A 57,671-nucleotide genomic window follows, 5' to 3' on the forward strand; every position below is an offset into this window, starting at 1 on the left:
AAAGCTTCCCATCTGATCGAACATAGCAAACAATCCTACTTCTGTTCCCATCTCTTTAATTTTTTCAAAGATATGTGCATCACCAAACAGCTCCATGTGAATACCAGTCCCGCCGAAAACGGAGAACCAAAGCGCACCGATTACGGTCGGTACAAGTAACACACCGATAACAAACTCACGAATTGTACGACCTCGTGAAACACGAGCAATAAACGTACCTACGAACGGTGACCATGCAATCCACCATGCCCAATAGAAAATTGTCCACGATTGAATCCATTGGTTCCCACCTTCGTCTAATGGACTTAAACGGAAGCTCATGCTTGGTAATTCCTGAATATAAGAACCGATTGTTGAAGTGAAGTAATTCATAATAAAGTTTGTTGGACCCGCAAATAATACAATAATCATAAGTGCAAACGCAAAAATAATGTTCGTATTACTTAAATATTTAATTCCCTTATCCAGACCTGTTTGCGCAGATAACATAAATAATACTGTTACGATTGCAATAATAACTAACTGTGTCGTTAATGAGTTCGGGATAGATGTTAAATAACTAACACCACCCGCAATTTGTTTTGCACCGAGACCTAATGACGTTGCAACACCAAACACAGTTGCAAAAACAGCTAACACATCAAATGAATGAGCAATACGCCCGTGTTCCCCGCCCTTAAATAACGGACCTACTGTCGCACTAATCGTACTTGCTTTTCCTTTTCTAAAGGTAAAGTAAGCAATACATAACGCTACAAACGCATATAGTCCCCAAGGATGTAATCCCCAATGGAAAAATGAAAAACGCAGTGCAAGACGCGCACTTTCCTCAGTTGCACCTTCTCCAAACGGAGGTGCGTATAAATGGTTTAATGGTTCAGCAACGCCCCAGAAAACTAAGCCGATACCCATACCAGCACTAAATAGCATAGCAAACCATGTCATATAACTATAATCAGGTTCGTCATCATCTTTACCTAGACGAATAGAACCGTATTTCGAAACAATTAAAAAGATAGACACACCTAAAATAATAGAAACGGAAATAATATAAAACCAGCCGAACTTACTAACTAATGCAGTTTGAATTGCGGTTGTTACATTTCCTAAACTACCTTTTCCAATAATAGATTCGGGAATAATCCCCCAAATTGTAAATGCAATACATAATGTTAATGAAACGATGAATGTTTTTGTCAGTTTCCTCATCAAATCCCCCTTCGTAGGTTTCGCTTTTGTAAATAACATAAATTCCGATATGTAAAATCGGATAGAAAACTATAATTTTGCGGTGATTTTCTTACTTTCACCTTCACCAATTCGAATTCTTATGGACAGCCTTACCTTTCGTATAACCTTTTCACTCTGCAAGAGCTACAAGTTAGAAATACTGCTGTCAAATTGTGTGAGAAAAACGCGGATAGGAATGTATTTTCCTAAAAAAGGATGTGTTACATATGTAAAAAAGGGCAAATTTCTTCCTTGCAACCCTTTCGTTTTGTAACAATTATGCGGTTTTTTTGCTAGTATATAGCACGTGTTTATAGCTTCACAAACAAAATGTTTATGTTTATATAACTATATTACCCATAAAACGGTAAAATACTCAAGGAATGTAACCGTTTAGTAAACATCATGTAACATTACTGTAATATTTTTATTTACGTCGAAAAAAACATGTTGTATTAAATATTTTGAATATAACTAGAAACCTATGAGTCATATAGAATGAAAAACGCTTTCCTATATTTTTTGTTATATTACAGGATATTAACGACTTATTACGAATGGTTTGTAATTGTGTGTTTTCCCCAAATCCGAAAAAATCTGTTGCTATAATGAGGACACGAAAACAAACGCAATGGAGGCTATCATGAAAAAATTAATTGGTATAGCAACAGCAGCAGTTTTTGGTCTTGGGATTTTCACATCATCTGCTAATGCAGAAACTGTTGTAACAACAGATGTACTAAACGTACGCGAAAACCCTACTACGGAATCAAAAGTTGTCGGTAAATTACTAAACGGTAATAAAATAGATGTACAAAATACAGAGAACGGATGGTCAAAAGTTACTTTAAACGGTAAAGACGCATTCGTAAGTGCAGAGTTCACAAAAAGCATCTACTACGTAACAGCTAACGTATTAAACGTACGTGCTGAAGCGAACACAAACTCAGAGGTTCTTGGAAAGTTGAAGAAAGACGATGTAATCGAAACAACGAACCAAGTACAAAATGAGTGGTTACAATTTGAATATAACGGGAAAACAGCTTATGTTCATGTTCCTTTCTTAACAGGTACAGCACCTGTAATTGAGAAACAAGAAACAACTGCTCCTGCTAAAGCTGAAGCACCAGCTAAGGCTCAAGCACCTGTAGCACAAGCAAAACCAGCTGCTAAGCCTGCTGTAAAAGCTGCTGAAACTAACACACCTTCTGGTGGTCGTGAGTTAACAGTTGTAGCTACAGCATATACAGCTCACCCGAGCGAAAACGGTGGCACATATGGCGGCCGTGTATTAACTGCAATGGGTCATGATTTAACTGCGAATCCAAACATGAAAATGATCGCTGTTGACCCGAAAGTAATCCCATTAGGATCTAAAGTATGGGTAGAAGGTTACGGAGAAGCTATCGCTGGAGATACTGGTGGTGCAATTAAAGGTAACCGTATCGATATCTTACTTGGATCAGATAGCGCTGCTCAAAAATGGGGACGCAAAACTGTTAAAGTGAAAATTTTAAAATAACCAATGACTGCTAAATTACAAGCCGGTTCTCTTTATTGAGAGCTGGCTTTTATTTATTTATAATACATATAAGGAGGCTATGCCCATGAATGTACAAGCAAAAGTAGACTGGATTGGTACGCCAAAACCGTACATATATAAAGATGAAGTAACATATAACGCTACGTCTATTGATTTCTCACTCGCTGGCGATGATAACCGCTATAAGTTAATTGTGCTCAAGTCTGAAAACAATACACATTACAAAATTGTGCAATATGGAATAAAACCAGGCTCTCAAAAGCCATTTCCTATCGACATTCCATTTGAACAAAACATGTTACCAATTATAGAGCAGATATTACATGATCCATATGTACAAGAAATATTAAAGGAAACACACTCATAATTGTAAAAAAATATATCAACGATTTTTCAATTATATCTATCATAACTTACGATATATCAACGGTTCAAAACGAAATATCGATTTAGCTACAAAAAAAAGAAGCTGTTCAAATATTGAACAGCTTCTCTCATATTAACGAGTTGGACCAGATACATCTTCTGATTTCAACGTATTATTTGCACCAAGAGAATGATACAGCATCTTTCCATTTCCATTCACAGTTACAATATGTTCGTTATTAAAACTTTTGAACTTCACAGATCCATCACCGTAACGAATATGATACTCTTCATATGTCGTTACTTTATATTTCGTATCACTTTGACGCTCTACATTACGAACTTCCATTGTTAATAAGTCTTCTGTAATTCCTTTTTTGTGTAAATACTGTATATAATCACGGTCTTCCTTATACGATTTCCCACTCTTATCATAATTCTTTTCAATTAAACTAAAATCATTTAATGAAATTGCACGTACGTTATCATAAATATGATTTCTTACAAATTCACCCACTGCTGAACTTGATGTTTCTTTCGGGAATTTTAAATAATACGTGCTTTGGTCTCCAATTTTAACACTTTCAGATTTCATCACACCAAAATCAGTAGTTTTCTCTAAATGTACTTCTACTGTTTCATCTGTGGATACAGGACCAAGCTTATAACTTCCATAATTTAATTTTCCACGTTTTTTCCCATTCACAAATACAGTTGCATCACTTTCATCAGAAGAAATGCTTACATACTTGCCTTCAAGCGATAAATCCACTTTCACCTTCTCGCTCTGTTCATCCGCTAGATCTACTTCTTTCTCTGTTTCTAATTCAGTCAGTTCTGTCTTCGCCGTTGCCTTTACAACATATGTACCTGGGAAGTATGGCCCCAACTCTTTCGAAGTTTTATCACTAGAAAGCTCTGTTTCTTTTTTGTCATTCACATATATCTCTGCATTTTTTGCAGTTGTACTAATGCTCATATAATAAGATTTCATGCTAAACTTATACTTTGGATATAAGAACCACTCTTTTCCCTCTTCTACTATTTCCCCGTCCTTAAATGAAGATTTATCTTTAGTTAACTTTTGATCTACTGTCTCTTTCTGTAAATAAGACAGTAATTGTTTGTTGTAAGAAGGATTCTCTTTTAAATAACGCATGTACGCTTTAATATCCTCTGTCTTAATCTTTAAGCTTGAATCATTCGCTTTTACAAACTCATCAATTGCATTAATATCTTTCTTTTGGAATGCTTCAATCATTACATTTACTTGCTTTTCTTTTGAAAACTTATATGCTCCAAATTTATATGCCCCAAATAATAATGCAGCAATAGCAGCAAAACCAATGATCAAAAATAAATTTTTCTTACTTTTCACTGGTTTTGTCTCGCTTTGTAATTCTGTATATGAAGCAGCAGTGTTATCAACGATTACTTCTACTTTACTCCCACACTCAGGACAAAAGTTCAAATGGTCTGCAACATTCTTTTTACATGTTCCACAAAACTTCAACGTGCTCTCCTCCTATTTTTTAGCTAATTTCATTCCAGCAAATGCCGCTACATATGTCACAATCAAGCTAAACAAAGTTAAATATATAAATGAATTTTGCATAGATAATACCGTTCCACTTGTTCCAAATAAACCTGTTACCGTTCCTGAAACATTAATTTGGAACTTAGAAATCATATTCATTACAATCATCATAATTGTGTAAGAACCACTACATACCGCTAATGTAATATATATATTGGCGGTCGGTAATTTAGCTAACTTTCTTCCCGCTCTAAACATAAAGAACAATGGAATAATAAGCAGTAATAAACCATAATGGAATACATTATTCACTTTATCAAATTCTGCAAGGCTTTCCTCATTTGCTCCTTTTGAAATCAATATCTCCCTAAGCTCTACGCCATTTACAGAGACGCCTGATATAAATGAAAACGATAGTGTGCTCTCATATGTATTTGATTTCTTACCAATTCTAGTAAATTCTTTACTAAGTGCTGGACTTGATACTTCTAACGGCGCAAAATGAGCCATACTCCATAATTGAGGTGTTAACTCTAATGCTAATAATGTACTTTCAGATTTTAAAGTTGTTATTTCTTTTAATGGTTCAATACCGTCTTCCTTACTTACTAACGCCATAATACAAACCGCTACCGCTGTTACTAAAAGTCCTTTTATCATAGCTGAAACACCGTAATACACAGACGCTCCATATGGCATTAACTCTTGAAATGCTACTGCCATATTGTTTTTGCTTGTATGAGCAATAAATCCTAATAAGGTAAATAATGTCCCACATACAAAACCACTCAATAAACTCTTAATCGCTGAATAGCCAACCGTAATCTTACCTGCTTCTGAGAATGGAATTGCAAAAGATTGTGATGCTATAAAACTTATAATGAATAAAAAGACGCCATAAATAATACCAACTGTTGCTGCCATAAAGATTTGATCTTTAATCGTTTTCGCAACATGCTGTTTCCCTAACCAAATTCCTGTACCAACGAAAATAATAAATGGAATGATTAATAATAATGTAAATGGAGTATGCCAAGATAAAGAAAATATCAACCCACTATCATCGTTAGCTGTAAAACCAAGTAAATGGTAACTTAACATCGTAGAAGTTGCACTCGAATAAAAACTTGGCAACATTTCTAATTCTTTTGCAAATTTGCTAAACATCTCACTTAACATAGAAGCAAATAATAAACTACCAATCCAACCAGCAATTAACATGAGAATACTTGCAACAGCCCCACCAATAAAACCTTTTTGTAAAACGGCTTTATCTGCTTTAAATTCAACTTTAGGAGCACCATCCATTGTAGGCAATTTTACAGATTGTTCTTTTTTCTTCACAACAGATAAAGAATACCCACACTTTTGACAATATAAATTTTTTTGAGCATTTTCACTGCCACAACCTTTGCAGTATTTTGCAGTATCTTTTTCTAATGTTACTGCATCTATAGCTCCTGCAATCTCCATACTACCTTCATTTGGGCAATAATTTACTTCTTCACCATGTTGTTTTCCACATGTGCGACAATACATTTAATTCACTCCCCACTTTGCTTAATTCCACAAACTGGACAGTAAGTAGAGTTTTTATCGATATGCTCATTACATGAAATACAATTTACCGTTTCACCTTCATTTTCTACTGCTAACATCGGGTTAGGTTTTCCACACGAACCACAAAACTTATCATTTATTGATAAAGGTCCACCACATTCACATGTAGCTTTTTCACCTTGTTGTTTTTGCAATTCAACAATGCGCTTTCTTGCTTGATAAATAGCTACATCAAATTCTTGAACTGGAGCAATCATTTCTTTTAAGCTCGCTTCATTTACTCCACTTCCTCTTAATTGAACATACACTTGCTGCCCAACCTCTAATAGAACCTCTGCTTTTTTCTGCATTTGCACTTGCATTCCCTTTTTCAATTGAGCAATTTCTTGTGCAACTTGCAATTTCATTTTCCCTTGTTCTATTCCTTCTTGTAACTTATTCATTCCACTACCTAACTTCGTCTGTAAATCTGACAAATTATTTCTCCTCCTATACGTATATATTAATATATAAAATTAACATTTTATATATTACCATGATTTTCAAGTTATGTAATCCAAATTTCATTTTTTCTGTTTTGAGCATTTTTTGTTTATAATGGTAAAGGAAAGAAATATGTGTACGGAGGAATATTATGCTGCAACACTCAATTACGAAAGATGAAATTATGATGATTGCGAATGAGTTCGTTCAAGGACTAGATCCACAGCAAACAGCTGATCAGGAACATGTCGCTACAGCTCGGCACCTATATCGTAGTGGTGTTGTCTACAACGTTGACTTTGATGGTTATACACTGTCAGGAACTGTAGATGCGGAAGGCAACGTATATAGCGTTCATATTCCGATTCGTAATGTCGCTGAAAGTTATTGTGATTGCTTCGCACCAACACAATGTGAGCATATGCTCGCTGTATTACTATCTGCAGCGTCTAGTTTCGGGCAAGTAGGAGATGTATTAACTTTATTTAAAAATAATACGAAACCCTCCCTTCCTCCTATTCGAACTGCAAGACAAGTATTGCAATCATCAGCTTTTGAAGAAACGGATTATAAAAGTTGGGAATCATATTTTGAAAAAGAATATGAATCATTTAAAAAAGAACAAGCTCGCCTTACTTATAAACAAATGTATTTTCTTATGAGTATCTTTACAGATTTCTATACGAAGCTTGAGCGGAAAGCTCCGCGCGTCATCGCCATACATGAATTATTCAGGTTACATGCAGCAATTTACTGCTTTCAAAAATTATTAGAAGAAATTCAGGCATTCGAAGCAAACAAAACGTATTCTTATCACCAACCTGTTAATGTCATTCGCCTATTTGTCGATAAAGTGGAATCCATCGTTCGGGACTTACAATCAGAAGCGATTCCTTCAAAGTCTGAAATAATTTTGCAAGAAACAGCTCGTCTCGTTCATGAAGTATTCTTCTCTACCGACGCTTATACGCAAGAGCGATTTTTCATTTATCGTCACATATGGAGTGAACTTTTAAACAATAAAGAGAACATACAAGAGGAAGAAAAACGAATCGATACGAAAATCAATCCACTATCCAAAGCATTAGCGTCTTCTCATCTTCTCTTTTTAAATGATGAAGATTTACTAGCGATGGACTTACTAAAGAAACAACCTGCTTCTGTTGTGAGTCTATACTTCTATTGGTTAGAAGAACTATTAAGTGCCATGCAATGGGATCGTGCAAAAAACTGGCTTTCCTTTACGTATAAACAAGTAAAGAAAACGATCCAAGATCACGAAAATACGATTTTCATAAAAGATATCGTTCGGCTATTTGTAATCATGTATGAAACATACGCAACACATACAAATGAACAAGCTGGTTTTGAAATGATTTTACAAGAACTATTACCGTATAGTTTCACAAACTACGAACAGTACGTACTCGCGAAAAAACAGTATCGCACATGGGCAGAGCTTCATCTCTTATATGGATTTGAGGCAATTGAACTGTTGAAAGAGCCACTGAAAGATATTGAAAAAGAAGCGCCAGAAGTGGCACTTCCTCTTTACCATCTTGCTGCTGTAGAGGCGATTGAAGAACGAAATCGTAAATCATATAAACGTGCAGTTCGTTACTTAAAGAAATTACGTACATTATATAAACGATTAAAACGCACCGATGAATGGGATGCTTTCATTATTCACATCGCCAATCTCCATTCACGTCTGCGTGCACTACAAGAGGAATTACGGAAAGGAAAATTAATCGATGATCAATCAAACTGAAGTAACAATTAGGCTCCAGCATGTTAGTCAAGGTTGGTTCCTTTGGGGAGAAGATGACAGCGGTACTCCATTATCCGTAACAAGTTGGAAACGAAATGCATTCACATGGCACTCCACTTCTTTCTACGGTACGTTTCTAAAAGAAGCAACCTTCGAAGGAAAACAAGGTGTGCTGCTAACAAATGCACAAGCCTTTGAATACATTGCAAACAAACCGATGAATTCCTTTGCACATATTCAAATAAACGGCACGATTACAGCACTTACGAAAGATGCAAATGAACTATGGGATGCCTTTACGAGTGGTAGTTTCGTACCAGATATGAATCATTGGCCTAAACAACCATCTTGGAAAGTTCAAAATACACCAATTGAAGATGACACATTAGCATCGCTTTTCTCAGCAGCAGTAAATGAAAGCATATTACAAGACAACCGCTCAAATGACGGCTGGGAAGATGCTAAAAGACTATATGAACATTATGACTTTACGAAAAGACAACTGGAAACAGCACTACATGAAGAAGATTGGCTTCGGAAAATTGGTTATATTGAAGATGATCTTCCGTTTACAATCGGACTAAGACTACAAGAACCACAAGAAGAATTTGAAATGTGGAAGCTTGAAACAATTGTGACACCAAAGCGCGGGGCGCATCGCATATATGTATATGAAAACATCGATTCCTTACCGAAAAGATGGCACGATTACGAAGAACGGATTACAGAAACACAAGAAGGTTTTAGTAAACTCATACCGTGGTTAAAAGAAGGAGATACGTTCCGAAATGAGCTCTTTGAAACAGAAGCTTGGAACTTCTTAACAGAAGCAAGCAATGAATTACTTGCAGCCGGCATTACAATTTTACTACCATCATGGTGGCAAAATTTAAAAGCAACAAAACCGAAATTACGTGTCCAGCTGAAGCAAAATACAGCACAAACACAATCGTTCTTCGGTATGAATACGCTCGTTAATTTTGATTGGCGCATTTCGACGAACGGCATTGATTTATCAGAAAGCGAATTTTTCGAACTCGTTGAACAAAATAAACGTCTATTTAATATAAACGGTCAATGGATGCGACTAGATCCAGCCTTTATCGAAGAAGTAAGGAAACTCATGAACCGTGCCGATAAATACGGACTAGAGATGAAAGATGTCCTGCAGCAACATTTATCAAATACGGCTGAAACAGAAATTGTAGAAGATGATAGTCCGTTTACTGATATTGAAATCGAACTAGATGGATATTATGAGGAACTATTCCAAAAGCTGCTTCATATTGGAGATATTCCAAAAGTAGATGTCCCTACTTCACTAAACGCAACACTTCGTCCGTATCAACAACACGGCATTGAATGGTTATTATATTTACGAAAGCTTGGATTTGGAGCATTGCTAGCTGACGATATGGGACTCGGGAAAAGTATTCAAACAATCTCTTACTTACTATATATAAAAGAAAACAATCTCAAAACAGGCCCTGCATTAATCGTAGCGCCGACATCTGTTCTTGGAAATTGGCAAAAAGAATTTGAGCGTTTCGCACCGAATTTACGTGTTCAATTACATTACGGAAGTAATAGAGATAAGGGCAATTCTTTTGAAGATTTCCTTCAATCAGCAGATGTTGTATTAACATCTTATGCATTGGCTCAACTCGATGAGGAAGAACTAACTTCATTATGCTGGGATGCTGTTATTTTGGATGAAGCACAAAATATTAAGAACCCACATACGAAACAGTCGAAAGCAGTACGAAACTTGCAAGCAAATCACAAAATCGCTTTAACTGGTACACCGATGGAAAATCGCCTCGCTGAACTTTGGTCCATTTTCGACTTTATTAATCATGGATATCTAGGAAGCTTAGGGCAATTCCAACGCCGCTTCGTCACACCAATTGAAAAGGATCGTGATGAAGGAAAAATCCAGCAAGTTCAACGGTTTATCTCACCATTTTTACTGCGCCGAACGAAGAAAGATCAAACAGTCGCATTAAATTTACCAGATAAACAAGAACAAAAAGCTTACTGTCCTCTTACTGGTGAACAAGCTTCCTTATATGAACAACTTGTTCAAGATACACTGCAAAATGTCGAAGGATTAAGTGGAATTGAAAGACGCGGCTTTATATTACTTATGCTGAACAAGCTAAAACAAATTTGTAATCATCCAGCTCTTTATTTAAAAGAAGAAGAGCCACAAAATGTCGTTGAACGCTCTATGAAAACAAAAACGTTGATGGAGCTCATAGAAAATATAAAAGATCAAAATGAAAGTTGCCTCATCTTCACTCAATATATCGGCATGGGGAACATGCTAAAACGTGTGCTAGAAGAAAAATTCGGCCAGCGTGTCCTCTTCTTAAACGGTAGTGTACCGAAAAAAGATCGCGACAAGATGATTGAGGAGTTCCAAAACGGAACGTATGACATTTTCATCTTATCCTTAAAAGCTGGCGGAACAGGATTAAACTTAACCGCTGCCAACCATGTCATTCACTACGATCGTTGGTGGAATCCAGCTGTGGAAAATCAAGCAACAGATCGCGCATATCGCATTGGTCAAAAACGATTTGTTCATGTTCACAAACTCATTACAACAGGAACATTAGAAGAAAAAATTGATGAAATGCTAGAAAGAAAACAATCTCTAAACAATGCAGTCATCACAAGCGATAGTTGGATGACTGAACTATCAACAGACGAACTAAAAGAATTACTTGGTGTATAAAGTGAAACTTGAATTAGTGGGGGTTTTGTTCATCTCCCACTGATTATCAGCCCTCACCAATCGGGCTTTTACGGGCAGCCTGCCCCCCACCTAACTTTTTTACTTTCACTGAATTTTGAGGTGGGGGTCTTACTGCCCGTTAATGCGGGATAAAGTGAAACTTTAATTAGGCCAATCACGTAGAGTTTTACTACCCGCAAAAAAAAGCGCTAATCTCGAAATGAGATTAGCGCTTTTTTCTATTCCAAAACCAATTACTTATTATAATCCCCGTTAACCCGCCGCACGTATCAAGCAATGAATCTTGCCACATTGGTGTACGGTCTCCCGTATACCATTGGTGAATTTCATCAAATGTTGCATAACCCGCAACGAAAAGAAGGGCATATATAAAACATCTTTTCCTCGAATAACCTGATCGATGAAAAGCGTAATAAATCAATGAACCTAGCATAAAGAACACCATAAAATGAGCACCTTTACGAAGGAAAAACTCAATAAATCCGCCTACACCTTTATTCGCAATACTAACAGGTGTTCCTCCACCATAATCGATAGATACCCATGAAAAATGCTCTTTCACAAATTCAACATTTACATATTGTTCAATATCTGAACGCATATCCTGCTTTTTATATGGTTGTGCCGAAGAATAGAAAATCAGCCCCATCCATAGTAATACAGGAATCCAAAATAACCATTTACGATTCATTATCCAGAATTCTCCTCTCTTAATCTTTTAAGGGTACCAAAAAAAAGAAAAAATTTCACGCCAAAACATGACATTTGCATCCTATTTATAAAGTGAAAGGAGGTGATACACATGGCAATTGAAACAATCGTAATGGATTTAACTTTACGTCTTGTCTTAAACAACGGATTAGATAAGAACGGCAAAACAGTTTTCAAGAGCAAACAATTTAAACGTGTTAAAACAAATGCGAGCTTAGATCAAGTACACAATGTAGCTCATGCTCTAGCTTCCTTACAAGCATCACCGCTTCACGCTGTACAACTTGTAAGCACATCAGATCTTTCTAAACTATAAAGTAAAACTCGGATCAGTGGGGATTTTATTCATCCCCGCTGATTATTAGCCCGCAATTTAACCGGCAGACCCAAATCCCGTAAATAGCGGGATAAATACAAAGGAGGGAATAACACATGCAAGTACTAGAGTTGATTTTCGCGAAGGAAGATGGAAAAACAGTCGTTTTTTCTATCGATACGCCCATCACACCAATCGATGCACAAGTCGTAAATCAAGTAATGGATACAATCCTTGCCTCATCTGTATTTTCATCCATTGATGAAAATACAAGAAAAAAGGGAGCTCGCCTTGTAGAAAAAAATGTATCTGAAGTTCCCATTACTCTATAAAATGAAAAAGACGAATCTGCATCATTTTGCAGATTCGTCTTTTTTCTTCGGCATTTCAATCGGAATAAAAATCTTTGAAAAACCGACGCATACATACTTATAATGTTCTTCCCCTATATCAAACTCAGTCGTATATGTTGAGAAGAATATATAATCATTTCGCTTCGTATAATGATCAATTAATAACCCAACTTGTGGCTCAACATACTTTTTGGCTAACTTTTTACCGGCCGATGCCAAGTCGCCAAGAAGACCCTCTTCATTCTCTTTTTGAACTTCCTCTAGCTTCTTACTCACATCATTACGCTTCATAAACTGCTTCGCTGCCCATTCTGTATATTCTCCCTTACTCGGATTACTGTTTGCTAAATATACTAGGAGAACGACAACTAAAGCCATAATAATATACTTTTTCTTCATACTATATCACCGCCTACTCTTTTCTATTTTCATATATATGTACAAGCGATGCAAATTAGAAAGACTATCACCTATTGATTGTAAACGAATAGCCAAAATTTACAATATGAAATAGAATATTAACAGTAAATTTACTTAATTTATATATAATTATATTCGGAATGAAAATTATAAGGGAGGCTATAGAATTATGGATAATGAAAACAACATTTTTATTTCTAGTTCTACAATGATGCTTGAACCATGTAAACACCCTTATTACCGTACAAAAATTATCGACAGTAGCGGAAACCATCTTTACTCCTGTCAAACTGCTCTCCAACTTATACAGAAATCTTGTCTAACAAATATTCATTCTACTTATCAAGGGAGACGTAATGCTGTAAAAACAAAATTTAAATTCAAACAAAACGTTCCAATTCCGATCAATCATAGAGAATATATTTGTGCTTTCCCAACAGAATCTCCTGCTTCTCCAAATTGTATTTGGCTTTTCTTCAAACATGTTCATACAATAGAGTTTTTCAAAAAAGCTAAACGAGCTAAAATTCATTTTTCAAACGGAGCTACCGTAACGATACAAATTAGTTCCCATAAGCTAAGTCAGCAATTATGGAAAGCTGGATATGTATTATCCCAAATGAACATGCAAGATTCATCACCTTAATAACAAATAGAATGGAAGGTAGTATTTCCTCACCTTCCATTCTATTTGCTATTTTTATCCTTTTACACTATCGCGCATTTTCTCGAGTGCTTGCCGATACATCCATCTTACTTGATAATATGTCATTTCCGTCTCTAAAGCGATTTCTCCCATCGTCTTCCCTACAAAAAAACGTTCAAAAATAATATACTTCTCCTTCTCGTCTAACACACTCATAAAATCCTTCACTCTTATTTCAACATCTTCAAAATGAAAGATTTCCTCATACTCACCTACACATACACATCTTTCTTGCAAAGTAGATTCTTTCTTCAATCTTTCTAATATATAACCACGCACCGTTACAAGTGCATATGCAGGGAAATACCCCTTCTTTGCATCAAATCTTTCATACGCATGCCAAAGACCAATTAAACCACATTGATAATACTCTTCATAATCTTGACAAATACCTAATTTCTTTATTTGATTTACAATCATCCCTTCATACAAAACAACTGCCTCTTTAAAAGTGGCTGGCTTCACACAGTACCCGTTTCTAAAAGGTATACCTTTCTAGTATTCCGCGGTACCTTCACAATATAAAAATAAAGAAAAGATTTCACTGTGAGTAATTTCAAATACTACCGACGGAATTTGAAATTACACCAGCTAGTATTTGAAATTTTGTTGGTGGTATTTGAAATAGGGGTAAAAATAAAAAAGGTGACTCTCAGGTAAAGTCTATTCTATAGGATATTTCTTTTATAATAAAAGGGTAATTTGAATCAGAGAATGTCCAAAATGACAAAATCTATTTACAGAAAGAGAAATTAAATTTCTATCAAATAATCCATACGTAAAATCTATAAATCAAAAGGTATCACTTTTACAGAGGAATTTAAGCATATTTTTATTGAGGAAAATGAAAAAGGAAAGCTACCTCGAAATATTTTTGAAGAATATGAATTTGACATATAGATATAATTGGAATGAAACGGGTTATTTCATTAGGAAGTAGATGGCACTCTAATTATCTGGAAAATGGCATATTCACTTTATTGGACTTGTGTATAGAATGCGCTGAAAAAAACCTTGAGAGAGCTTATGTTAGAAGAAAAGTATGCCTGTTTAAAAGCCAAACTAAACTTACTAAAGGCAGAAAATGAATTGCTAAAAAATTAAACTTATGGAAGAGAGGATGAAAAGGAAATAACACTATCACTTAGTCAGGAATTTCTCTTGATTCGTTCTGTCATCATAAAATATAACCTAAGGAATATGGTCAGGCATATGTGTAAAATAAAAATAGCTTTTGGAAGCGGAATACTCATAATTGCATAGGCTTGAGTCACTGCTACGGTTAAAAGAAAAAGCATCACCTTTTTGGCAATACTTTTGAAACCAACTTTACTTTTTAACTTCTTGTTATAATCTGATGCGAATACTCCTGTGATATAGTTAACAGCCTCCATGATAAATAACTAGAACTTTCAATATTGTATTCCATCCCCCCAAGAAATATTCACAGAATTCACTAAAAGTAGTTATAACTACTTTCATTAATACATTAATATGATCCATTTCGGCTCCCCTTTAATAAAAATGAAAAGGAGACATACCGCGCTCCCTCCTTTTCCATTTTTATTCTTTTAATTAATCAAAGTACATTACTTTCGTGATGTTAGCTTTTACTAAATTTATTGACAGCACTCTTTGATTTCAAGTTCCCCATTTTATAATCATTAAGTATATCTAGATAATTATAAGTTTCATTGATAGCAATAATATCTTTGGGATTTATGAATTGTATTTTAAAATCTTTAGTTTTTACATTCCTTTCCTTATTAATTTTATAAAATTCTTTTTATAACATCTTCTGTTTTCTAACATTCAATTTTTCTTTTGACTATACCACCTTTCGGCTTAAATTTCTTTTATTTAGATTTATTATTTTTTCGATTTTTTACGAGTGTTTCAGATAACAATTCAATTACTGGAGAGACAGTTAAACATACTTTTTTTGAATAAAAGCCGTATTTTATTCAAAAGTACATTAGTATAATCCTGCCAATATTAAGTGAAAAATGTTATATTAATAGTTGTCATATTTTTAATATTAGAGGAGTTACTTAAAATGTATAAAACGGCATTTCTTTTGATTGTATTTTCCGGTTTCTTTATTAATTTTTTACCAATAAGTCCAATTTATCTTTTTTTCACACTTTCATTTGTAGGGCTATTTCTGCAGACCTTAAAAAGAAAAAAATTGGTGTTCAATTCTTTAATTAGTATAACAATGGTCCTTTTATGCTACTTATTAGTTACACAGTTAATGATTATTCCAGAAAAGACCAATGCGTTGTATAACGTGATATTATCACTTATATACTTTGTTTTTAGTTTTCAAGTTTTGTATAGTTTAAGTTCTGATAAGATTTTGAATATATCAGTTAAGTTCATTAACATATCAATATTGCTTGTAATAATAGAAACTATTTGGAGGCTTACGCATCCATGGCAACCGCAAACAACATGGCAATTCATGCAAGTGGATTCAAGTTTTTATAAGTACAAAATGAATAGCATAATGTACCAAGATTCGAACTTTGTAGGGATTTTTATAGTAACTTTGTTTTTCTTTTGTATCTACTTAAGACGTTACCAAGCAATATCGCTTAAATGGCAGATGTTTATGTTAACCATTTTATGCGTACTTACTTTCTCAAGAGCTGCTATATTTACGCTGATTGCATTTTATATCTTGATAGGGTTCAAAACAAAAATAATGAAAATTTTATTATCAATTACAGCAATTATCACAGGGGCTACCTTCATTTTCGGTTATATGAATTCGGACATAAGTTTCTTATCAAAAATCGAAATTGTAGATAGGGCTTTTGAGTTTTTAAGTGATACAACTATGAGTAATGTTTTACTTGGTATTGGGTTTGGTAATTCTTTTGAATACCTAAGAATAGGTGCACATAATTTCATGATTACATACTTAATAGAGTCTGGTTTAATAGGATTCATCCTTTTATTTGTACTCTGGTGGAGAATACTTAAAAAAACTAAATTTAAAGCAGGAATTGTTATGCTACCATTCTTATTAGCAGGGATGTCTTTGGCTGGTCATGCAATTACGTATCTCTATTGTATATTTGCAATCATTTACATCCTTGAAAAAAAGTATGGATCAAATGAGGGAAATTCAAATCCTTTGTTCTCCAAAACAACATAATGTTTACAATAAAAAGAGCAAATCGCTCTTTTTATTTAATTGAGCTGCTAATTGAATAATTATGTTCCATTTAACCACTAAATTTACATCTGTTGAATTAGTTAATACAAATTGTTTGTTCGCTCCATCTTCAGTGATAGTGATTTTTCTTGAAAGTGCACCATCCACAGATGTAAGTGTTGCTATGTTTAAAGTTGTTCCGTATGATACAAAAGATATTCTTGATAAGTTGCTTATGCAGAGTTATCGAAAAATGATGACAACACACACAGACGACCTACAGAAGAACCACCTGTACTTTTTTCAAACTTAGAAACAGGCATATTTAACACTGAACCATTTGAAACACTTTTATAATTGTTAATAATTCTAAATTCACCTGTTGTGTTTTCTAATATTTGAATAAGAACATTGGAAAACTTAGTGTTTATGAATTTAAATTCGTTATAATAAACAACTAATGCTAGGATATCGCCACCCAAAAACACAATCAACAAAAAGAAAATTTTCAGAAGGAATATTCTCTTGTATTATTAAGGTTCTATCAAGGTTGCATTTTACCATTTCGCTATTCTTCAAGAAGTTAACCAATATACTCTCAGTGGATATAGTTTTTATTATCTTAATATAACAAATTTTAATGTAAACTCTATAAAATCCAGTATTATCACCTCAAATAAAAAAGGACGTTTCCCCACACCATCAATATTGACGTTTGTAATTTCTAAATCTGCGCAAGCGTTAATCTCAATATTATCTCCTAGAACATATTTACAGATAATGTTATTTACTTTTCCTCTTTTAGACCGAGTTAAAGTAATAGCGATTCCGGTACTGTGAGTTAACGTTTCGAATATTAGATTGTTCGGCGTGTAATCTTCTACTTTATAGAAATGAATTCCGAATTAATACATATTTTTAACTACAAAGTTAACAATTTCGATATTATTACAATCTTTTTTCGAATACGTCCCGTAAAAATAAAACCTCTTGTGTTTGTCATTCCGTTCCCATCACACACAAAACTTTAGGTATTCGGGGCCTACAAGAAAAACCGGGAGGATCTAAACCAATATATGAAATAAGTCAAGATGCTAGAATACAACAATTAAACGCGAAAAATGCATACTTAAAAAAGCTATTAGATACGAAAAAAGGGCTGAAATTAAAGAGAGTAAATCAGTAGCATGAGAGATCATTCATACCTTAAAACGGAGTTTTTTAATTGGATTTCCCTGTAAAATTGCAGGTGTTTCAAGAAGTGGCTATTATAAGTGAAAAAAGAATCAACAATCCCTCTGAAAAAATGAAAGGGGACCAATTTGTCATGTCTAAAATAGAAGAATGGGGCTACAAGCTAAGATTCAAAAAAAGTGGCGAAATTTTACTTTGAAGAAACAATCCATCGTGTCGGAAAATCTGTTAAATAAAGAATTTTCAGCTACACGGCCAAATGAAAAATGGGTTTCAGATATAATCTATCTTACCTTTAATAATAAGCGCATATATCTTTCAATGATATTCGATTTTTACAATAACGAAGGTGTGGTCTATCAAATGAGCAAATACAACAATTTAAAATTAGTTACAGACACATTCAATAATGCCTAAAAAAGAGCGGCCCACGAAATAGTATTACATAACGACCGTGTTTATCAGTATACGTCAAAAAAATATAACCAATTACTTAAAAAGCACAAAATAACTGTGGGTATATCTAGAAAAGGAAATTGTCATGATAATGCGTGTATAAAGAGGGTTTCTGGTAATTTTAAGGCGGAATGCTTTTATAGACATACATTTTATGAAAAGACAGAAGTCTGTAAAACTATTAAAAGATATATAAGCTTTTACAATAACAAAAGATTTCAAAAAATATTAAACAACCTTAGTCCTATTGAAATTAGAACTAAGGCTACTTAATGAAAAGATACCTAATCTATTACTGTCTACTTAACAGGGGTAAGACCAGGATACAGAAATTATCTTCTTTATGGCACATAACTTTTTTAATGTCCTTTACAAAGAGTACAGATTATGGGAGAGCCACCTTTCTTAACAAATATATCATGCACCAATGCCAGCTAACCCTTTTACAACGCCGAATGCAATTGTTAGGATAAAGAAGATTACAATTAAAATCGTAGCTTGTTTCTTACTTAAACCAGCTACAATGTGTAAGCCTAGTCCTGTTAGAATGAGGCTCCAAATATTAAAAATTTCAATTGAAGAGGCAATTCCATGTGCTACTGTCCCTTGTTCAAATAAAGGAGCTAAACTTGTATAAACATCAGTGCCATTTCCATCAAAAATAAAGCCTAATCCTGCATTTAACAATCCGCCGATATAATAAACAAGATTAGCATATAAGTAAATCGATAATATTTTCATGTACGGTGTATCATTGCTCATAAACATCATAATAATTTTATAAAAACCTGCCGCAATAAAGAGACCTATAGGTGTCCCTAATAGACCAACAAGTGCGCCTCCACCAAGGGTAAATCCTTTTACCATTGCCCCTGCTTCACCATTTAATTCTTTTGCCAATTCTGGAGTACTAATTAATGTTAAGTAAGACACTGCTGTTGCTATAATCGTTCCTAATATAACAAATAAGACAAATGCCCCCCAAACCGGACTTTTCGTCTTCATTCTCTCAAACTGCTCACCTGGAGAAGTAATCATTCCTAATAACGATGGCTTCTTCGCGCCTACATCTTGCGTATTAATATTTGCTTCCATTATAACGCCTCCTTCTATTTATATAACCCGTTCTAACGGGCGGTTCACTTCCTCATATAGAGGCTACGAACCGCCCACTAGAACGGTAATTTGTAGTTCTACTACACTATTAATTACTCATAACGCAATGCTTCAATTGGATCTAATTTCGCAGCTTTATTTGCTGGAATTAATCCGAAAATAATACCGAGTGTCATCGAGAACAGTACGCCTCCAACGACAACTTCCCATGAAACGAGTGGCGGCCATTTTGCGAATGTAGAAACGATATATGCTCCGCCATACCCAAGACCAATTCCGATTAAACCACCTAGAAGTGTTAACATAACGGCTTCAATTAAAAACTGTAATAAAATTTTACTACGTGTTGCCCCAAGTGCTTTACGTATCCCAATTTCGCGTGTACGCTCCGTTACAGATACAAGCATAATATTCATAACACCAATACCACCAACGACTAATGAAATACCCGCGATACCACCGATAATCATCGTCATGATGCTAGTTACTTTAGAAACATTTTCTTGGAGTTCTTTTAAATTCACCAGTTCATATTTACCTGGGATTTCACTTGGCTTACGACTATTTAATACATCAACAGCTCGTTTCCCTGCTGCTTCTAAATTGTCTACATTTTTAGCTTGAATTGCGATATTTTGAATATCATCTGTCCCATATAAAACAGGCCATAACGTAAGAGGAATTAACGCTTCTTCCATTTCAAATCCCATAAATTCATTATCTGATGTATACACACCAATAATTTGCATTGGCTGTCCCTTCATCTCAATAATTTGTCCAACTGGGTTTACGTCCTTAAATAACGTTTCCTCTGTTTTTGTGCTAATCATCACAACGTTATTCGCGTGAGAAATATCTGATTCATTTAAGGAGCGGCCCTTTACAACCTTTACTTTATTAACCGCAAAATATTCATTATCAAGTCCAATAACATTCAGCCTTGCTTTTTTATCATTTACATCAAGTGTCTCTGTTGTCGAATTTGTTGTAATAACGTGTGAAACATCTTTCACTTGTTTTACTTCCAAAATATCCTCTTCCGTTAACTTCGGTATTTCAAATCCACCTATAGCAAATTCATCATTAATATCTGCTTTAAATTGAATTGGCATAAGGTTATTACCACCAGAACCTGCGAATTTTGATTTCAACATCGCTTCCCCGCCTTGCCCAATTGCAACAACAGTAATAATCGAACCTACCCCGATAATAATACCGAGCATCGTAAGAGCTGAACGTAGTTTATGAGCTAAAATAGAAGATAAGGCAATTTTTATACTATCTAGTAAACTCATACCGCACACCTTCTATCTTCTGTAACTTTCCCGTCTCGCAGTACAATGCGGCGGGAAGAATACGCTGCTACTTCCTCTTCATGCGTAACCATAACAATCGTCGTACCTTCTGCATTAAGCTTCGTGAAAATATTCATAACTTGCTCACCAGACTTCGTATCAAGTGCACCAGTCGGTTCATCGGCCATAATGAACGTTGGGTTATTCGCAATCGCTCTTGCAATCGCTACACGCTGCTTCTGTCCACCTGATAACTCATTTGGTAAATGATGCACGCGATCTGCCAATCCAACTTTACCTAACGCCTCCAAAGCACGCTTGCGACGCTCCGCTTTCTTCACGCCACCATATACGAGCGGAAGCTCAACATTTTCCACTGCGGAAAGACGAGGTAGTAAATTAAAATGCTGAAATACAAAGCCAATATATTCATTACGAATTAAAGCAAGCTTTGACTCGTCTGCTGTTAAGATATTCACGTCATTCAGCATATATTCACCTTCTGTTGGACGATCTAAACAACCGATAATATTCATAAGCGTCGACTTACCAGAGCCAGACGGTCCCATAATCGAAACGAACTCACCGCTCTGAATCGTTAAACTAATACCGTGCAAAATCGGCACTGCTAACTTTCCTTGATAATACGTTTTAGCAATATTATTTAACGTAATCATTTCTCTTTCACTTCCATTCCGTCATACACATCGTCGGAAGGATTTTTAACCACCTTTTGCCCCACTGTTACGCCTTCTACAACCTCTGTCCAGTCCCCATCAGTAGAACCTTTTTTCACATTTTGTTTACGAAGCTTACCTTTATCCTCAACATAAACAAATGCATCATCGCCTTTTTCTACAATGCTCTTGCTTGGGACAGCAATCATCTTCTTATTCTCTAAGTTTACTTGCAATGAAACATGATAACCTGGAGATAAACCATCTTGACTATCAAGACTAGCTTTATATGTATATTGGGACATATTTTGAGTTGCTTCACCAACGCCGCCAGCTTGCGCCATCTCTGCGCTCGTTGGGAATTCGCTTACCTCTGTAATCTTACCTGTCCACTTCTTCTTATTATTTGCTTTCGCCGTTACAGTGAATGTTTGATCCTTTTGAATTTGTGACTTCTGAAGCTCAGTTAACGTACCTTGAACTTGGAATGGATCTTTAGAAGCTACTTGTAAAAACGCTTTTCCTTGACCACCTAACGCTTGAGATGAACTTTGTGCCGCATCTTTATCTAACTTTTGAACAACCCCAGCGAAATTACTATAAATCGTAAGCTCTTTCTGCTTCTTACTTAACTCTTCTTTCTGCAACTTTCCTTTTTCTTTCTCAAGGTCAATTGTTTTTTGTCCTATCTCTAACTCGTTTACTTGCTCGTCCATCGGATCTGTTACTTCTTTCCCAGCTCCGCTATCTTTCGCCTTCTTAATTTCTTTCTTCAACGAATCAATCTTCTTTTTCCCTTGATCGTAACGCATATCTGCCATCTTCTGATCAAGCTCAGCTTGCTTCATTTGAAGATTAATCTCTTCATTATCATAAGAGAATAACTTCGTACCTTTTTCTACCTCTTGCCCTTCTTTTACCTCAATATCTTTCACTTTCCCTTTGGCCGGATCTGCATAGAAGCTTTCAATATTACCAGGCTTCACCTGACCAGAAATTAACTTCATATTATTCAGCTTACGCTCTGTCACTTTCTCAAAACTTACAGCATCAGCATTTGTTGATGCACTCTTCTTCTTACCTTGCATAACAAAAATATTAATTGCCGCTACAATAACAATTAGTGCAATAACCCCAATAATAATCCATTTCTTCTTCTTGTTTGGAGTACGAACCGTATTTGGTAACATAGTCTCTCTCCCTTTATAAATTAATAGTGTAATAAATACCATAATTGTATAAAACTTTCTGAAAATAAATTGTATATTATTACAATCTTTTTACAAAGTTTTACACATCCATTTATATTGTAACAAAAATTCCAATGATTAGAAATATGACATTATATCTTTTAAGATAGATTTAAGGAAAGGAAAAAGAGCAATTTTAATTGAATAGAAGCCATTCTTTATTAACAAACTTCTTGCCAAAATGAATCATTAAAATCATTTTCCTAATTGCACCATCGCTATTGTGTCATATATATTTGACATTTCATCTATTCAATTATAAAATGTCACATATAAATGACATTTTGGTACACGAGGTCTACAACCAACAATGGGAGGGTTATATTTGAATAACGTTAAACAATATCGAAAATCTGAAGGGCTATCGCAACTAGAGTTAGCTAAAAAAGTTAACGTGGCGAGACAGACAATAAATTTAATTGAAAACAATAAATATAACCCCTCTTTAGCCTTATGTATCGAATTAGCAAAAGCACTAAAAACAGATTTAAATAGTCTATTTTGGGAGGGAGATTAAATGATGAAAATTGAATGGAAAGAAAGAGTTTATAATAGTTTTGTTGGAACAATAAGTGAGAGAGATGAATACCAAAAACAAGAAATCAATAAAGAGTTATCTGTAGCTGGAATTGGTTTGTGGTGGTTAAATATGTTGGTAATGCTTATTATGTTACTTGTTGATACTATGAATCACACAATATCTATAGGGACAATATTCGTTTTTCTATCTAATATGATTTACGCTAATTACTTAGCCTTTAAATTCAAGAAAAAAGGTTTAAGTGATACTGAATGTGCAACAAAAGAAGAATATTTACAACACAAGAAAAAATTAAGAAAAGCTGGCTTAAAAGCAGGTGTGCTTTGGGGCTTTCAAATGTTTGTTTTTATGAATTATATCCTTCCCTATGTAGGTTCAGAAGAAATCTCTATTTCTTTATTTGATGTTATGCTTTGGGGCTGCGCTGGCGGATTTTTCGGTACAACCATGTATCTATTTGGTTTATGGAACCTAAAAAAATTATATTAAGTAATAAAAATCATTTACATATTAAACTGCAATTTTACATACTATTTATTTTTCCTAAATAAAAATATAAAAGCTATCCAATATAAAAATTGGATAGCTTTTTCAAATAAAATATTATGCTATTTTAGAAGCTTTTCTCTCATGTCCCATTTGAACAATCAGTAAGAATATTGTTGATAAAATACCGCCTGCTAACAGTAACATGAAGCAACCATCCCAGCCAGAACGATCAACAATAATACCAATTGCCGCGTTAGCTACGAAACTACCTCCAACATAACCGAACAGACCACACATACCAACTGTTGTACCTACTGCAAACTTCGGTACTAATTCCATTGCACTTAAACCGATTAAGAACTGTGGTACATAAATTAAACAGCCAATTACAGAAACTGCAATACTTACAACAAGTATACTAGTTGCTTGCCAATATACAATTGTACCAACAACAACTCCAGCCATACTCATAACACATAATGGCATACGTTTTCCTTTGAATAATTTATCACTTAAAAAACCGACAATTAAAGAACTTGGAATCGCTGCTGCTTCAAATATTGAATATGCTGCATGTGCTTCTGTTTTCGTAAAACCTTTAACTGTAGTTAAGTAAATCGGTACCCAGTTAATAACACCGAAACGAATTAAATAAACAAATGCATTTGCAATACATAAGAACCAAACAAATTTATTTTTTACTACATATTTCATTAAAATTTCTTTTGGAGACATCTTGTTAGCATTATCTGCTTTTTCAAGATTTTCATAGTCATTACGATACTCATCAATTGGAGGAAGACCTTCAGATTCTGGCGTATCTTTCGCATTAATCCAAACAAGAACTGCAATTACCATTGCGATAATCGCTGGGAAAATAAATACGCCACCTTGCCAATGACTTTCACCGAAGATACCTACACCAATTCCAATGAATGGTGGAACAAGTAATCCACCAACGTTATGTGAAATATTCCAAAGACCTGTTTTCGTCCCCCGTTCTTTCTTCGAGAACCATTTCGTCATAACAATACTACAAGGTGGTGCTCCCATACCTTGTACAATACCATTTAGAACAAGTAATGTTAAAATCATCCCAAAGGAAGATGCATAACCGAAACAAATATTAACAAGCCCAGATAAAAATAAACCTACTGCAATAAATCGTTGAGCAAATGCCTTATCCGATAAATTACCCATAAAGAATTTACTAAGTCCGTAAACAACAGCCATTACTGCACCTAATAATCCGATTTGTGTAGTGCTAAATCCGAACTCGTCTACTAAATACGTAGTAGATAAATTAAAGTTACTACGAACTAAATAATAAGCAGCATATCCAACTGAAATCCCGATTAACACACGAATACGTAGTAATCGATATACACGGTCGATCATATCCGCTGGCAATCTTTCAATTGCAGGTGCTGGCTTGAGCCATTTAAACATATATTTTCGTCTCCTTTTCTCACTTCAGAGAGAGACGCTGTCTATTCCATATCTCGATTATTCCGCTATTTGATATATTTTGGTTCGTCCTTCTAACCGGCTGTCCTTCTATTTCTTTCTCATTCTTCGCAAACATCGTTGGTACGCCAAACGACACTTTTTCTAAAATATGCCCCGCTTCTTCTGATAAACAATAATCAATAAATAAATCCGCAATAATACCACTCGGTGCACGTTTTAGTTTAGAAATCGCATTAACGGATAACCCTGTTTGCTCAGGTTCGTTACTTAAAATCGGAAAGCCTTGTTTTTGAAGCATTCTCTGATCTCCCATAAAGTTGATGCCTATCATATATTCACCGCTCGCAACAAGTTCTGCTGGGATGTAACCATTCACTGTTACTTCTCCAACTTGTTCTGCCAGATTCTTCACATATCCCTTCGCTTCCTCTTCACCTAACGTATCAATCAGTGATTGGAAAAACGTATATGCTGTACCTGAAACATTTGGATCGGGCATGACAATCTTTCCTTTATATATTGGATTCAATAAATCTTTCCATCTTAACGGATACGAGAGACCGAGCGGCGCTATTTCCTCGTTCCACCGCTCTTTATTAATCGCAATTGCCAGCTTCTCCACTTCATAACCGTACCAATAACCATCTTTATCTTTAACAGTTTTTGAAATACGATTTGCATGTTGGCTTATCACAGGAATAGAAAGATTTTTTTGCTTCATCATTTGATGCGCATCTACTGTACCGCCAATAATAATATCCGCCTTCGGATTTCCAGCTTCTTCTTCCACTCTACGAAGAAGTTCTTCTGTTGAAAGACGAATAAATTCATACGTACATCCACGTGGTTTACAAAATGATGAAAGTAACGCTTCACCAACTTCCTCACGAGCCGCTACATACGCAACAATATGACGATCATCCAAAATAGGGAGACCATTTTTACTATATTTAATAGAGGTTGTATCTCGAGAGCAACTAGACATCGCTCCTCCAATTACTAGCAAAAAGAAGAAAAAGGCTATCTTTCTCATGACGCATTCTCCTTTACGAATAACTCTGCTAGAGAGCCTTTCATATACATGACATTCCCGTTATTATCACCGAGATATTGCACAACAAAGTACGATGGATACACAGAAATCGTAAGAATATCTTCACGATCATTCTTTACACGCTTACCTGTTTTATAAGCTGTAATATAAGCAATCGGTTCATTCTGCGATTGTAATAACTTCTGAATTTCTCCGTAATCTGTAATTTGCTTTGCGTATCGAATAGAATCAAGTATGTGTGTAAGATTGATAGTACGTACCACATCGCCTTGACGTACTACGACATCCTTTGCTGAAGCAAAGAAATCACTAATACGCTCTGGCGTGTAATACAGGCTTAATAAATACGTTTGAAGTGCTGAAATCATCGGATCCATGCCATTCTTTCCGTATACATTTTCCCCATACTGGAACAAGTCACCTACTGCAAAAGTACGCTTATGTCCATTCAAGTACGTTACTTCTCCAGTAAATACTTGTTCTTGGCTCTTAACGTCCCCTGGCTCTATTCGAATTCGGTCAAAGAATGAAACAATCGTATGCAAACGAACTTCATCCGTTACAACGATTTCTCCCCACTTTTCATGTCTTACTTTCACTTCAATTGGAAGAGATTCATTCACCCTTTGTAAAACGGCTTGTTTATCATTTACAATGTTGATTCGATTATAGATTTGCTTCTCCATAACATAAAACAAAACAAGAGAAACAATCATACAAATGACAAACATAAGAATTTGAAATGATAGCCTTTTCATTTCTGCCTACCTCCAAGATAAAAAAACGTTGTTTCGAAAATACCGCATAATTGTTTCATAAATGTATCATTTAACCGCTTTCAAGTTTTTTATGTCTTCCATCCTTCTCGGAAGCAAAAATGTAATGAATATTGTAGTACCTACTTCTTCACTACTCTCAATCCGCATGCTTCCGCCCTGCTTATTCATAATTTCCTGACAAATATACAAACCATAACCATTCCCATAACTAGAAGGAAGTGCCTTTCCTTTCGGAGACTCATTCCACTCTGCAAGCACCACTTCATCTATACCGATCCCATCATCATGAACAAAAACCTTCGCCTCATGCTCATTTACAATTACATTCATACGAATGTGAGAAGCATCACTATACTTAATTGCATTATCAAGCACATTTAAGAAAATTTGCTTCGTCTTATCAAAATCCGCAACAACATGTACATCCGTTAACTCATTTATCACTTCAATTTCAAATTGATTTAGACGAGGTTTCACAATTGAAACTGCTTCTTCTACCAATTCCTTTATATTCACAACTGTAGGAGACACTTCAAACGTACTCGTCCCATATTTCGAAGACTTAAGCAGTTCCTCTACAAGTGATAATAAACGCTCACTTTCCACAGCCACATAACGAAGACTTTCCTGTACATCTTCTTTCGAATGTAACTTCGGAATTAAATCAACATAACCGATAATTGCTGTTAGCGGTGTTTTTAGCTCATGCGTAATGCGGTCTAGGAAATCTTTCTGCTTCTCCTTCTCCTCCTGCAATTGCTTAATATGCAGCTCAATTCCATCAGCCATCGCGTTAAAAGATGCGGAAAGCTGAGCGATTTCCACGTACTCATTTAACTCAATCTTACTCTTATAATCACCATTCGCGAGCCGCTGTGCCATTTGTCTCAACTGATCAATTGGTTTATGAAGAGACTTCGCCAAACGAATTGCAAAGAAAATACCGGTAGCTACTAAACAAAGAGACGTCATTAAGAAAGTCCAGCTCACATTTGTTAAAACTTCCTTCTCACCCGTTAACTCATTTATAAAACGAATACTTCCAATGACATCGTTTCCATAATATACTGGGCTTGAAAATAAAAGAATAGGAGCGGGATCCGCCTCTTCAAAAACATAAGACTTCTTTCCCTTCAAAGAACTCTCAATGTCGATGTTACGGTGAAGCAATGCCCCTTTTTGTGTATCTGCAACAACATCGCCATTCTTCCCAATCATCTGCACACGGACATCCATACGCTTCGCTAAATACGACGCAATTAAAAGTGAATTCGGACCAAGCGTATCCACTTCTGCTTCCTTCTCTAAATAATTCATCGTATAAATTTGTGCTTCTACACTTAACTTTTCTAAAGAATCTGCTGCGTTATGATACATATTCTTTTCTAACGTAATATAAACAACTGCATATAAAAGAACAAAAATCGGAATTAACAGCCCAACTATTCCAAACACCATATTTCGCTTTAAAGACATACCATCACCACTTAACAATCCAGTTTATAGCCAACGCCATAAATTGTCTTAATATATTCTCCGCTCGTCCCGAGCTTCTTTCGAAGTCTCTGCACCATAATATCAACCGCTCTCGTATTTCCGATATACTCAAATCCCCATACTTTCTCAAGTAACTCATCCCTCATAAACACACGCTGCGGATTTGAAACAAACAACTGACATAAATTAAACTCTCGGTACGTTAACTGAATCTCTTGTCCACTCACATGTACCTTTCTCTCCTTAGGACAAATCACTATATCTCCGGCCTCAATTACTTCATGACTTACAGCTGCCTCCGTCTTCTTTACACGCCGCGCCATATTCTTAACCCGAAGGATAAGCTCCGCATAATTAAACGGCTTCGTCACATAATCATCCGCACCAAGCTGCAAGCCAAGCAACTTATCATTCATCTGACTCTTTGCCGTTAACATAAGCACCGGAATATCCCTATCCCTCTCACGGAACAAACGAAGCAACTCATACCCATCCGTATCCGGAAGCATAACATCCAAAATCAATACATCCGGCCCTTCATTCCATTTCTCTAAAGCTTCTCTCCCATCAGCCGCTGCCAATACTTCATACCCTTCCATCTCCAACTGCATCCGAATCAAATTACGAATACTGGATTCATCATCAACCACAAGTATTTTCATCATTCTCCTCCTTCCATCATGTATTATAGTACAGTTTAGTATAGCAAAAATTCTATAAAAAAAGAGAGGGTATTGTCGAACATATTTTGTCGACGATACCCTCTCTTTCACTTATTATATTTATTTAGCATATCCATTCGGTTGCTTTTGATGCCAATTCCAAGCATGCTCAATAATTGTTTTAACATTTACATACTTAGGATCCCATCCTAACTTCTCTTTCGCTTTCTTAGAAGAAGCAACTAAACGTGCTGGATCACCCGCACGGCGCGGTGCTACCTCAGCAGGAATTTCATGATTTGTAACTTCGCGAACTGCATCAACGATTTCTTTTACACTGAAACCATTACCATTTCCTAAGTTATAGAAATCACTCTTTCCGCCGTTCTGCAAGTCTTTAAGCCCTAAGAAATGAGCCGCTACTAAATCTTCAACATGAATATAATCACGGATACAAGTACCGTCTGGTGTATTATAATCATCACCAAACATCATAATCTTCTCACGTTGACCTAAAGCCACTTGCAACACAAGAGGAATTAAATGTGTCTCTGGGCGATGATCTTCCCCAATAATACCACTTGGAGTTGCACCAGCCACGTTAAAGTATCTGAAAATCTTATAACGTAAATTTGAAGCTTGGCTATACCAATGAAGCATCTTCTCGATTGCTAACTTCGTCTCTCCATACGTATTCGTAGGATTTGTCATCGTTTCCTCAGTAATAAGATCCACATCTACCTCACCATACGTTGCCGCAGTAGAAGAGAAAATGAACTTATCTACCTTAAACTCATCCATTACCTCTAATAAACAAAGTGCACCATACACATTGTTATTATAATATTGAAGGGGCTTTTCCATACTAACCCCAACTAAAGAATCAGCTGCAAAGTGCATAACCGCCTCAATATTTTCTTTTTTAAAAACATCCCTTAAAAAGGATTTATCACGAAGGTCGCCATTATAAAACTTCGCGCCTTCCGTAATTGCATCTTCATGACCAGTTTGTAAGTTATCTACTACTACTACCGATAAACCTTCGTCTACTAATTTTTTCACAGCGTGAGAACCGATGTAGCCGGCTCCGCCGCAGATTAGGATTGCGTTCATTGTCTTCCTCCTACATATATTAGGATTTCTTATTCACTCTCTTATTATAAAAAGTATACGATTGCTCGTATACCTTTTGTGTACCTTTATTACTTAGTTACCTATAGCATAGACGTACATTTCAATTATCTATAGTGTTGTACACTTAGAACTTAAAAATATTATTTAATATAGCCATTTTTATTATTGGATTGCCATCTCCAAGAATCTGCACACATTTCTTCTAATCCACGCATCGCTTCCCATCCTAGTTCACGTTTTGCTTTTGATGCATCTGCAAAACATACCGCCACATCACCAGGACGACGCTCCGTAATTTTATAAGGAACTTTCTTTCCCGAAACTTTTTCAAATGCTTTAACCATCTCTAGTACACTATACCCCGTACCCGTTCCCAAATTATAAGCATCTACTCCTGTTGTATTCAGTACTTTCTCTAGTGCTTTTACGTGACCTTTTGCTAAGTCTACAACATGAATGTAATCACGGACGCCTGTTCCATCTTTCGTTGGGTAGTCATTTCCAAATACACTTAATTCTTTTAGCTTACCTACTGCCACTTGTGTTACATATGGCATTAAGTTATTTGGAATTCCATTTGGATCCTCTCCAATGCGTCCACTTTCATGTGCACCAAATGGGTTGAAGTAGCGAAGTAACGCGATACTCCATGCTGTATCCGCAAATGCCACATCACGCATAATTTGTTCAATCATTAATTTCGTTTGACCATATGGATTTGTTGCACTTAATGGAAATTCTTCCGTAATTGGTGATGTTTCTGGAATACCATATACTGTTGCAGATGAACTAAAAATCATCTTCTTCACATTACGCTTTTGCATAACTTCACATAATACTAATGTGCTAATAATATTATTATTATAGTACATTAATGGCTTTGCTACCGATTCTCCTACAGCTTTTAAACCTGCAAAGTGAATGACAGCTTCAATTTTATTTTCCTCAAAAATTTTATTCAGTATCTCGTAATTCACAAGATCCTCTTTATAAAACTTAAATTGTTTTCCTGTTAACTCTTTCACTCGATTGATAGACTCTATTGAGCTATTTGAAAGATTATCTACTACAATAATTTCATAATCATTGTTCAGTAATTCTATGCATGTATGACTACCAATATATCCTGCTCCACCCGTTACAAGTATTGCCATAAATATACCTCCAGTACTATTAAATATTAATAAAAAAGAAAATCATTTATCTTTTATAAAACAAATGATTTCCTCCTCACAGATTTTATTTAGCGATAAAATAATCCGTTACATATTGCGCCCAAACTTCATGCCCTTTATCACTCGGGAAACCAAACTCTTCTTTTAAGTAAGGTAAAATAGCCTTTGTTGTTGCATCGGGCCAAGCACCCCAATGATCCACATATGTATAACCATTTTGCGTCGCAAATTGCTTTAATGCCTCAATCGCTTTCGGATAATTCTTCGCACCATAAACTGGATTTGATGGTTGAATCATAATCGTGGCGCCCTTCGCACTAGTAGAAAGTGCTTGAACAAACTTCTGTGTACTCGCAACAGAGTTCCCATTACCAGTTTTACCGTTATCAGTAATAAATGGTGGCTCAAATAAAATTACATCTGGATTCTCTTTCGCAATCTCTTTATCACGCTTATTCGCGATTAACTCTTCTGTGCTTTCACCCTTATATTCCTTTACAGTCACATTCCATAAACCTTTACCGTAAGCAGTTTCTAAATTAGACGTTAACTTAGCTGCCCAAGCACCTTTTTCAGATGAAGAACCTTCATCACCAACAATAACAAGATTTACTGCCTTTTTATCCTCAGCAGCTTTCTTTAACTTCTCTTTCACTGCATCTGGCAAGTTCTTCGCGTATGCTTCATTAAAAGATGACTTCGCATCTTGTTTTTTCTCTTCCTTTTTCTCTTCTTTCTTCGCTCCGCTATCTTTCACTTCAGCCTTTGTTTTCGTTACTTCACTCGTTTGTCCTGTTGCATTCGCAATCTTCTTATTCCAGTACAGTTTACCACTCACAACCGAAGCAACAAACAATACAAAAATAACAAGGACAAGTACCGCTTTCTTATTCATCGATTCACCTCATCTATTAATCTCACAATATATAATACTAATATAAATCCATGCAAAAATAAACCCAACTCCTTCCAAAGGAGTTGGGTTATTACATATTACTTAGTCACTTCAAGATGCGCTCTTAACTTATTCGTTAAATCTTGTTTTGCTGCATCCGGAACATAGTAATACCAAATACCGTCGGCAGCTTTGTGTCCGTCTCCTGAGATTTGGATATCCTCACTGTTCTGCAAACAATCTTTATAGTTCTTTTGCATATCAAACATTTGATCTTGTGTTAAGTTTGTTTTCACGTTCTTTTGAATTGCTGTAAGTACATCCCCATAACTTGTTAAAGAGGAGAAGCTTGCGCCCTTTTTAATTACAGCTTGCATAACTTGACGTTGACGCATTTGACGTCCGAAGTCACCGCGTGGGTCTTCTTTACGCATACGTGTATACGCCAGAGCTTGGTCACCAGTTAAGTGGATAGTCCCCTTTTGGAAGTGCTTTCCTTCTAGAGAAAACTCTAAATCATTATTAACATCCACACCGCCTACTGCATCGACAATATCCTTAAATCCTTCCATATTTACTTCAATGTAGTAATTAATAGGTACATTTAAGAACTTTTCTACAGTTGCGACAGACATATCTACTCCACCAAATGCATACGCATGGTTGATTTTATCACTTTTTCCTTTTCCAACGATTTCTGTATATGTGTCACGAGGGATACTTACTGTTTTCATTGAATTATTTTTAGGATTTAAAGTAATAACCATTAGGGAATCTGAACGGCCTTTATCCTCACCACGCTCATCAGCTCCTAATAATAAGATAGATACTGGTTGGGATTTATTAATTTTTTCTTCTTGTTTATTACCTTCATCACGCTTTAATGGTTTATGAACTTCATCTAATGTTTTTGAAACAGAAGAATATATAGTATAAGCGTAAATTCCACCACCTATAATGACTGCCCCCATAATTCCAAGAATCCATAAGGTAACCTTCTTTTTCATTATCATACCTTCTTTCTAAAATCTGGTTCACCTTTAATATATTTTAACCTTCAACCAAGTCGTGCCTTTAACTTTAAAATCAATTCCTTAACTATAGAGACACATTCCTTTAAAAGGCTATAATTTGTTAACAACATCATAATAACTATCATACATGATATCATGATGTATACCATAATATCCATATTTAGATACTGAATTACCCCTGCTATTGCAAATAGAACTAGATTTTTTGATAAATGTATCTTATCTATTACTACATCAATATACTTCCTAGTGTCAATAATCCTAATAATCCACATTGCAAAACAAGATATACAAGTACCGACTGCTGATGCCACAGCACCAAATTTCGGTACAAAAGCAATATTTAATATTATATTTAACAGCCCAACCACTAGGGTACTATAAAATATACTGGCAGTCCTTTTAGCTAATAGATGTGTTACTGAATAAAACCCTGCCATAACAACAAAAAAATTAGCGCCTAACAAAAATGGTATATATACCCATGATCCAAAGTAATCCGGAGTAGCAATAACTTTAACTATAGGCTTTTGTACTAGTAACATAAAAATTGAAACTGCCACGAAAAACACATAATACACCTTGAATACCTTGGAAAAAATAGCTTTATTTTCACTTGATTTATATAATTGATTAGCAGTGGTTTGCCATGCCAAAGTAAATATGCTTGAAAATATCATTAATATACTTGCATATTTAAAAGCTAAAGCATATAATCCTACCGTATCAAAATTTGTATATTCAACCAAAATAAATCTATCAGAAGCATTTATAAACCACCATGCTAAAACATTTGGAACTAATGGAGCCCCATACTTCAGCATTTCCTTAGCATATACACTACTATAAAGGCTTAATCGCACATAACGCCATATTTTAATCCAGGTCAATAATATACATATACTGAAAACGTTAGAAAAAATAAGGGAATAAAAATATCCATCTACCCCCATTCCCTTTGTATGCAGTAAATAAATTGCCCCACTAGCAAGGAGAGTAGTTTGTAAAATATCTGTGGCTGCAAAGGCCATAGATTTCTCAATCCCTCGCGCGATTTGTTTAAAAACACCAATAAACATAGCACTAATACAAACCCAAAATACCAATATTGACCTATCTTGTAAAATATCATCATTAACAGAAGACTGACTTATAAAATATGATACTATTCCAAATATAATAGTTGAAAATAAAATAACTATTATAGTAGACGATATTATTTTTCCCCGCTCTTTATCGTCCGAGGCATCTAACAAAAATCTATAACTTGCATCAGACAATTGAAAACTAATAATCGGTACCAAAATAAATACAAGTACATTAATAAGCTCTATATAACCAAATTCTCCTTTTGTCAAAGTGTGTGTGTATAGCGGTATTAAAAGAAAGGCTATAATTTTAGTACCAAAGGAACCAAAGGCAAAAACTATTATATTCTTTAACAAATCTTTGAACTTGGAATTAATATATTTCCCCTTCTTTCATATTTTCATCTATGTTTTAATGATCTACTTTTTCAACGTTACATTGTCACAGATTTTTGTCCATCGATCATAATAAGTAGAATTCTTCCCGTAAGAATTATCAATTACCACATTTTCTTTATTCATTAAACAAGACAAAATATGTCCGTGTAACCTAGATGTGCTTATACACTGATACTCCCCAAATACTTTAATAGATTTATTTACTAAATAATCGCTATAAAGTTCCCATAATTTATGAATAGGTAATATATTAAACATTACTCTATCGATCTTGCTTATAAATTGAAACATGTTCACTGTCTTATGGTCCAATTTTGATAATAAAACAGGCCAATCTAAAATATCACCTTCAGGACTCCCTGTTCCCTCTAATTTTAAGTTTATCTCATCATCCGTACGAATAAAATGTAACACTTCTTTTTTAGCCACTTCTTCCACATGAATAGGCCATAATTGATGAGCCATATCTGGAGATAGATATGCATTTACATTAAATTCATTTTTGATTATCTCATAAGATTTTTCATCCCTTACAAATAAATGCACATCTTTGTGCTTATTAAAGATCGCAGCTGTTTCTTTTAAATTTTCCTTGGACTTATAATAGATTGTTTGGGGTAAAATAACTATCCTATTATCTGGATAATTTCCAACTAAATATTCTCTTAATTGTTGAGGCCCCCTATATAAATCACCAAAATTACCTCCACCTTGACAAACAATTATACAATCTTGAGGTAATTTCACTTTTTTTCTAAAATTCATAAAACTGTATCTTGCCACTACCTCGATCTCATTATCTTTAAAAAACCTCTCTGTTCCCTTCATAATTAATAAATCGCCAACATTATTATAAACAGGGTACTCCATATATATAATTCTTGATTTCCTTGGAATAGCAGTTAAAATCTGCTCTAATTCCCTTTTTAATCTTTCCATAGGATGCAAATTACTTTCTGTCATATAAAAATATACTCCTTATTCTTTATTAATACTTTCACAGATTTTATTGGCATAAAGCCTCTAAATTATTACATTTGGTCCTTCATATATCGTTATAATTTATCCAAATAAAAAAGGTATTACACTTATTATCACCATTTAAATCAATAACCTAGTAACCATTGACATACCCTACAAATTCACTTCTTTCTCTCGCAGAAGATACTTATACATCATCCCTCTAATGCGATTAGGTAAAATCCTAAAAATTGATCTAATAAATAAATTTACAACAAATTCAGACCTAGTAATAAATTGCATTTCCACAAATTCTTTTTGTAGTTCTAATTCTTTTATTAAATATTGAATTCCACCTCTTCGTTCAAATAAAGACACACCTGCTCGAACTAACACTAGAGATTCTTCTATATTTGCAAATCGATATCCCGATTTCAACATCCTTACCCATAAATAATAGTCTTCATTCCATAAAAAGTGTCGATATCCTCCTGAATTAATAACCGCTTCTTTACGAAACATAACTGACATATGGTTAAGTGGATTTCTTTTTTTAGCTGCCTTAAAAATTTCTTCATGCGAAGTTGGGACCTTCCTAACTGAAACGATTTCTTTAGCATCTTTCTCAAATTCACTTATCCATGTTCCTACTATAGATATATCTGGGTTTTCACATAAAAAATTCAATTGTTTTTCGAACCTGGTAGGAACACATATATCATCACTATCCATTCTTGCGACTATTTCGTGGCTACAAGAATTCAATCCAATCCCTAACGCCTTACCCAATCCTTGATTTACTTCCAATTCTACTATTTTAAATAGATTAGGCTTTAATTCTTGATATTTTAAAATTATATTATCTAACTCCCTAGTTAATTTCCCATCTTTTACTATTACAATTTCATCAGGCACAATAGTTTGATTTATTAAACTCTCTAAACAAATAGCTAAATATTCAGGTACCTCTTTTTGATATACAGACATTAATACTGAATATTGCATACTCACTCTCCTTTCTTATTGTTGTAATTAGTATTTTTTTGATATATCCTCTGATATTTCTCTGTCATAATTTCCGCTGACAAGTAATTAATTATGATATTACTTGCCGCAAGTGACATATCAGTATAGTTCTTAGTTATAGTATCTTGCATTTTTCTCGCTAAATCTTTATAGTCCCCTGTCGAGAATAAAAAACCAGCAGTTTTATCTACAGACAACACTTCACGATGTGAGTCAATATCTGATAATATTACTGGTAATCCTGTTGATAATGCCTCCATAACAGCCATTGGTAAACCCTCTGAATACGAGCTAGCTACATAGAAATCAGAAGCCTTATAGTAATCTATTGGATTATTAACTTTACCAACTAGTTTGATATTATTATCCCCATTTATATATTCCTTACACTCTTCATACAAATTACCATCACCAACTATCAACAACACATTATCCTCATTTTTATTAATACTTTTAAATGCATCGATGACCATTAATGGATTTTTTCTAGGAATTAGTGCCCCTAAATATAAAAAAACTTTTTTCTCTTGTGATATACCTAACATATTTCGTTTTTTCATTTTTTCTTCAGTTGTTGTGTAATTAAAAACATTGGTATCAATACCATTTTGGATAACTTCGTACTCTTTTTTAGTCTTTTCTTTAATCTTTTTACTTACTGAATATGAACATGCAATTGGTTCTTTTATTTTCTTAAATGACCACAAATTAGTGATTGCCATTACTGTCCCTAGTATTTTCTTATATGCTAATACATAATCTTCATATGGATAATTATGTATAGTAGATACAGTATAATAATTTGATAGGTATACTGCTGAAAAGATATCTGCTCTTATTCCATGAGAATGAATTACATCTGGATCCAATTCAGCTAAAACACTTCTGATATATTTTTTTTTAGTAAATGCCCCCATCATTCCATCTATATCCAATGTAAAAACTTTTACATCTAACGCTTCAAATTCTTCCTTACGAGAATTAACCTTTTCTTCCGAAAAGGTTAATATTATTGGCTCAAAATTTTCCCTATCCATATTATTAATAATATTATAAATAACATTTACTGGACCGCATCTCTCTAGAGTTGAAACAAAATAAAGTACTTTCATCTTAGCTCCTCTCCTATATACCTTAAATATTGATTGAACCTACTATCCCATGTATTATCAATTAAAAAATCTTCTATTCCATCTAAGCAAACCGAATAATTTATTTCTTTTGCTTCTTCTTCAATAAAAACATAATTATTGTTTTGATAATTTAAAACTTCTGGAATTGGTGTTGAAATCACTGGTACACCTGCTCCCAAATATTCAAACAACTTAGTAGGAAAAACACCCTTAGTAAATTCATTCACTTTATAAGGAATTAATCCATATTTCATTTTCTCCAAATATTGTTGTAAGTCATCTTTAGATACTTGACCAGTCATAATAACATTTTTATATTTTTTTAATTGCAATGCAGTTTTATCTAGTACACCACCAACTATAAGAAACGTGAGCATTGGATTCATTTCTATTAATCGAAATAAATACTCATAATCAATATGTGGATGTAAATGGCCTACATATCCAACTAATTCTCTATCTTGTTCTTTTTCAAATGAAATTTTTGTAGCATCATATCCCTGGGGGACATATTTTATATTTGAATTTAAATGTTTATAATCTTCAAAGGTTGCTAAATTATCAACAAACACTATATCAGCCTCCGAAACGGCTTTTTTTTCCAACTCTTTCATTTGGTTACTCAATTTCGGATTAGCTTGCCTACGCTCCGCTAAATCTATTACTTTAAAACTAGATTGTTGAAAAAACAAATAATTAGTTGGATTAATATAAGTGGCCCAAAAAAAATTTTTCTCGCCCAATTTCACCTTCGAATTAAGGATTGAATAATTGATTCTTGTAGATAACTTATCAAAACGATGAATATAATAACTATTAATAAAATTCATATTCTCCGCTGTTTTTTGTGAATTATTAATAGATTTCTGTTTTTTTAATTTATTACATACCTTTTTAATGAATTCTGCTGAAAAGACATTATAATTAATTAAACCTAAAGGGGGGAATATATTAATTTCTCTATCTATAGATCTTGCAAATCTATAAACAAGTTCATGTTGTCTTTCCCAAGCATGAGACCAATGTTGGGCTGGAAAGAAAGTAAAACTATCAAACTTCTCAAACAAAAAAAACCTCCTCCAATCTAATTAAATCCATAGACTATTTATATTCATTTGTTACTCTCATACTTTATATTAGTTAAACAATTATATAATCCTAAAAACATCCCAAAATACCTTGAACTCAAAAATTCTACAACAAACTCTTGCATTAAATAAACAGTTATTCTCACGAAAAAACTATTCCGAATTAACTTATATTCATTTAATAGTTCCATAACCTTCAATTTGTATAAAGATATTATTTAGAATAAAAACGCTAAAAAATCTATGAATCCAAACTTAACCATTATCCTTAATATGAGATTATGTCAATTCAATTGAACAACCAAATTCACAATATACCTTAATACATTAATTATTATACTATTGCTTTTAATTGGAATGATTCTATAATATTAATATCCCTAAATTATTACTGTATAGTGTGTATATACTGGCTTTTTAACTAACTAGAAAAACACTTTTTATTCTCCATATTCCACGGCCAAAGTGGAGATATCTGTCATCAAGCGTTACCTTGCTCCGTTTCCCGTAAATACTACCTTTATTGTTTTAATAAATATTAAAACATCTAATTTCAGGCTTTCATTTTCAATATAATACATGTCTAATTCAAATTTCTCTCTTGGCGTAATATTATACCCACCATTAATTTGTGCCCAACCTGTTAAACCCGGTTTAACTAAAATTCTCATTTGAAAATCTGGAATTTCTTTTTCAAATTGGTCAATAAATATTTTCCTTTCAGGTCTAGGTCCAATGATAGCCATTTCACCCTTTAAAACATTTATTAGTTGTGGTAATTCATCAATTCTCGTCTTTCTTATAAATGCACCCATTTTAGTCACACGTGGATCATTTTGATTTGCCCATTGTGGTCCTTTTTTTTCTGCATCATTTCGCATGGATCTAATTTTTAGAATCATAAAAGGTTTATTCCCCATTCCAATCCTCTCTTGCTTATAAAAAATAGGGCCAGGTGACTCCATTTTAACTAGTATTCCTATACATAGAATTAGTGGAGAAGTTAAAATGAGAAGTAATAATGAAAAAATAATTTCTAAGCATCTTTTTATAGATCCATAAATTGTCCCAGTCTCTCTATTATATAATCTCTCTTTTTTCAATTCCCATGTTACATCTTGGACTCTATTATATCTCTGAGGCTGCACTATTTTTACTCCTCCTTTTATATTTTCAATTAAATAATTCTAATCCCCTCATAATTAATTTAACTATTTCTTCAAGATACACTTAAAGAATACCCTTGCTACTAATCTTCTTAATAATTTATCTTTTAAATTCAATATAGGGAGACTAAAAATATTTTTTGCCATCCATATCCCATGTTTTGAACCTTTTCTGCAAATATCTATCCATAATAGCTGAATGATTTTTGCCACATCATGTCCGTCAGATATATTATTTGAATTATATGCCATTTCCAATTCTTCTTTTGCTTGTACTATTTCTTTTTTAGAAAGATAGGTCTTATCATATTTATTTCTATTGAAATTAATTCCAATTCCCTGTAGAGCTTTCATTGAGATTGATATTTCCATTTTTTTTTGTTCAACCTCATGTACTCTACTAATCCCCGTTGAAGATAAACGATAAAATAATAAAGGTTGTTTTAGATTTACAATCTTATACCTGCTACTAACTCTCTGAAATAATTCATAGTCTTCCGCATGTATAAACGCTTCATCATAACGGATATTCTCTTTTTTGAATATCGAATTTCTTATCATAACTGAAGGGTGTATTAAACAGTTTTTCACAACTAGATAGTTTTTTATATTTTCCGTACCCTCTACTAAAAATGGAAAAGAAAACCTCTTACCAATAAATCTTAAACTGGTTCCACAAATTACAATTTCCTTGTCCTCGTCCATTGTTTTTACTTGTAATTCTAATCTTCGAGGATGTGCAATATCATCACTATCCATCCGTGCGATATATTCTCCTGTAGCCAAATCCAGTCCTTTATTAAGAGTACGAATTAATTTTAAATTTACTTCATTATTCACTAATCTAATCCTAGAATCTTGAAATGAATTTATAATCTCTAGTGACTTATCTGTCGAGCCATCATTAATTATTAAAAGCTCAAAATCCTTATATGTTTGATTTAAAATACTTTCTATAGCTTCACCTAAATAGCTTTCTCCATTATATACTGGCATCAAAACAGTGACCCTTGCCATAAAACCCTCCATTTAAACTCTCATTTTCGTTTCTTACTACTACAATAGATCTACCTATATTTTAATCTTTTTTTGCTGTACAACCTCATTCATATATTCTATTAAAACTTCTTTAATCTCTTCATTCTGAAGTGCCATCTCAATCGTCGTCTTAATAAATCCAAATTTCTCCCCAACATCGTAACGAGTGCCTTCGAAGTCATAAGCAAATACACGTTGAATTTCATTTAATCGTTGAATTGCATCTGTTAATTGAATTTCCCCACCTGCACCTGTTTGTTGATTTTCAAGAAACATAAAAATTTCTGGCGTTAATACGTAACGTCCCATAATTGCTAAATTTGATGGAGCTGTGCCTTCTGCTGGTTTCTCCACAAATTGACGCACTTGATAACGACGATCATTTTGTTCAACTGGATCGATAATACCGTAACGATGTGTTTCATTTTCAGGCACTGTTTGTACACCAATAACCGATGATTGTGTACCTTCATATTGATCCATTAATTGACGTAAACATGGCGTTTCTGCTTGTACAATATCATCACCAAGTAATACTGCAAATGGTTCGTTTCCTATAAATTTACGCGCGCACCATACCGCATGTCCAAGTCCTTTCGGTTCCTTTTGTCTTATGTAATGAATGTTAATTCTTGAAGAAGCTTGTACCTTTTCAAGCATTTCATACTTTCCTTTTTCTAAAAGGTTTTGTTCTAATTCGAATGAATGATCAAAATGATCTTCAATCGCGCGTTTTCCTTTTCCAGTAACAATAATAATATCTTCAATTCCTGATTCTATCGCTTCTTCTATTATGTATTGAATTGTTGGTTTATCGACGATAGGTAACATTTCTTTCGGCATTGCTTTCGTTGCTGGTAAAAACCTTGTCCCCAGTCCAGCAGCTGGAATAATTGCTTTTCTTACTTTTTTCAAATCTAGTACCCCCAAAAATAAATTATTATATTTGTATGTAGCAATAACAAAAACCCTACTTATAGGGTCGTCTTTACAACTCCATAAGTAGAGTTTCTATCATAAATAAATTATGGGCATCTAACCCATCCTCACGTCATACTCCCGACGACAAGCGTCTAAGGTAGGTGCGAAATAAAAATTTCTACCCACAGCACGACCGAGTGCCCCCATTGATAACGGTTAGGAGACATCACCAGTTCTTTATTTAAAAAATACCAAACAATTTTTTACGACGAATTTGTTCTGGATCTTCTTTGTAAATTGCCTTCCCGCTAATTAATAAGTACGGATTTTCTTTCAAATTACTCATAACATTCATTCCAAATTCTTTCTCAATTAGTTCATAGCTTTCCGCTAAATGAAATCCTCTCGATGTCGTGTTATGCGCATCTGATGCGATCATATGTGTTAAATTATGTTCCACAAGCTGTAGTGAGAATTTTTTAATCTTTTTACCAAATTTCCCAAGCAAACTACCTGCTGTCACTTGTGTTAATGCACCTTTATTAACAAGGTTATATAACTTATCTGGCCGCTCGATTAACTCGGCATTACGTTCTGGATGAACGATAATTGGAATCATTCCCTTTACACGTAATTCGTATAATAATTGTTCGGTATAACGAGGTACGTGATTCGATGGAAATTCAATGAATATGTATTTATTTGTTTCATTTAAAGTAACGATTTTACCAGCCTCATAGTCTTCTAATAAATCACCATATAACCTGACCTCTTGCCCCGGTAAAATAGTAAGTGGAATATTATGTTGTTGTAGTTCATCATTTAGTTGTTTTACGTGATGAATAATTGAGGTACGTTCATTTACATATTTGCCATTTTGATGGTGCGGCGTTGCGACAATGGTATGTATTCCTTCTGACACGGCTTGTTGTGCCATTGCTAAACTATCGGTCACTGTCTGTGCACCATCATCGATACCAGGTAAAATGTGACAATGTAAATCTATCATTTGTTTCATCCTCCCTCTCTCCTATAAAGATCTTTTTTCCCTTGAATATGAGATATTGCTCATATTCAAGGGAAAAAAGGAGATATGTTTTTATCATATCTCACTTTAAAATTAGTTTGCACCGTAGTAATAATATAAGCCTTCTTCATGTTCACGATCATTTAGAACAACACCTAACAATTTACCTTTAGCCGATTCTAACAAACCTTTTGCTTTTACTGCTGTTTCTTTTTCTGTTGATTCACTACGAACAACAAGAATAGAAGCATCACATACATTTGCCATAATTTGCGCATCTGTTACAGCTAAAATAGGCGGCATATCAAAAATAACTAAGTCGTACATGCTGTATGCTTGTCCAAGAAGTTCTTTCATTGATTTTGAACCTAACAATTCAGCTGGGTTTGGGGGGATTGGACCACAAGCTAAAAAGTGTAGATTATCAACTAATGTTGTTTGCACACATTTCTCTAAACGTTCACTATGTGTTAATACATTCGTTAGTCCAAAAATATTGTCTACTTGGAACATTTGATGCATTGCTGGTTTACGCATATCTGCATCAATTAATAATACTTTTTTTCCTTGTTGAGCAAACACAACAGCCATATTCGCTGTCGTTGTCGTTTTCCCTTCACTTGGATTTGCAGACGTGACCATTAATGAATGTAAATTCGTATCAACAGCTGCAAATTCAATATTCGTTCGAATATTACGATATTGTTCTGAAATTGGTGATTTTGGTTGTTGATGAGCAATTAATTGACGACGTTGACGATGATTCTTTTTCTTTTTAAATAAATTAAGAGCCAATTGTTTGTCCCCTCACTTTTCTTGATGATGGAGCGTGTGATTTCACGTTCATTGTTTCTTCATCCATACGAGCTACAATCCCTAATACTGGTAAGCCAAGTAAGTTTTCCACATCTTCTTCTTTTTTCACTGTGTTATCTAAGTACTCTAGTAAGAATGCAAGGCCAACTGAAGCCATTAAACCAACAACGAAAGCGATTGCCACATTTAACATTGGACGCGGTTTAATTGGAGATTGATTTTCTGCAACTTCTGCTTTAGATAATACTGTTACGTTATCAACACTCATGATTTTTGCAATTTCACCTTTAAATACTTCTGCAGTTGTATTAGCAATATCCCGAGCAAGTTTTGGATCCTTATCTATTGCTGTTACAGTTACGACTTGTGAATCCTTTTCATTTACTACTTCAATTTTCCCATTTAGATCTTGAGTCGTAAGATCTAATCCCAACTTTTCTTTCACTTGATCCAAAATAACCGGACTTTTAATAATAACTTTATATGTATTCGTCAATTGAATATTTGATTGAATTTCCCCCAACTGAATTGCTGCACCCTCTTGCTTCTTCTGATTCACAAGAATTTGCGTCGAAGATTGATAGATTGGTGTCATGAAGAAAAAGCTAATGATAGCACTTACAATAGCTGCACCAAAGGCGATTACGAGGATCATTGCTAAACGTTTTTTTAAGATATGAAATAACTCTTTTAGACTAATTGTTTCTTCCATAGGTTCCTCCAACTTTCTAAAATTTACACATAGGAAAAATTATAACATATAAATCTTACATTTTTTATTTTTAATAATTCAGTTCTATATTTGTTCACAAGAAACAAGTTTAATCTTACAAAATAATCTTAAATATGACAACACATTCCAATGATTTCCCAAAAATTTTATCATATCATGCTTTTTACACTGTATAACTTGATAAATAATTTTCAGAAAACAAAAAAGCCAACAAATTTTTGTTGGCTTTTCCATATTTTAGTAATAACCATACTGCTCTTTTTCTTCTCTTTTATCGTTCAAAACAACACCTAGTAGTTTGCCTGATGCTTTATCTAATATTTGTTTCGCTTTTACGATTTTATCTTTTTCTGTCTTTTCACTTCGTACAACGAGTACGATTCCATCACATTTATTCGCTAGTATTTGTGCATCTGTAACCGCAAGGACAGGTGGTGTGTCGATTAATATAATATCAAACATGTTATATGCTTCTATTAATGCCTCGTCCATTGCCCGGCTCCCTAACAGTTCTGCTGGGTTTGGCGGGATTGGACCTGCTGCCATTAAGTATACGTTCTCTATATCTGTTTTTTGAATGCATTGCATAAGTTTTGCTTGTCCTGATAATAAGTTTGTTAATCCATTTGAACTATGAATGGCAAATAAGTTTTGTATCGTCGGCTTCCGCAAGTCAGCTCCAATTAATAAAACTTTCTTTCCTTGTTGTCCGAAAACAACTGCTAAGTTTGAGATTGTCGTTGTTTTCCCATCACCTGGATCGGCTGAAGTAACAATAATAGAACGAACATGATTATCTACAGATGTAAACTCAATGTTTGTACGAATGTTACGGTATTGTTCTGTAATACGCGATTTAGGCTCTTTATGTGTAATTAATTGTCGTAATGGTTTTCTTTTCTTTCTCCCGAACATATTCATAATCTCCTTTTGTGAAATGCGACATTTCCCTTTTCTCTCTTTTATGCTCGATTTCATACGTCTAATTAATATTTTTGCTGATTTCCCCATATCTCATCATAATCAATAACATTCTACTTTGTCTTATTTAAGTACCTTAACAATATGACAATGCCCTTATTTCTTTATTACCTTTATCACTTATCCTGTTTTATAGATAAACAATAAAGTAAGTATATGGTAATTACCATCTTTTTACAAGATATTTTCTGATTAGTTTGCATATTATTGTTTCATCGTTATATAGCAGAAAATAAGAAAATCTCCTTGTATTTTCACAAGGAGATTTTCTTATTTTTCTCTATTCTTTTTTATCACCAATCGCAAATGTAATTTCTGCCTCACATGCAACTTCACCATCTACTGTTGCGATTGCTTTTCCTTTTCCAATTGGGCCGCGTACGCGTGTCATTTCTACTTCTAGACGAAGCTGATCACCTGGGCGTACTTGTTTTTTGAAACGGCAATTGTCGATACCTGCAAAGAAAGCAAGTCTTCCGCGGTTTTCTTCTTTCTTTAATACTGCAACTGCTCCTACTTGTGCTAATGCTTCTACAATAAGTACACCAGGCATAACTGCATAATCAGGGAAGTGTCCGTTAAAGAATTCTTCGTTTGCGGATACATTTTTAATCCCAACCGCTCTTTTTCCTTCATCTACTTCTAATATTTTATCAACAAGTAAAAATGGATAGCGGTGAGGAATGATTTCTTTAATTTGTTCTATATTTAGCATGTAACAATCGCCCCTTTTGTAATATTGGTCTTACCACTTGGACATATTGCTATTATCCCATTTTGTTTATTGTTTGTCATTACAAAGTAACATTTTATATTTAGCACAACTTCCTAAAAAAAATGCACACACTCTATTCCATTAAAATAGTTGCACATTTTTGCAACTGACACGGAGGTGGAAAAGAGTGTATGCCCAAATTAGGGAAAGGCAATATGTATTGAAACATTATTTGCCTTAATGTCGTATTCGACTCATTATATTATAAACGTTTTCAATTAAGGAAATATTAAATTTAACCATATATATGAATATTTTACCTGTTTCCTTCATATTTCTCTATTTTCCTTCCATTTTCGCAAAAAAACAAAATAAAAAAATATAAAAACGAAAAAAGAACTAAGGCATTAGCCTTAGTTCTTTCAAATTATCTCAAAGCACGCTTTGGTAATCTGTCGATATTCTCTAACATAATACCTGTACCAACCGCAACGCAGTGCATTGGGTTTTCAGCAATTAATACTGGTACTTTTAGTTCTTCTGCTAGAAGCATGTCGATACCGTGTAGTAAAGCTCCACCGCCTGTTAGAATAACACCGCGGTCGATGATATCTGCAGATAATTCTGGTGGTGTGCGCTCTAATACACCTTTTGCAGCTTGTACAATAACAGCTGCATTTTCTTTTAATGCTTCTGTAATTTCTTCAGAACATACTGTAATTGTACGTGGTAAGCCTGTTACCATGTCACGTCCGCGAATTTCAAGTTCTTCGCTACGTGCACCTGGGAATACTGTACCAACTTTAATTTTAATATCTTCTGAAGTACGTTCTCCGATTAATAGCTTATACTTACGTTTAATATAGTTTAAGATCTCCATATCAAACTTATCGCCAGCCATTTTGATAGAGGAAGAGGTAACAATATCACCCATAGATAGTACAGCGATATCTGTTGTACCTCCACCAATATCAACAACCATGTTACCGCTTGGTTGGAAGATTTCCATACCAGCACCAACTGCGGCTACTTTTGGTTCTTCTTCTAAAAATACTGTTTTACCACCTGAACGTTCAGCAGCTTCACGAATTGCTTTTTGTTCTACTGATGTAATATTTGTTGGACAACAAATTAAAATACGAGGTTTTGAAAAGAAGCTCTTTACGTCCAATTTGTTAATGAAATACTTTAACATTGCTTCTGTAATTTCGAAGTCTGCGATTACACCATCTTTAAGTGGACGAATTGCTACAATATTACCAGGCGTACGTCCCACCATACTTCTCGCTTCTTCACCTACTGCTAATACTTTACCACTATTACGATCAATCGCCACAACAGATGGCTCATTTAATACAATACCCTTACCTTTAACATGAATTAATACGTTAGCCGTACCTAGGTCAATTCCGATATCTCGCGCAAACATTCCCGTTTTTTCCTCCTCGATATTCAAAATCAGGTTACACCCGAATTCTTTTCACCTAATTTCTGATTTTATCATAAATTTAACAGAAACGTAATATTCGCAAAAAGAATTCTTCTGAAAAATATTACCGAATGTGAACGGAATGTTTGCTACTGTAACATTATTGACGTACAGGCTTCTCTACATCTTCTTTTCTATACTTTTGTTTTGTTGCTTCTCCCCCTCTTAAATGACGAATAGACTTATGATAATCAAGAATTTCTTTCACTTCATTTGCGAGCTCTGGATTAATTTCTGGTAGACGTTCTGTTAAATCTTTATGGACTGTACTCTTTGATACCCCAAATTCCTTTGCAATGACACGCACTGTCTTTCTTGTCTCCACGATATACTTACCAATCTTGATAGTTCTCTCTTTGATGTAATCGTGCACACCACTCGCCTCCCTAATTTGGATGTGAGAAGGGTGAAATGAGCCTCGCTGCATACGACTAAGAAGTAAGTGTGAGTGCTGTTTGTAAGCGTTAAACATTCTTGGATTTATAATGAAATAATTCACGATTTCTCACCTCAAACACTCTCTTTGCTTTGGTTTATACCATTGTATTGCCCGCACTACTGATATATGCTACATGTTCACTATTTTTGCGGACTAAGTTAAGAAAAATTACATTTTTTTGTGAGAAATACGTTAAAACTGACTATTATAGCGAAAAAAAATGACACCTTGTATAAAAGGTGTCATTCTTCTCGTTCCAATTCTTCTTCTAACAATTGATGGTGGGGAACCTCTTTCTTACCGGCAATGTAATAATATAAAGTGAATAAAACAAACAATAAAATAATAGCAGTCGACAGAACAAACAAAAATGACACAGTATCCCCTCCCTTTTGTAATATATATTCGAGAATCTCGTCATTTTTCCTTGTTATTGCAACTTTTTTCTCGAAATTGAGTATTTTTATATAGAAATAAAAAAATCAGCTCTCCTAGTGAGAACTGATTTTTTCACTTTCTTATTCTTGTGAAGAAGAATCGTTAGATGATTCTGTAGAACCATTTGTTGATTTTTCTTCTTTCTTCGGTTCTTCTTTTTTGTCACTAGTTGAACCGCTTGTTGATTTCTCTTCTTTTTGAGATTTGTCTTCTGTTTTACTTTCTGGTTTCGTGCTCGTTGACTTCTCTTCTTTTTGAGATTTGTCATCAGCTTTTTTACCAGAAGCATTCGTAGCCTTTGCAGCACCTGCATCAGCTTTAATTTCTGTTACTGATTTATTTAAGTAACGTTCAGGGTTCACAGCCACATTATCTTTACGTACTTCAAAGTGAACGTGAGAGCCTGCCTCTTTATTCATTGCACTTAGACCGGATGTTCCTAATACTTCACCTTGTGCAACTCTTGCACCTTTTTCTACTTTCACACTGCCTAAGCTTTGATAAGATACCGCTACACCATTTCCACTATCAACTGTTACAACATAACCAAGAAGTGAATCTTTTTCAGCTTTCGTTACTGTACCACTTAAAGCAGCAGCAACATTGAATTCTTTTCCATTCTTCGCAGCAATGTCAATTCCTTTGTTTGGGGAATATGTGTTGTTATAAAAAACAAGTGCTTTTTCTTGTTCCGCCTCAGTTGCTGCATCTTCATAGAATTTCTTCTGTACGACTACTTCCGCATTCGCGGCAGCTGGCATTTTCACTACTTCTGAAGATTTCGTTACTGGTACTGCTGGATCTTCCGATTGTGTATACGGTGTTGCTTGATCATGGTTCGGAGTCTTCTTCGGATTAGCTCCTTGGAACCATAGCGCAACCATTAAGATTACCGCTGCACAAGCAATGTATAGTGCCGGAAACACCCATCTTTTTTGAAATAAATGTACTACCTTTTGCGACTTTTTATTATTTCTTCCTCGCATTCCATCATCACCTCAGCAATCATTTTGAACAATATTCACGCATCCTATACAACGTATAACTAATTACTTTTCGACAAAATCTGTAAAAATATGTATGAGAATTGCAAAATTTCCGAGGAAATGATAGAAAAAAGAAAAAACTGAGCACTTTTGGCTCAGTTTTTAGTCTAATTGTTTCTTTTTGTACACAATAATACAAAGAATGATAAGGCATATAGTCCAAATTGTATTGTTTAAAATATGTTCTTGAATCGCAATAAACCCTTCTCCCTTTATAACTTTTTGCAATGCCTCCATAACATGATTTGTCGGAAGAAGATTAACTACTTTTATAATAAATTCATTCTTAACCATTTCTTGTAGCATCGGCCCCATTATGAATATTATAAAAATCGGAAGCCCCAATATAGATGTTTGTGCTATATTTTGGGATAGTAAGCCAACTATAGTACCTAAAACGACACATAACAATGTTCCTATTAAAATAATAATAACTAGCATACCAATATTTCCTTTAAAAGTATCTAAAATCACTAAACTAATAAAACTAGATGCTAGTACAAAAAATACAGTTAATACACTTTTCCCTAAAATAACTTCTATTGGACTTGCTGGAGACAACATCAATACTCGTAACGTGTGTTTTTCCTTCTCCTCTGCAATAATAATTGCTTGCACATAACTTCCCACCATGGTAATCGTCATTACAATAATAAAACCTGCAAAGAACTCTTTTATAGAATCCATATTACTATAGAATACAGCAAGTAGAATAGGCAATAGCGCCATTAATATAACTTGTGAGTTTTTACCTGCATCATTTATTTCTTTTCTTACAATAGCCGAAAACCGTTTCATTGAAAATGTCATTATAATCCCCTCCCAGTAACTTCAATAAAGATATCGCCTAGCGTTGGTTCGTGTGAATGAATAGATAACAGTTCGCCCTTTTTCATCCATTCTGAAATACGGTTTGCGCCTAATTCATCTTTTTGCACTACTTCTTTTTGCTTATCTTTTAATACGACCTCTATTTGATCCTTAGCGTATTGTAAGCGCAGGTTCTCTGGCGTATCCAGCGCTACAATTTCTCCGCCACACAGGAAGGCAACGCGGTTACAAAGCGTTTCTGCTTCGTCCATGTTGTGAGTCGTTAAGAAAATCGTCGTTCCTTCTTTATTTAAGTCTTTTAAGATTTTATGAATGTTTTGTACGTTTACTGGATCAAGTGCAGATGTTGGTTCGTCTAAGAAGAGGATATCTGGTTTATGAAGGATTGCTCTTGCTAGTGTGACGCGTTGCTTCATTCCCTTTGATAATTTTTTTACTGGTGTTTTTTTATCATCTAATAAATTCACTTGTGCTAGTACTTCATCGATTCGTTCTTTTTTGCAATCGTATAAGTCACAAAATAATAATAAGTTATCATAAATGCTAAGTCTTTCATATAAGCCGCTGTTATCTGTTAAAATACCAATTCGTTTGTAATCGATGCTACTTGGTCCTGTAATATCTTTCCCTAATACTCTTACCGTTCCAACACTATGAAGCAATTGAGAAGTTAAAATTTTTACTGTTGTCGTCTTACCAGATCCACTCGGTCCGAGGAATCCGAATATCTCTCCTTGCTTCACCTCAATATTTACATTTCCAAGTGCCGTTTTTCCGTCGAAACTTTTCATTACATCTTTCATTTCAATTGCCAATGTCATTTCTTCATCTCCTTTGTTTTTCTTCTTTATAGATGAAAGTCGCTTTAGCGCTTTTCGTTTGTTTGTTTCGCTTTTCTTGACTCAATCATATGAAAAACAAAGGGTAGGCGCATTAAAATACCGGTAAAAGGAGTATTTTTACCGGTGAATGAATCGCATGTTGAGCTTATTGGAGCACTTTTATAGTCCAATAACACCTTTTAATTCATCCATGCGTCCTTTTGAAAGTGGAATTGAACTTTTTCTTTCGTCATCCAAAATTAAACTGAAACTGTTACGAGTCCATGTAATCACTTCTCGTACTCTTTGTAAATTTACAAGGTAAGAGCGATGACATCTAAAGAAACCAAAACCTGTTAATCTCGCTTCTAGTTCACTTAATGTTAATGCACATACGAAATCGCCTTCACGAACGTGAATATGCGTTACTCCGTTTTGCGTTTCAATGAAATGGATTTCCATCGGATCAAGTAAAATGATTTTATCGTTTACTTTCGCAGGTATTCTTTCTAACTTCATTTGCGGAATCATTTGAATGACTTTTTCTTCACCGACTTCTTCCACTTCCTCTTGCTCAATTTCTATCTTTTTCACACCATCGTTGTTTAATATGTATACGTCCTCTGTTAACGAAAGGGCATCTGATAGAAATGATGACGTAATAAAGATTGCCTTTCCTTGCTCTTTCATTTTCATAATCGCTTTTCGAATAATAACCGTACTCTCTATATCGACATTTTGCTCCGGTTCTTCCAAAATGATTAAATCCGGATTATGAATCATCATTCGTCCAATATGAAGACGACGCTTCTCTGAAAATGATAGTTTTTCTATTTTAACGTTTAACTTATCTAAGAGACCGACATATTGTACAACTTCTTCCGTACTCATATTCGATTCATAAAGCCCCATAAAAAAATTAAAGTATTCCTTCACCTTCAAACGATCATATGCCTCGTCTTTCAAAAAACAAAAACCGATGCGGGAATAATTTTTCTTTCCAATTGCTTCCCCTTCAAACAGTACGTTGCCAGTTGAAGCTTCTTCTTCACCAATAATAATACGGTGTAACACTTTAGCTGTATGATTATTGCATTGCAAAACAATACATTGTCCTTTTTCAACCTTTAGCTCAATTTCCGGTAACTGGTTCGCCTTCCCTAACTGTTTCAACTCTAGTAACGCCATTTCATTTCCCCCAAATGCCTTTTTATCCTATTATATCAAACAATTAATGGAAAATTATTCTATTTTACATAAAAAAAATAGGCGCCAGAGTTCTGACACCTATTTCTTCACCATCAGTTTTCCTTCATAATCATTCATCGTCTTTATTTCAACGCCTTTATAGTAATGAGCGACGATATCTGTATATTTCTTTCCTTCCGCTGCCATGCCGTTCGCCCCGTATTGACTCATACCAACGCCGTGACCGAAGCCTTTCGTCGTAACGATGATTTTATCTCCTTGTTGTTTCCACGTGAAATCAGAAGAACGTAAATCTAACTTTTCACGAACTTCTTTTCCTGTTAATGTTTTTCCTTGAAAAGCTACATCCTTTACGCGCTTTCCTTCCGTAAGGTCTTTAATATTTCCAACCTTCCCGTCTGCTAGCACTTTCACACCGAGACGTTTTTGAAAATCAACTACTGTAAATGTTTGCTCGCTCGTAAACTTTGGAGAGGCTTGATCCCACGGACTATCTACACTTTTCAAGTACGGATAATCATTTCCCCAATAGTCAGCTGCATTTTCTGTTCGGCCATTACTCGTTGAAAAGAAGGATGCTGAAATTGGTTTTCCATCATACGTTAAAACTTGTCCTGCTGTTTTCGAAACGGCTTCTTCGATTTTCTTCAAATTATTTTCGTAGTTATTGCCCCATTGCTTCTTCAATTCATCTTTGCCTTTGTACACTTGATCTTTCACCGTATCTGTCACGTCCGCATTATTTTTCTTTCCTCCGCTTAGCATACGTTGTACTACAAATGTTCTCGCTGCTAATGCCTGCGCCTTTAGTGCCTCTATTTCAAAACTGGCATTCATCTCAGAAGCTACTACACCTGTCACATACTCCTCCACTGGTAATGTTTCTACCTTCTTCTGTTTTTCGCGATATACAGCAACTTGAACAGCTGTATCTGCTTTTCCTGGAGCTGGTATACTTTCTATCGCTGGAGGAGTTTTAGAGGCCGTTTCTTCCCCTACTTTTGCTTTCGCAAATGGAATAACAAGGGCTGCAGGTACAATGATAACGAGCGCTATTAAGAGCGCTACTGTAATAAAAAGTGGCTTTGAAAATTTCATCCTATTTTCCCCCAATATAAAAGCTTTACTCCATTCATTCTTATGGAACAACTCTTTTTTTTAGAACATACTTAAGGGGAAGAGTATAAAACATAAATTTTCTAAATATTTTTACTGGTACGTGCATAAGTATAGAATTTATTGACTATAACAGTAATAACCCAAAAAAATAGCCCCTATGTCAAAAGACATAGAGACTATTTCAATTAAGCGTGAAGATCAGAAACTTCTTGTTCTTTCACTTCTTCTACTTTTTCGTTTACACGTTCAATAGTTGCACCTAATGCAGCTAATTTCTTATGGAAGTTTACATAGCCACGGTCAAGATGTTTTAACTCAGTTACACGAGTATAACCTTCTGATACTAAACCAGCTAAGATTAATGCAGCTGCAGCACGTAAGTCAGTTGCTGCTACTTCAGCACCTTGTAAACTGTTTGGACCGTTCATAATAACAGAACGACCTTCAATTTTAATATCAGCATTCATACGACGGAATTCTTCAACGTGCATAAAGCGGTTTTCGAATACCGTTTCTGTAATCATGCTTGTTCCATCAGCTTGTAGTAATAATGCCATCATTTGTGATTGCATGTCTGTTGGGAAACCTGGGTGAGGCATAGTTTTAATATCAACCGCTTTTAACTTATCTGGGCCGATAACACGTACACCTTCGTTTTCCTCAATGATTTTAACACCCATTTCTTCCATTTTCGCTGTAATTGAGCGTAAATGTTCAGGTACAGCATTTTCAATTAAGATGTCTCCACCAGTAATTGCTGCTGCAACCATGAATGTTCCCGCTTCAATACGGTCAGGAATAATAGAGTGGTTTGCACCATATAATTTATCAACGCCTTCGATACGAATCGTTCCAGTTCCAGCTCCGCGTACTTTCGCGCCCATCGCATTTAAGAAGTTAGCTAAGTCAACGATTTCTGGTTCTTTCGCTGCGTTTTCAAGAATTGTTGTCCCTTTTGCTAATGTAGCTGCAGACATAATGTTTTCTGTCGCGCCTACGCTTGGGAAGTCTAAGTAGATTTTAGCTCCTTTTAGTTCTCCCTCAACATATGCCTCAACAAAACCGTTACCAACCTGTACTTTAGCTCCCATTGCTTCGAAGCCTTTTAAATGTTGGTCAATTGGACGTGAACCAATTGCACATCCACCAGGAAGTGCAATACGAGCACGACCATTACGTGCTAATAATGGTCCCATTACTTGAACAGATGCACGCATTTTACGTACATATTCAAATGGTGCTTCAATGTTTAGTTCTTTAGAAGAATCGATTGTTACTTGATTATTTTCAAATACGACTTCAGCATTTAAATGACGTAATACCTCATTAATTGTGTATACATCAGACAAAACTGGTACTTCAGATAGTACATTCTTTCCATCACTCGCTAATAGGGCTGCAGCGATTATAGGTAATACAGCATTTTTTGCGCCCTCAACACGCACTGTGCCGTTTAACCGCTTTCCGCCACGGACGATGATCTTTTCCAAATTATTCCCCTCCGTGTCCTTTTTTCAGTATCTATTCACTCAATACTCAGAAGTTATGATCGGTGTGCCAACCACAATTGTATCTTTGTTGTCTGTAGAACGTATTGCTATTTGCACATTTATTTTCTCTCTATTTGTTGAAAGAGCGTCATCCCACTTTTTATTGTATGCGGAGACTGACACAAATGCTCTTTCTTCTACTTGTTCGATCGCTCTTGCTGAAAGATCTTTCAAAACCTGATTGGTTTTATTTTGCAAAACACCTTCAATCTTATCATTCAGTACACCTTGAACACAAGTGTAAATTATAGGTTTTTCACTAAAAATTTTATTCATGTTTTGAACATACTTCGGGTCCCATTTCGCCCCACTTACTTCAAAGATAATGAAAGTGTTTTCTTTAGTATTTTCTTTACTCCAAGTTACTACTACTCGTTCTTCATAAGAAGAAAGCTTTTTATAGGATGTAGCTTTATATCCATCTGGAGATTGCTCTACTTCCCACTTTTGAATATTTGCCTTTTCCTTCACATCGTTTAACAACTTTTGAAACGTATGTATGTTAGAAATTGTTTTTGTTTCTCTCGCTAACCATGACCATTTTTCTACTTTAGCATCATTTTTCTCTAAAGCCTTGATCATGCTCTCCATTTTCTGTTCATCGCTTATCGGTTTCATCTCTCTATATCCAACCAAAAATAAAACAACACTAAGTGCAACAATAAGAATGGCTTTAAGCTTCAATTTCATCCCCTCCTATCCCCATTGTTAACGGAGATTTGAGGTTCTATACACTTACTTTACTAAATACGTTAAACTCTTCGAATAGCCTAAATAATCAAGGAAAAAGTTACTTACAGATGTCCCAATTGCAATTGTAATTAAGATGAGTAATACTCGCGTCTGCAGCACTTTTCCGGACTTCATTAAACGCTCAATGTGAATGCCTTGTAAGGCCCACCACGTAATGGTAATAAACAATAAATGCGAAACAATGGCAATCAGTGCTTGTTGCCCTAAAAGTTGTGCCAAAAAATCGACCCCTTTTTACTCAGCTACTACTTATGAAAGAATATAAAAACGATACCATAATAAGTAGGAGCTACACTTTTTCAAATGCACATAGACATCTTACATTTTACATCGTGATTTTCTTTCCAAAAACGTATATCTACATTACAAGTTAACACAAAATAAAAAGCGCAGAGTACTGACTCCACACCTTTTATTTTCACTATTGTACCACGTTCCCTAAGAAGAAGAAATCTTTCATTAATGGAAAATATTCATAAAAGAAATTGTACCCAATCATCGGCATAATCCCTAGTATTACAATCGAAATTGCACAAAGACTCATAACAACCTTTATATTTAAAGGTAACCGTATCCTCTCTTCTGTCTCTCCTGTGCGGAAAAACATTTGTTGTAAAATACGGAAATAATATACGAATGAAACAACTGTCGTACCCATCATAATCGAAGCTAGTACGTAATGTGCTGGCTCTACATGAAGCGCGCCTAAAAAGATGTTAATCTTTCCAATGAATCCAGCCGTTCCTGGTATCCCAGCCAGCGATAAAATAAAGATTGTCATCATAATCGCTGCAAATGGTGACCTTTTATATAAACCTGTGAAAATCGTTATATTTTCCTCATCATTTTGTAAGATTAAGCCATGGATGATAGCAAATGCACCTATATTCATAAGCATGTATGCCAGCATATAAAACCACATGCTATCCATCGTAAATGGTGATAATGCCACAAGTGGAACGAGTAAATACCCTGCATGAGCAATGCCCGAATAAGCAAATAAACGCTTTATATTGTATTGTTTTAACGCGACTACATTCCCAACAATCATCGTAGTACTTGCTAACACCGCGATATATATACTCATATGCCCATATAAAGATTGCATATCTCCTTGTATTAATACACTTGCAAAAACCATAAGGAACAAACGAATAATGAGCAGGAACCCAGCAATTTTAGAAATCGTTCCAAGAAAAGCAGTAACTGGTGTAGCCGCTCCTTCATACACATCAGGTGCCCACATA

General features: G+C 34.7%; 57 protein-coding genes and 1 pseudogene (2 of these 58 only partly in view). 12 read left to right on the forward strand and 46 right to left on the reverse strand.

Annotation, left to right across the window (positions count from 1 at the left end):
* Window positions 1–1,209 carry the 5' portion of a glycine betaine transporter OpuD gene (gene opuD, locus MKY21_RS26380; protein WP_001230116.1) on the reverse strand. Its footprint begins 306 nt before the window's first position, so the window shows 1,209 of its 1,515 coding nt (coding positions 1–1,209); its start codon is at window positions 1,207–1,209; the stop codon falls past the left edge of the window.
* Window positions 1,210–1,873: 664 nt separating this feature from the next.
* Here opuD and MKY21_RS26385 point away from each other — a divergent pair.
* Window positions 1,874–2,752 (forward strand): cell wall-binding protein EntA, encoded by an 879-nt coding sequence (locus MKY21_RS26385; protein WP_000733352.1) that lies wholly within the window; start codon window positions 1,874–1,876, stop codon window positions 2,750–2,752.
* Between the two features lie 85 nt (window positions 2,753–2,837).
* The gene (locus MKY21_RS26390) at window positions 2,838–3,140 is read left to right on the forward strand and encodes a DUF3910 family protein (protein WP_001102540.1); all 303 of its coding nucleotides are present in this window, start codon (window positions 2,838–2,840) and stop codon (window positions 3,138–3,140) included.
* Window positions 3,141–3,272: 132 nt separating this feature from the next.
* Here the strand turns inward: MKY21_RS26390 and MKY21_RS26395 are convergent, their stop codons facing one another.
* The 3 genes from MKY21_RS26395 to MKY21_RS26405 are packed head-to-tail and all read right to left on the reverse strand — an operon-like array spanning window position 3,273 to window position 6,712.
* Window positions 3,273–4,652, reverse strand: coding sequence for a zinc ribbon domain-containing protein (locus MKY21_RS26395; RefSeq protein ID WP_098481304.1), 1,380 nt, complete (start codon window positions 4,650–4,652; stop codon window positions 3,273–3,275).
* A 12-nt stretch (window positions 4,653–4,664) separates the two neighbouring features.
* Entirely contained in the window at window positions 4,665–6,215 is a 1,551-nt protein-coding gene (locus MKY21_RS26400) for a zinc ribbon domain-containing protein (RefSeq protein WP_044796210.1), read from the reverse strand.
* Window positions 6,216–6,220: 5 nt separating this feature from the next.
* Window positions 6,221–6,712: a zinc ribbon domain-containing protein gene (locus MKY21_RS26405; RefSeq protein ID WP_001281753.1), complete on the reverse strand. Its 492-nt coding sequence runs from the start codon at window positions 6,710–6,712 to the stop codon at window positions 6,221–6,223.
* Window positions 6,713–6,870: 158 nt separating this feature from the next.
* Here MKY21_RS26405 and MKY21_RS26410 point away from each other — a divergent pair, with 158 nt between their 5' ends.
* Both MKY21_RS26410 and MKY21_RS26415 read left to right on the forward strand, forming a co-directional pair.
* A complete protein-coding gene (locus MKY21_RS26410) occupies window positions 6,871–8,490 on the forward strand; it encodes an SWIM zinc finger family protein (RefSeq protein ID WP_000939137.1) in 1,620 nt (539 codons plus the stop codon).
* Complete coding sequence (locus tag MKY21_RS26415; protein WP_000610111.1) at window positions 8,474–11,230, forward strand: DEAD/DEAH box helicase; 2,757 nt, start codon at window positions 8,474–8,476, stop codon at window positions 11,228–11,230. The genes MKY21_RS26410 and MKY21_RS26415 overlap by 17 nt, the downstream gene beginning before the upstream one ends.
* A gap of 226 nt (window positions 11,231–11,456) precedes the next feature.
* Here MKY21_RS26415 and MKY21_RS26420 read toward each other — a convergent pair whose 3' ends face one another.
* Window positions 11,457–11,942: a VanZ family protein gene (locus MKY21_RS26420; protein ID WP_001080709.1), complete on the reverse strand. Its 486-nt coding sequence runs from the start codon at window positions 11,940–11,942 to the stop codon at window positions 11,457–11,459.
* A 111-nt stretch (window positions 11,943–12,053) separates the two neighbouring features.
* Here MKY21_RS26420 and MKY21_RS26425 point away from each other — a divergent pair, with 111 nt between their 5' ends.
* Together MKY21_RS26425 and MKY21_RS26430 are read left to right on the forward strand one after the other, a co-directional pair.
* Window positions 12,054–12,278: a DUF1659 domain-containing protein gene (locus MKY21_RS26425; protein WP_000963861.1), complete on the forward strand. Its 225-nt coding sequence runs from the start codon at window positions 12,054–12,056 to the stop codon at window positions 12,276–12,278.
* Between the two features lie 116 nt (window positions 12,279–12,394).
* Window positions 12,395–12,610, forward strand: a complete 216-nt coding sequence (locus tag MKY21_RS26430) for a DUF2922 domain-containing protein (protein WP_001197593.1) — start codon at window positions 12,395–12,397, stop codon at window positions 12,608–12,610.
* Window positions 12,611–12,631: 21 nt separating this feature from the next.
* On the opposite strand, the gene MKY21_RS26435 is transcribed toward MKY21_RS26430, so the two are convergent.
* Entirely contained in the window at window positions 12,632–13,030 is a 399-nt protein-coding gene (locus MKY21_RS26435) for a DUF4359 domain-containing protein (RefSeq protein WP_201144775.1), read from the reverse strand.
* Between the two features lie 190 nt (window positions 13,031–13,220).
* Between MKY21_RS26435 and MKY21_RS26440 the strand changes: the two genes are divergently transcribed.
* Entirely contained in the window at window positions 13,221–13,697 is a 477-nt protein-coding gene (locus MKY21_RS26440; RefSeq protein ID WP_000368313.1) for a competence protein ComK, read from the forward strand.
* Window positions 13,698–13,751: 54 nt separating this feature from the next.
* Here the strand turns inward: MKY21_RS26440 and MKY21_RS26445 are convergent, their stop codons facing one another.
* Complete coding sequence (locus MKY21_RS26445; RefSeq protein WP_341077766.1) at window positions 13,752–14,222, reverse strand: sigma-70 family RNA polymerase sigma factor; 471 nt, start codon at window positions 14,220–14,222, stop codon at window positions 13,752–13,754.
* Window positions 14,223–14,471: 249 nt separating this feature from the next.
* On the opposite strand from MKY21_RS26445, the pseudogene MKY21_RS26450 reads away from it, so the two are divergent.
* Window positions 14,472–15,002 (forward strand): annotated as a pseudogene (locus MKY21_RS26450) (HTH domain-containing protein); the annotation flags it as partial.
* Here the strand turns inward: MKY21_RS26450 and MKY21_RS31235 are convergent.
* Complete coding sequence (locus MKY21_RS31235) at window positions 14,906–15,151, reverse strand: phage holin family protein (RefSeq protein WP_445662225.1); 246 nt, start codon at window positions 15,149–15,151, stop codon at window positions 14,906–14,908. The pseudogene MKY21_RS26450 and the gene MKY21_RS31235 sit on opposite strands and share 97 nt — an antisense overlap.
* 662 nt (window positions 15,152–15,813) lie before the next feature.
* Here MKY21_RS31235 and MKY21_RS26460 point away from each other — a divergent pair.
* Together MKY21_RS26460 and MKY21_RS31240 are read left to right on the forward strand one after the other, a co-directional pair.
* Entirely contained in the window at window positions 15,814–16,920 is a 1,107-nt protein-coding gene (locus tag MKY21_RS26460) for a hypothetical protein (RefSeq protein ID WP_152121691.1), read from the forward strand.
* A gap of 1,707 nt (window positions 16,921–18,627) precedes the next feature.
* The gene (locus tag MKY21_RS31240) at window positions 18,628–18,843 is read left to right on the forward strand and encodes an IS3 family transposase (protein ID WP_201144779.1); all 216 of its coding nucleotides are present in this window, start codon (window positions 18,628–18,630) and stop codon (window positions 18,841–18,843) included.
* Between the two features lie 144 nt (window positions 18,844–18,987).
* Here the strand turns inward: MKY21_RS31240 and MKY21_RS26465 are convergent, their stop codons facing one another.
* The 4 genes from MKY21_RS26465 to MKY21_RS26480 form a co-directional block, all read right to left on the reverse strand.
* Window positions 18,988–19,665, reverse strand: a complete 678-nt coding sequence (locus tag MKY21_RS26465; protein WP_341077771.1) for a Yip1 family protein — start codon at window positions 19,663–19,665, stop codon at window positions 18,988–18,990.
* 113 nt (window positions 19,666–19,778) lie between these two features.
* Window positions 19,779–20,981 (reverse strand): ABC transporter permease, encoded by a 1,203-nt coding sequence (locus tag MKY21_RS26470; protein WP_000054354.1) that lies wholly within the window; start codon window positions 20,979–20,981, stop codon window positions 19,779–19,781.
* Window positions 20,978–21,658, reverse strand: a complete 681-nt coding sequence (locus MKY21_RS26475) for an ABC transporter ATP-binding protein (RefSeq protein ID WP_000631626.1) — start codon at window positions 21,656–21,658, stop codon at window positions 20,978–20,980. Before MKY21_RS26475 ends, MKY21_RS26470 begins: the two co-directional genes overlap by 4 nt.
* The gene (locus tag MKY21_RS26480) at window positions 21,655–22,848 is read right to left on the reverse strand and encodes an efflux RND transporter periplasmic adaptor subunit (protein ID WP_201144783.1); all 1,194 of its coding nucleotides are present in this window, start codon (window positions 22,846–22,848) and stop codon (window positions 21,655–21,657) included. Before MKY21_RS26480 ends, MKY21_RS26475 begins: the two co-directional genes overlap by 4 nt.
* 385 nt (window positions 22,849–23,233) lie before the next feature.
* On the opposite strand from MKY21_RS26480, the gene MKY21_RS26485 reads away from it, so the two are divergent.
* Together MKY21_RS26485 and MKY21_RS26490 are read left to right on the forward strand one after the other, a co-directional pair.
* Entirely contained in the window at window positions 23,234–23,425 is a 192-nt protein-coding gene (locus MKY21_RS26485; protein ID WP_001067016.1) for a helix-turn-helix transcriptional regulator, read from the forward strand.
* Window positions 23,426–23,938 carry a DUF3278 domain-containing protein gene (locus tag MKY21_RS26490; RefSeq protein WP_086424219.1) on the forward strand — a complete coding sequence of 171 codons (513 nt, stop codon included), beginning with the start codon at window positions 23,426–23,428 and terminating at the stop codon, window positions 23,936–23,938.
* Window positions 23,939–24,052: 114 nt separating this feature from the next.
* Here the strand turns inward: MKY21_RS26490 and MKY21_RS26495 are convergent, their stop codons facing one another.
* The 34 genes from MKY21_RS26495 to nuoN all read right to left on the reverse strand — a co-directional run.
* Window positions 24,053–25,387 carry an MFS transporter gene (locus tag MKY21_RS26495; RefSeq protein ID WP_000477585.1) on the reverse strand — a complete coding sequence of 445 codons (1,335 nt, stop codon included), beginning with the start codon at window positions 25,385–25,387 and terminating at the stop codon, window positions 24,053–24,055.
* Between the two features lie 19 nt (window positions 25,388–25,406).
* Entirely contained in the window at window positions 25,407–26,441 is a 1,035-nt protein-coding gene (locus MKY21_RS26500) for an ABC transporter substrate-binding protein (protein ID WP_001225639.1), read from the reverse strand.
* Window positions 26,438–27,220 (reverse strand): DUF3919 family protein, encoded by a 783-nt coding sequence (locus tag MKY21_RS26505; RefSeq protein WP_000826624.1) that lies wholly within the window; start codon window positions 27,218–27,220, stop codon window positions 26,438–26,440. Before MKY21_RS26505 ends, MKY21_RS26500 begins: the two co-directional genes overlap by 4 nt.
* A gap of 66 nt (window positions 27,221–27,286) precedes the next feature.
* Entirely contained in the window at window positions 27,287–28,717 is a 1,431-nt protein-coding gene (locus MKY21_RS26510) for a HAMP domain-containing sensor histidine kinase (protein WP_086392950.1), read from the reverse strand.
* 11 nt (window positions 28,718–28,728) lie between these two features.
* On the reverse strand, window positions 28,729–29,400 hold the full coding sequence (locus MKY21_RS26515) for a response regulator transcription factor (RefSeq protein WP_201144785.1): 672 nt from the start codon (window positions 29,398–29,400) through the stop codon (window positions 28,729–28,731).
* Between the two features lie 120 nt (window positions 29,401–29,520).
* Window positions 29,521–30,513: a UDP-glucose 4-epimerase GalE gene (galE, locus tag MKY21_RS26520; protein ID WP_201144787.1), complete on the reverse strand. Its 993-nt coding sequence runs from the start codon at window positions 30,511–30,513 to the stop codon at window positions 29,521–29,523.
* A 161-nt stretch (window positions 30,514–30,674) separates the two neighbouring features.
* Window positions 30,675–31,688, reverse strand: coding sequence for a UDP-glucose 4-epimerase GalE (galE, locus tag MKY21_RS26525; protein ID WP_201144789.1), 1,014 nt, complete (start codon window positions 31,686–31,688; stop codon window positions 30,675–30,677).
* An 85-nt stretch (window positions 31,689–31,773) separates the two neighbouring features.
* Complete coding sequence (locus MKY21_RS26530) at window positions 31,774–32,604, reverse strand: SGNH/GDSL hydrolase family protein (protein WP_201144791.1); 831 nt, start codon at window positions 32,602–32,604, stop codon at window positions 31,774–31,776.
* Between the two features lie 98 nt (window positions 32,605–32,702).
* Window positions 32,703–33,611, reverse strand: a complete 909-nt coding sequence (gene tagU, locus MKY21_RS26535; RefSeq protein ID WP_152121706.1) for a polyisoprenyl-teichoic acid--peptidoglycan teichoic acid transferase TagU — start codon at window positions 33,609–33,611, stop codon at window positions 32,703–32,705.
* Window positions 33,612–33,661: 50 nt separating this feature from the next.
* Window positions 33,662–35,083 carry a lipopolysaccharide biosynthesis protein gene (locus MKY21_RS26540; RefSeq protein WP_201144793.1) on the reverse strand — a complete coding sequence of 474 codons (1,422 nt, stop codon included), beginning with the start codon at window positions 35,081–35,083 and terminating at the stop codon, window positions 33,662–33,664.
* A 63-nt stretch (window positions 35,084–35,146) separates the two neighbouring features.
* Window positions 35,147–36,088 carry a polysaccharide pyruvyl transferase family protein gene (locus MKY21_RS26545; RefSeq protein ID WP_201144796.1) on the reverse strand — a complete coding sequence of 314 codons (942 nt, stop codon included), beginning with the start codon at window positions 36,086–36,088 and terminating at the stop codon, window positions 35,147–35,149.
* Window positions 36,089–36,259: 171 nt separating this feature from the next.
* Window positions 36,260–37,090: a glycosyltransferase family 2 protein gene (locus MKY21_RS26550; RefSeq protein ID WP_152121711.1), complete on the reverse strand. Its 831-nt coding sequence runs from the start codon at window positions 37,088–37,090 to the stop codon at window positions 36,260–36,262.
* Between the two features lie 2 nt (window positions 37,091–37,092).
* Complete coding sequence (locus tag MKY21_RS26555; protein WP_201144798.1) at window positions 37,093–38,223, reverse strand: glycosyltransferase family 4 protein; 1,131 nt, start codon at window positions 38,221–38,223, stop codon at window positions 37,093–37,095.
* Window positions 38,220–39,311, reverse strand: coding sequence for a glycosyltransferase (locus tag MKY21_RS26560; protein WP_201144800.1), 1,092 nt, complete (start codon window positions 39,309–39,311; stop codon window positions 38,220–38,222). The genes MKY21_RS26555 and MKY21_RS26560 overlap by 4 nt, the downstream gene beginning before the upstream one ends.
* 509 nt (window positions 39,312–39,820) lie before the next feature.
* The gene (locus MKY21_RS26565; protein ID WP_226800162.1) at window positions 39,821–40,435 is read right to left on the reverse strand and encodes an exopolysaccharide biosynthesis polyprenyl glycosylphosphotransferase; all 615 of its coding nucleotides are present in this window, start codon (window positions 40,433–40,435) and stop codon (window positions 39,821–39,823) included.
* 108 nt (window positions 40,436–40,543) lie between these two features.
* A complete protein-coding gene (locus MKY21_RS26570) occupies window positions 40,544–41,515 on the reverse strand; it encodes a glycosyltransferase family 2 protein (RefSeq protein ID WP_201144802.1) in 972 nt (323 codons plus the stop codon).
* A gap of 54 nt (window positions 41,516–41,569) precedes the next feature.
* Window positions 41,570–42,451: a UTP--glucose-1-phosphate uridylyltransferase BpsC gene (gene bpsC, locus MKY21_RS26575; protein ID WP_201144804.1), complete on the reverse strand. Its 882-nt coding sequence runs from the start codon at window positions 42,449–42,451 to the stop codon at window positions 41,570–41,572.
* 247 nt (window positions 42,452–42,698) lie between these two features.
* Window positions 42,699–43,466 carry a tyrosine-protein phosphatase gene (locus MKY21_RS26580; protein WP_201145641.1) on the reverse strand — a complete coding sequence of 256 codons (768 nt, stop codon included), beginning with the start codon at window positions 43,464–43,466 and terminating at the stop codon, window positions 42,699–42,701.
* 111 nt (window positions 43,467–43,577) lie between these two features.
* Complete coding sequence (locus MKY21_RS26585; protein WP_201144806.1) at window positions 43,578–44,279, reverse strand: CpsD/CapB family tyrosine-protein kinase; 702 nt, start codon at window positions 44,277–44,279, stop codon at window positions 43,578–43,580.
* Window positions 44,269–45,012 (reverse strand): YveK family protein, encoded by a 744-nt coding sequence (locus tag MKY21_RS26590; protein ID WP_070757622.1) that lies wholly within the window; start codon window positions 45,010–45,012, stop codon window positions 44,269–44,271. The genes MKY21_RS26585 and MKY21_RS26590 overlap by 11 nt, the downstream gene beginning before the upstream one ends.
* 258 nt (window positions 45,013–45,270) lie before the next feature.
* On the reverse strand, window positions 45,271–45,948 hold the full coding sequence (locus MKY21_RS26595) for a CpsD/CapB family tyrosine-protein kinase (RefSeq protein ID WP_201144808.1): 678 nt from the start codon (window positions 45,946–45,948) through the stop codon (window positions 45,271–45,273).
* 346 nt (window positions 45,949–46,294) lie between these two features.
* Entirely contained in the window at window positions 46,295–46,729 is a 435-nt protein-coding gene (gene fabZ, locus MKY21_RS26600; RefSeq protein ID WP_000931959.1) for a 3-hydroxyacyl-ACP dehydratase FabZ, read from the reverse strand.
* Between the two features lie 427 nt (window positions 46,730–47,156).
* Window positions 47,157–48,158: a rod shape-determining protein gene (locus MKY21_RS26605; protein WP_000457978.1), complete on the reverse strand. Its 1,002-nt coding sequence runs from the start codon at window positions 48,156–48,158 to the stop codon at window positions 47,157–47,159.
* A 160-nt stretch (window positions 48,159–48,318) separates the two neighbouring features.
* Window positions 48,319–48,591 carry a sporulation transcriptional regulator SpoIIID gene (gene spoIIID / locus MKY21_RS26610; RefSeq protein ID WP_000544012.1) on the reverse strand — a complete coding sequence of 91 codons (273 nt, stop codon included), beginning with the start codon at window positions 48,589–48,591 and terminating at the stop codon, window positions 48,319–48,321.
* A gap of 308 nt (window positions 48,592–48,899) precedes the next feature.
* Window positions 48,900–49,034: a hypothetical protein gene (locus MKY21_RS26615; protein ID WP_000008903.1), complete on the reverse strand. Its 135-nt coding sequence runs from the start codon at window positions 49,032–49,034 to the stop codon at window positions 48,900–48,902.
* Between the two features lie 141 nt (window positions 49,035–49,175).
* Complete coding sequence (locus MKY21_RS26620; RefSeq protein ID WP_001214926.1) at window positions 49,176–50,081, reverse strand: M23 family metallopeptidase; 906 nt, start codon at window positions 50,079–50,081, stop codon at window positions 49,176–49,178.
* Between the two features lie 162 nt (window positions 50,082–50,243).
* Window positions 50,244–50,951 (reverse strand): ABC transporter permease, encoded by a 708-nt coding sequence (locus tag MKY21_RS26625; RefSeq protein WP_137074370.1) that lies wholly within the window; start codon window positions 50,949–50,951, stop codon window positions 50,244–50,246.
* Complete coding sequence (locus MKY21_RS26630; protein ID WP_086423332.1) at window positions 50,951–51,793, reverse strand: ABC transporter ATP-binding protein; 843 nt, start codon at window positions 51,791–51,793, stop codon at window positions 50,951–50,953. Before MKY21_RS26630 ends, MKY21_RS26625 begins: the two co-directional genes overlap by 1 nt.
* 180 nt (window positions 51,794–51,973) lie before the next feature.
* On the reverse strand, window positions 51,974–52,981 hold the full coding sequence (locus tag MKY21_RS26635) for a LytTR family transcriptional regulator DNA-binding domain-containing protein (protein ID WP_001185917.1): 1,008 nt from the start codon (window positions 52,979–52,981) through the stop codon (window positions 51,974–51,976).
* Between the two features lie 99 nt (window positions 52,982–53,080).
* Window positions 53,081–54,100, reverse strand: a complete 1,020-nt coding sequence (spoIID, locus tag MKY21_RS26640) for a stage II sporulation protein D (RefSeq protein WP_109140772.1) — start codon at window positions 54,098–54,100, stop codon at window positions 53,081–53,083.
* Window positions 54,101–54,306: 206 nt separating this feature from the next.
* Entirely contained in the window at window positions 54,307–55,611 is a 1,305-nt protein-coding gene (murA, locus tag MKY21_RS26645; protein ID WP_000411274.1) for a UDP-N-acetylglucosamine 1-carboxyvinyltransferase, read from the reverse strand.
* 39 nt (window positions 55,612–55,650) lie between these two features.
* The gene (locus tag MKY21_RS26650) at window positions 55,651–56,355 is read right to left on the reverse strand and encodes a YwmB family TATA-box binding protein (RefSeq protein WP_000767916.1); all 705 of its coding nucleotides are present in this window, start codon (window positions 56,353–56,355) and stop codon (window positions 55,651–55,653) included.
* A gap of 51 nt (window positions 56,356–56,406) precedes the next feature.
* Window positions 56,407–56,643 (reverse strand): DUF1146 family protein, encoded by a 237-nt coding sequence (locus tag MKY21_RS26655; protein WP_000057889.1) that lies wholly within the window; start codon window positions 56,641–56,643, stop codon window positions 56,407–56,409.
* A 202-nt stretch (window positions 56,644–56,845) separates the two neighbouring features.
* Window positions 56,846–57,671, reverse strand: partial view of an NADH-quinone oxidoreductase subunit NuoN gene (nuoN, locus tag MKY21_RS26660; protein WP_341077965.1) — the 3' portion only. It continues 689 nt past the right edge of the window; only the last 826 of its 1,515 coding nucleotides appear in the window; its start codon lies off the right edge, out of view; it ends in the stop codon at window positions 56,846–56,848.

Origin of the sequence: Bacillus sp. FSL R9-9497, from assembly GCF_038005805.1 — a bacterium.
GTDB classification, from domain to species: Bacteria; Bacillota; Bacilli; order Bacillales; family Bacillaceae_G; genus Bacillus_A; species Bacillus_A cereus.

Excerpts from the sequence above, each read along its gene's own strand:
- MKY21_RS26425 (WP_000963861.1), top strand. The coding sequence starts at position 12,054 with ATGGCAATTGAAACAATCGTAATGGATTTAACTTTACGTCTTGTCTTA.
- MKY21_RS26580 (WP_201145641.1), bottom strand. The coding sequence starts at position 43,466 with ATGATAGATTTACATTGTCACATTTTACCTGGTATCGATGATGGTGCA.
- MKY21_RS26510 (WP_086392950.1), bottom strand. The coding sequence starts at position 28,717 with ATGTCTTTAAAGCGAAATATGGTGTTTGGAATAGTTGGGCTGTTAATT.
- MKY21_RS26625 (WP_137074370.1), bottom strand. The coding sequence starts at position 50,951 with ATGACATTTTCAATGAAACGGTTTTCGGCTATTGTAAGAAAAGAAATA.
- MKY21_RS26530 (WP_201144791.1), bottom strand. The coding sequence starts at position 32,604 with ATGAATAAGAAAGCGGTACTTGTCCTTGTTATTTTTGTATTGTTTGTT.
- spoIID (WP_109140772.1), bottom strand. The coding sequence starts at position 54,100 with ATGAAATTTTCAAAGCCACTTTTTATTACAGTAGCGCTCTTAATAGCG.
- MKY21_RS26635 (WP_001185917.1), bottom strand. The coding sequence starts at position 52,981 with ATGGCGTTACTAGAGTTGAAACAGTTAGGGAAGGCGAACCAGTTACCG.
- MKY21_RS26465 (WP_341077771.1), bottom strand. The coding sequence starts at position 19,665 with ATGGAAGCAAATATTAATACGCAAGATGTAGGCGCGAAGAAGCCATCG.
- galE (WP_201144789.1), bottom strand. The coding sequence starts at position 31,688 with ATGGCAATACTTGTAACGGGTGGAGCAGGATATATTGGTAGTCATACA.
- MKY21_RS26550 (WP_152121711.1), bottom strand. The coding sequence starts at position 37,090 with ATGCAATATTCAGTATTAATGTCTGTATATCAAAAAGAGGTACCTGAA.
- MKY21_RS26480 (WP_201144783.1), bottom strand. The coding sequence starts at position 22,848 with ATGTTACCAAATACGGTTCGTACTCCAAACAAGAAGAAGAAATGGATT.
- tagU (WP_152121706.1), bottom strand. The coding sequence starts at position 33,611 with ATGAAAAAGAAGGTTACCTTATGGATTCTTGGAATTATGGGGGCAGTC.
- MKY21_RS26500 (WP_001225639.1), bottom strand. The coding sequence starts at position 26,441 with ATGAGAAAGATAGCCTTTTTCTTCTTTTTGCTAGTAATTGGAGGAGCG.
- MKY21_RS26400 (WP_044796210.1), bottom strand. The coding sequence starts at position 6,215 with ATGTATTGTCGCACATGTGGAAAACAACATGGTGAAGAAGTAAATTAT.
- MKY21_RS26630 (WP_086423332.1), bottom strand. The coding sequence starts at position 51,793 with ATGACATTGGCAATTGAAATGAAAGATGTAATGAAAAGTTTCGACGGA.
- MKY21_RS26505 (WP_000826624.1), bottom strand. The coding sequence starts at position 27,220 with ATGAAAAGGCTATCATTTCAAATTCTTATGTTTGTCATTTGTATGATT.
- MKY21_RS26410 (WP_000939137.1), top strand. The coding sequence starts at position 6,871 with ATGCTGCAACACTCAATTACGAAAGATGAAATTATGATGATTGCGAAT.
- MKY21_RS26470 (WP_000054354.1), bottom strand. The coding sequence starts at position 20,981 with ATGAGTTTACTAGATAGTATAAAAATTGCCTTATCTTCTATTTTAGCT.
- MKY21_RS26430 (WP_001197593.1), top strand. The coding sequence starts at position 12,395 with ATGCAAGTACTAGAGTTGATTTTCGCGAAGGAAGATGGAAAAACAGTC.
- MKY21_RS26570 (WP_201144802.1), bottom strand. The coding sequence starts at position 41,515 with ATGGCAAGGGTCACTGTTTTGATGCCAGTATATAATGGAGAAAGCTAT.
- MKY21_RS26390 (WP_001102540.1), top strand. The coding sequence starts at position 2,838 with ATGAATGTACAAGCAAAAGTAGACTGGATTGGTACGCCAAAACCGTAC.
- MKY21_RS26490 (WP_086424219.1), top strand. The coding sequence starts at position 23,426 with ATGATGAAAATTGAATGGAAAGAAAGAGTTTATAATAGTTTTGTTGGA.
- MKY21_RS26495 (WP_000477585.1), bottom strand. The coding sequence starts at position 25,387 with ATGTTTAAATGGCTCAAGCCAGCACCTGCAATTGAAAGATTGCCAGCG.
- galE (WP_201144787.1), bottom strand. The coding sequence starts at position 30,513 with ATGAACGCAATCCTAATCTGCGGCGGAGCCGGCTACATCGGTTCTCAC.
- MKY21_RS26440 (WP_000368313.1), top strand. The coding sequence starts at position 13,221 with ATGGATAATGAAAACAACATTTTTATTTCTAGTTCTACAATGATGCTT.
- MKY21_RS26415 (WP_000610111.1), top strand. The coding sequence starts at position 8,474 with ATGATCAATCAAACTGAAGTAACAATTAGGCTCCAGCATGTTAGTCAA.
- MKY21_RS26475 (WP_000631626.1), bottom strand. The coding sequence starts at position 21,658 with ATGATTACGTTAAATAATATTGCTAAAACGTATTATCAAGGAAAGTTA.
- MKY21_RS26605 (WP_000457978.1), bottom strand. The coding sequence starts at position 48,158 with ATGTTTGCGCGAGATATCGGAATTGACCTAGGTACGGCTAACGTATTA.
- MKY21_RS26590 (WP_070757622.1), bottom strand. The coding sequence starts at position 45,012 with ATGGAAGAAACAATTAGTCTAAAAGAGTTATTTCATATCTTAAAAAAA.
- MKY21_RS26420 (WP_001080709.1), bottom strand. The coding sequence starts at position 11,942 with ATGAATCGTAAATGGTTATTTTGGATTCCTGTATTACTATGGATGGGG.
- MKY21_RS31235 (WP_445662225.1), bottom strand. The coding sequence starts at position 15,151 with ATGGAGGCTGTTAACTATATCACAGGAGTATTCGCATCAGATTATAAC.
- MKY21_RS26515 (WP_201144785.1), bottom strand. The coding sequence starts at position 29,400 with ATGAAAATACTTGTGGTTGATGATGAATCCAGTATTCGTAATTTGATT.
- MKY21_RS26435 (WP_201144775.1), bottom strand. The coding sequence starts at position 13,030 with ATGAAGAAAAAGTATATTATTATGGCTTTAGTTGTCGTTCTCCTAGTA.
- MKY21_RS26555 (WP_201144798.1), bottom strand. The coding sequence starts at position 38,223 with ATGAAAGTACTTTATTTTGTTTCAACTCTAGAGAGATGCGGTCCAGTA.
- MKY21_RS26620 (WP_001214926.1), bottom strand. The coding sequence starts at position 50,081 with ATGCGAGGAAGAAATAATAAAAAGTCGCAAAAGGTAGTACATTTATTT.
- fabZ (WP_000931959.1), bottom strand. The coding sequence starts at position 46,729 with ATGCTAAATATAGAACAAATTAAAGAAATCATTCCTCACCGCTATCCA.
- MKY21_RS26460 (WP_152121691.1), top strand. The coding sequence starts at position 15,814 with ATGTATAAAACGGCATTTCTTTTGATTGTATTTTCCGGTTTCTTTATT.
- MKY21_RS26385 (WP_000733352.1), top strand. The coding sequence starts at position 1,874 with ATGAAAAAATTAATTGGTATAGCAACAGCAGCAGTTTTTGGTCTTGGG.
- MKY21_RS26545 (WP_201144796.1), bottom strand. The coding sequence starts at position 36,088 with ATGACAGAAAGTAATTTGCATCCTATGGAAAGATTAAAAAGGGAATTA.
- MKY21_RS26595 (WP_201144808.1), bottom strand. The coding sequence starts at position 45,948 with ATGTTCGGGAGAAAGAAAAGAAAACCATTACGACAATTAATTACACAT.